The organism is Falsigemmobacter intermedius (assembly GCF_004054105.1).
Taxonomy (GTDB): domain Bacteria; phylum Pseudomonadota; class Alphaproteobacteria; order Rhodobacterales; family Rhodobacteraceae; genus Wagnerdoeblera; species Wagnerdoeblera intermedia.
Genome location: NZ_SBLC01000017.1, coordinates 1 through 56,411, shown reverse-complemented (window position 1 = coordinate 56,411; position 56,411 = coordinate 1). Strand labels below are relative to the sequence as shown.

48 protein-coding genes are annotated in these 56,411 nt (G+C 64.7%); 23 read left to right on the top strand and 25 right to left on the bottom strand.

Annotated elements, in window-relative coordinates; translation table 11 throughout:
* Nucleotides 1-31: 31 nt before the first annotated feature.
* The 7 genes from EP867_RS12560 to EP867_RS12530 form a co-directional block, all read right to left on the bottom strand.
* Entirely contained in the window at nucleotides 32-1,012 is a 981-nt protein-coding gene (locus EP867_RS12560) for a TRAP transporter substrate-binding protein (protein WP_128489744.1), read from the bottom strand.
* A gap of 11 nt (nucleotides 1,013-1,023) precedes the next feature.
* Nucleotides 1,024-2,280, bottom strand: coding sequence for a TRAP transporter large permease (locus EP867_RS12555; RefSeq protein WP_128489742.1), 1,257 nt, complete (start codon nucleotides 2,278-2,280; stop codon nucleotides 1,024-1,026).
* A complete protein-coding gene (locus EP867_RS12550) occupies nucleotides 2,277-2,801 on the bottom strand; it encodes a TRAP transporter small permease (protein ID WP_128489740.1) in 525 nt (174 codons plus the stop codon). Before EP867_RS12550 ends, EP867_RS12555 begins: the two co-directional genes overlap by 4 nt.
* Nucleotides 2,801-3,580, bottom strand: coding sequence for an ABC transporter ATP-binding protein (locus tag EP867_RS12545; protein WP_128489738.1), 780 nt, complete (start codon nucleotides 3,578-3,580; stop codon nucleotides 2,801-2,803). Before EP867_RS12545 ends, EP867_RS12550 begins: the two co-directional genes overlap by 1 nt.
* The gene (locus EP867_RS12540) at nucleotides 3,577-4,617 is read right to left on the bottom strand and encodes a FecCD family ABC transporter permease (RefSeq protein WP_128489736.1); all 1,041 of its coding nucleotides are present in this window, start codon (nucleotides 4,615-4,617) and stop codon (nucleotides 3,577-3,579) included. Before EP867_RS12540 ends, EP867_RS12545 begins: the two co-directional genes overlap by 4 nt.
* Entirely contained in the window at nucleotides 4,610-5,716 is a 1,107-nt protein-coding gene (locus tag EP867_RS12535) for an ABC transporter substrate-binding protein (protein ID WP_128489776.1), read from the bottom strand. The genes EP867_RS12540 and EP867_RS12535 overlap by 8 nt, the downstream gene beginning before the upstream one ends.
* Before the next feature lie 64 nt (nucleotides 5,717-5,780).
* Complete coding sequence (locus EP867_RS12530; protein WP_241656900.1) at nucleotides 5,781-7,166, bottom strand: YncE family protein; 1,386 nt, start codon at nucleotides 7,164-7,166, stop codon at nucleotides 5,781-5,783.
* 131 nt (nucleotides 7,167-7,297) lie between these two features.
* On the opposite strand from EP867_RS12530, the gene EP867_RS12525 reads away from it, so the two are divergent.
* Complete coding sequence (locus EP867_RS12525; protein ID WP_128489732.1) at nucleotides 7,298-8,134, top strand: alpha/beta hydrolase; 837 nt, start codon at nucleotides 7,298-7,300, stop codon at nucleotides 8,132-8,134.
* Nucleotides 8,135-8,150: 16 nt separating this feature from the next.
* Here the strand turns inward: EP867_RS12525 and EP867_RS12520 are convergent, their stop codons facing one another.
* From EP867_RS12520 to EP867_RS12510, 3 genes are read right to left on the bottom strand one after another with little or no spacing between them, the layout of a single operon-like run.
* Nucleotides 8,151-12,017, bottom strand: a complete 3,867-nt coding sequence (locus tag EP867_RS12520) for a non-ribosomal peptide synthetase (RefSeq protein WP_128489730.1) — start codon at nucleotides 12,015-12,017, stop codon at nucleotides 8,151-8,153.
* A 1-nt stretch (nucleotide 12,018) separates the two neighbouring features.
* Nucleotides 12,019-12,255, bottom strand: a complete 237-nt coding sequence (locus EP867_RS12515; RefSeq protein WP_128489728.1) for a phosphopantetheine-binding protein — start codon at nucleotides 12,253-12,255, stop codon at nucleotides 12,019-12,021.
* Nucleotides 12,256-12,257: 2 nt separating this feature from the next.
* On the bottom strand, nucleotides 12,258-13,889 hold the full coding sequence (locus tag EP867_RS12510; protein ID WP_128489726.1) for a (2,3-dihydroxybenzoyl)adenylate synthase: 1,632 nt from the start codon (nucleotides 13,887-13,889) through the stop codon (nucleotides 12,258-12,260).
* A gap of 144 nt (nucleotides 13,890-14,033) precedes the next feature.
* On the opposite strand from EP867_RS12510, the gene EP867_RS12505 reads away from it, so the two are divergent.
* Both EP867_RS12505 and EP867_RS12500 read left to right on the top strand, forming a co-directional pair.
* Entirely contained in the window at nucleotides 14,034-14,594 is a 561-nt protein-coding gene (locus tag EP867_RS12505; protein ID WP_241656899.1) for a cytochrome b, read from the top strand.
* Nucleotides 14,595-14,726: 132 nt separating this feature from the next.
* Nucleotides 14,727-15,551 carry a sugar phosphate isomerase/epimerase family protein gene (locus EP867_RS12500; protein WP_128489724.1) on the top strand — a complete coding sequence of 275 codons (825 nt, stop codon included), beginning with the start codon at nucleotides 14,727-14,729 and terminating at the stop codon, nucleotides 15,549-15,551.
* Here the strand turns inward: EP867_RS12500 and EP867_RS12495 are convergent.
* Complete coding sequence (locus EP867_RS12495) at nucleotides 15,548-16,312, bottom strand: TSUP family transporter (protein ID WP_128489722.1); 765 nt, start codon at nucleotides 16,310-16,312, stop codon at nucleotides 15,548-15,550. The two genes, EP867_RS12500 and EP867_RS12495, sit on opposite strands and share 4 nt — an antisense overlap.
* A 192-nt stretch (nucleotides 16,313-16,504) precedes the next feature.
* Between EP867_RS12495 and modB the strand changes: the two genes are divergently transcribed.
* Nucleotides 16,505-17,203, top strand: a complete 699-nt coding sequence (gene modB / locus EP867_RS12490) for a molybdate ABC transporter permease subunit (protein WP_128489720.1) — start codon at nucleotides 16,505-16,507, stop codon at nucleotides 17,201-17,203.
* The gene (modC, locus tag EP867_RS12485) at nucleotides 17,200-18,261 is read left to right on the top strand and encodes a molybdenum ABC transporter ATP-binding protein (RefSeq protein WP_128489718.1); all 1,062 of its coding nucleotides are present in this window, start codon (nucleotides 17,200-17,202) and stop codon (nucleotides 18,259-18,261) included. Before modB ends, modC begins: the two co-directional genes overlap by 4 nt.
* Here modC and EP867_RS12480 read toward each other — a convergent pair.
* The 4 genes from EP867_RS12480 to EP867_RS12465 are packed head-to-tail and all read right to left on the bottom strand — an operon-like array spanning nucleotide 18,258 to nucleotide 24,072.
* A complete protein-coding gene (locus EP867_RS12480) occupies nucleotides 18,258-21,305 on the bottom strand; it encodes an efflux RND transporter permease subunit (protein ID WP_128489716.1) in 3,048 nt (1,015 codons plus the stop codon). The genes modC and EP867_RS12480 overlap by 4 nt on opposite strands.
* A gap of 1 nt (nucleotide 21,306) precedes the next feature.
* Nucleotides 21,307-22,428, bottom strand: coding sequence for an efflux RND transporter periplasmic adaptor subunit (locus EP867_RS12475; protein WP_164888856.1), 1,122 nt, complete (start codon nucleotides 22,426-22,428; stop codon nucleotides 21,307-21,309).
* A gap of 7 nt (nucleotides 22,429-22,435) precedes the next feature.
* The gene (locus tag EP867_RS12470; protein ID WP_128489712.1) at nucleotides 22,436-23,503 is read right to left on the bottom strand and encodes an efflux RND transporter periplasmic adaptor subunit; all 1,068 of its coding nucleotides are present in this window, start codon (nucleotides 23,501-23,503) and stop codon (nucleotides 22,436-22,438) included.
* Nucleotides 23,500-24,072, bottom strand: coding sequence for a TetR/AcrR family transcriptional regulator (locus EP867_RS12465; protein ID WP_128489710.1), 573 nt, complete (start codon nucleotides 24,070-24,072; stop codon nucleotides 23,500-23,502). The genes EP867_RS12470 and EP867_RS12465 overlap by 4 nt, the downstream gene beginning before the upstream one ends.
* A gap of 180 nt (nucleotides 24,073-24,252) precedes the next feature.
* Between EP867_RS12465 and EP867_RS12460 the strand changes: the two genes are divergently transcribed.
* Together EP867_RS12460 and EP867_RS12455 are read left to right on the top strand one after the other, a co-directional pair.
* Nucleotides 24,253-25,947: a thiamine pyrophosphate-dependent enzyme gene (locus EP867_RS12460; protein WP_128489708.1), complete on the top strand. Its 1,695-nt coding sequence runs from the start codon at nucleotides 24,253-24,255 to the stop codon at nucleotides 25,945-25,947.
* Nucleotides 25,944-27,350, top strand: a complete 1,407-nt coding sequence (locus EP867_RS12455) for an FAD-binding oxidoreductase (RefSeq protein WP_128489706.1) — start codon at nucleotides 25,944-25,946, stop codon at nucleotides 27,348-27,350. Before EP867_RS12460 ends, EP867_RS12455 begins: the two co-directional genes overlap by 4 nt.
* 75 nt (nucleotides 27,351-27,425) lie before the next feature.
* Here EP867_RS12455 and EP867_RS12450 read toward each other — a convergent pair whose 3' ends face one another.
* The 5 genes from EP867_RS12450 to EP867_RS12430 all read right to left on the bottom strand — a co-directional run bounded on the left by EP867_RS12450 (nucleotide 27,426) and on the right by EP867_RS12430 (nucleotide 32,717).
* Nucleotides 27,426-28,934 carry a tripartite tricarboxylate transporter permease gene (locus tag EP867_RS12450; RefSeq protein WP_128489704.1) on the bottom strand — a complete coding sequence of 503 codons (1,509 nt, stop codon included), beginning with the start codon at nucleotides 28,932-28,934 and terminating at the stop codon, nucleotides 27,426-27,428.
* 9 nt (nucleotides 28,935-28,943) lie between these two features.
* Entirely contained in the window at nucleotides 28,944-29,405 is a 462-nt protein-coding gene (locus EP867_RS12445) for a tripartite tricarboxylate transporter TctB family protein (protein ID WP_241656898.1), read from the bottom strand.
* Between the two features lie 47 nt (nucleotides 29,406-29,452).
* Complete coding sequence (locus tag EP867_RS12440; RefSeq protein ID WP_128489700.1) at nucleotides 29,453-30,427, bottom strand: tripartite tricarboxylate transporter substrate-binding protein; 975 nt, start codon at nucleotides 30,425-30,427, stop codon at nucleotides 29,453-29,455.
* Nucleotides 30,428-30,566: 139 nt separating this feature from the next.
* Nucleotides 30,567-32,090 (bottom strand): VOC family protein, encoded by a 1,524-nt coding sequence (locus tag EP867_RS12435; RefSeq protein WP_128489698.1) that lies wholly within the window; start codon nucleotides 32,088-32,090, stop codon nucleotides 30,567-30,569.
* Between the two features lie 9 nt (nucleotides 32,091-32,099).
* The gene (locus EP867_RS12430; RefSeq protein ID WP_128489696.1) at nucleotides 32,100-32,717 is read right to left on the bottom strand and encodes a glutathione S-transferase family protein; all 618 of its coding nucleotides are present in this window, start codon (nucleotides 32,715-32,717) and stop codon (nucleotides 32,100-32,102) included.
* Nucleotides 32,718-32,895: 178 nt separating this feature from the next.
* Between EP867_RS12430 and EP867_RS12425 the strand changes: the two genes are divergently transcribed.
* From EP867_RS12425 to EP867_RS12370, 12 genes are all read left to right on the top strand, one after another.
* A complete protein-coding gene (locus tag EP867_RS12425) occupies nucleotides 32,896-34,074 on the top strand; it encodes a substrate-binding domain-containing protein (protein WP_128489694.1) in 1,179 nt (392 codons plus the stop codon).
* Nucleotides 34,075-34,154: 80 nt separating this feature from the next.
* Nucleotides 34,155-34,916, top strand: coding sequence for an ABC transporter ATP-binding protein (locus tag EP867_RS12420; RefSeq protein WP_128489692.1), 762 nt, complete (start codon nucleotides 34,155-34,157; stop codon nucleotides 34,914-34,916).
* Nucleotides 34,909-35,634: an ABC transporter ATP-binding protein gene (locus EP867_RS12415; protein WP_128489690.1), complete on the top strand. Its 726-nt coding sequence runs from the start codon at nucleotides 34,909-34,911 to the stop codon at nucleotides 35,632-35,634. Before EP867_RS12420 ends, EP867_RS12415 begins: the two co-directional genes overlap by 8 nt.
* Nucleotides 35,631-36,659 carry a branched-chain amino acid ABC transporter permease gene (locus EP867_RS12410; protein ID WP_128489688.1) on the top strand — a complete coding sequence of 343 codons (1,029 nt, stop codon included), beginning with the start codon at nucleotides 35,631-35,633 and terminating at the stop codon, nucleotides 36,657-36,659. The genes EP867_RS12415 and EP867_RS12410 overlap by 4 nt, the downstream gene beginning before the upstream one ends.
* A 2-nt stretch (nucleotides 36,660-36,661) precedes the next feature.
* The gene (locus EP867_RS12405) at nucleotides 36,662-37,717 is read left to right on the top strand and encodes a branched-chain amino acid ABC transporter permease (RefSeq protein ID WP_128489686.1); all 1,056 of its coding nucleotides are present in this window, start codon (nucleotides 36,662-36,664) and stop codon (nucleotides 37,715-37,717) included.
* The gene (locus EP867_RS12400) at nucleotides 37,714-38,463 is read left to right on the top strand and encodes an alpha/beta fold hydrolase (protein WP_128489684.1); all 750 of its coding nucleotides are present in this window, start codon (nucleotides 37,714-37,716) and stop codon (nucleotides 38,461-38,463) included. The genes EP867_RS12405 and EP867_RS12400 overlap by 4 nt, the downstream gene beginning before the upstream one ends.
* On the top strand, nucleotides 38,460-39,047 hold the full coding sequence (locus EP867_RS12395; protein ID WP_128489682.1) for a TetR/AcrR family transcriptional regulator: 588 nt from the start codon (nucleotides 38,460-38,462) through the stop codon (nucleotides 39,045-39,047). Before EP867_RS12400 ends, EP867_RS12395 begins: the two co-directional genes overlap by 4 nt.
* A gap of 25 nt (nucleotides 39,048-39,072) precedes the next feature.
* Entirely contained in the window at nucleotides 39,073-40,518 is a 1,446-nt protein-coding gene (locus tag EP867_RS12390; RefSeq protein ID WP_128489679.1) for a class I adenylate-forming enzyme family protein, read from the top strand.
* The gene (locus EP867_RS12385) at nucleotides 40,515-40,865 is read left to right on the top strand and encodes a MaoC family dehydratase (protein WP_128489677.1); all 351 of its coding nucleotides are present in this window, start codon (nucleotides 40,515-40,517) and stop codon (nucleotides 40,863-40,865) included. The genes EP867_RS12390 and EP867_RS12385 overlap by 4 nt, the downstream gene beginning before the upstream one ends.
* Nucleotides 40,862-41,248, top strand: a complete 387-nt coding sequence (locus EP867_RS12380) for a hotdog family protein (RefSeq protein WP_128489675.1) — start codon at nucleotides 40,862-40,864, stop codon at nucleotides 41,246-41,248. Before EP867_RS12385 ends, EP867_RS12380 begins: the two co-directional genes overlap by 4 nt.
* Nucleotides 41,249-41,350: 102 nt before the next feature.
* The gene (locus EP867_RS12375) at nucleotides 41,351-42,508 is read left to right on the top strand and encodes an efflux RND transporter periplasmic adaptor subunit (RefSeq protein ID WP_128489673.1); all 1,158 of its coding nucleotides are present in this window, start codon (nucleotides 41,351-41,353) and stop codon (nucleotides 42,506-42,508) included.
* 4 nt (nucleotides 42,509-42,512) lie between these two features.
* On the top strand, nucleotides 42,513-45,602 hold the full coding sequence (locus EP867_RS12370; RefSeq protein ID WP_128489671.1) for a multidrug efflux RND transporter permease subunit: 3,090 nt from the start codon (nucleotides 42,513-42,515) through the stop codon (nucleotides 45,600-45,602).
* A gap of 146 nt (nucleotides 45,603-45,748) precedes the next feature.
* Here EP867_RS12370 and EP867_RS12365 read toward each other — a convergent pair whose 3' ends face one another.
* From EP867_RS12365 to EP867_RS12350, 5 genes are all read right to left on the bottom strand, one after another.
* Nucleotides 45,749-46,849 carry a DUF475 domain-containing protein gene (locus tag EP867_RS12365; RefSeq protein ID WP_128489669.1) on the bottom strand — a complete coding sequence of 367 codons (1,101 nt, stop codon included), beginning with the start codon at nucleotides 46,847-46,849 and terminating at the stop codon, nucleotides 45,749-45,751.
* Nucleotides 46,850-47,014: 165 nt separating this feature from the next.
* Nucleotides 47,015-48,757, bottom strand: a complete 1,743-nt coding sequence (gene mdoH / locus EP867_RS12360; RefSeq protein WP_128489666.1) for a glucans biosynthesis glucosyltransferase MdoH — start codon at nucleotides 48,755-48,757, stop codon at nucleotides 47,015-47,017.
* 3 nt (nucleotides 48,758-48,760) lie between these two features.
* Complete coding sequence (locus EP867_RS19835) at nucleotides 48,761-48,925, bottom strand: hypothetical protein (protein ID WP_164888855.1); 165 nt, start codon at nucleotides 48,923-48,925, stop codon at nucleotides 48,761-48,763.
* Nucleotides 48,922-50,499, bottom strand: coding sequence for a glucan biosynthesis protein (locus EP867_RS12355; protein ID WP_128489664.1), 1,578 nt, complete (start codon nucleotides 50,497-50,499; stop codon nucleotides 48,922-48,924). Before EP867_RS12355 ends, EP867_RS19835 begins: the two co-directional genes overlap by 4 nt.
* A 158-nt stretch (nucleotides 50,500-50,657) precedes the next feature.
* Entirely contained in the window at nucleotides 50,658-51,350 is a 693-nt protein-coding gene (locus tag EP867_RS12350; RefSeq protein ID WP_128489662.1) for a hypothetical protein, read from the bottom strand.
* A gap of 366 nt (nucleotides 51,351-51,716) precedes the next feature.
* Here EP867_RS12350 and EP867_RS12345 point away from each other — a divergent pair, with 366 nt between their 5' ends.
* The 4 genes from EP867_RS12345 (at nucleotide 51,717) to EP867_RS12330 (ending at nucleotide 56,045) form a co-directional block, all read left to right on the top strand.
* A complete protein-coding gene (locus EP867_RS12345) occupies nucleotides 51,717-52,757 on the top strand; it encodes a helix-turn-helix domain-containing protein (protein ID WP_128489660.1) in 1,041 nt (346 codons plus the stop codon).
* Nucleotides 52,758-52,916: 159 nt separating this feature from the next.
* Entirely contained in the window at nucleotides 52,917-53,861 is a 945-nt protein-coding gene (locus tag EP867_RS12340; RefSeq protein WP_128489657.1) for an aldo/keto reductase, read from the top strand.
* 5 nt (nucleotides 53,862-53,866) lie between these two features.
* On the top strand, nucleotides 53,867-54,685 hold the full coding sequence (locus EP867_RS12335) for an NADPH-dependent oxidoreductase (RefSeq protein ID WP_128489655.1): 819 nt from the start codon (nucleotides 53,867-53,869) through the stop codon (nucleotides 54,683-54,685).
* 271 nt (nucleotides 54,686-54,956) lie between these two features.
* On the top strand, nucleotides 54,957-56,045 hold the full coding sequence (locus EP867_RS12330) for an oligosaccharide flippase family protein (protein ID WP_194085563.1): 1,089 nt from the start codon (nucleotides 54,957-54,959) through the stop codon (nucleotides 56,043-56,045).
* Nucleotides 56,046-56,411: the final 366 nt, after the last annotated feature.

Sequence of the window (56,411 nt, the reverse complement as noted above, 5' to 3'; positions counted from 1 at the left end):
CCCCCGGCCACGTTTCTTTTTCGCTCGGGTCTCAGTTCCCGCGCAGGGCTTTGGCTTCAGCCTCAAGCTCAGTCAGGCGCGGGGTCTTTGCCCGCCAGGTTTCATACCAGCTCGCAACGGCGCTGCCGAAAATCTCCGGTCCGGCCTCTTCCACCTGCACACCGGCCCCGGCCAGTTTCGCCGCGTAATCCGCATCGATCTTCGGATAGGCCGCACGGATCGCCGCTGTTTCCTCGGCCACCAGCCGCTCAATCAGCGCGCGATCTGCCTCAGACAGGCTTTGCCATTTGCGCCCCGAGGCCACGGCGACCATCGGGAAAATCATGTGGCGGCTGTTCAGCACGGCCTTTGAGTAATCATAATAGCGGGTGTTGAACGTCCCCTCCAGGTCAAGCTGCATGCCATCGATCTGACCGTTGGCATAGGAATCAAACAGATCCGGCAGCGGCAGCGGCGTGGGCGCAGCCCCCGCCATCGACCAGAAATCCAGCTCTGAGGCCAGCGGCACGGTGCGGATCTTGCGGCCCTTCACAGTGCCCTCTTCGCCCAGCGGCTGCGACAGCAGCACGATCCGCATCCCCGCCATCCCAAAGCCCAGGCCCTTCAGCCCCAGCTTACCAAGTTTCCCCTGCAGCGCAGCCGCCGTCGGCCCTTCAAGAAGTTTTGCCGCCTGCTCTGCCGTTTCAACGAGATAGGGGGCCACCAGGATGTTAAATTCCTCATCGCGGTTGGCAAATTCGCCCACCGTCATAAAGGCCAGATCCAAAGCGCCCGATTGCAGTTGCTGCAGCATCTGCGCCTCAGAGCCGAGCTGCCCCGCCGGAAACACCGAAAGCTTCAGGCGGCCTTCGCTTTCCGCCGCCAGCCGCTCAGCCAGATGTCCGGCAGAGCGGGTCCACTGGTGCGGCGGCGGGGTGATCAGACCGATCTTCAGCTCCTGCGCCGATGCCGGCGCAGCCGTGACGCCAAAGGCCAGAACGGCCGCCGTGGTGATCTTTTTCAGAAAGCTCATGGCCTCTCTCCTCATCCCGCGTTCAGCGCGGCGTGAATGGTCATGCCTGCGATCACCGCAAGCATCGCGCCGAAGAACGGCAGCAAAAGTCGTGACAGACGACCCGCTGAGACCCCGGTCATCAGCGCAGCCGTATAAAGCCCCGCCCCCACCGGCGGGGTCAGCAGGCCAAGCGCCAGATTGGCGCAAAGGATCAGCCCGAACTGCACCGGATCGATACCGAAGCCGCTGACCGCCACCGGCAAAAGCACCGGCGCGGTCAGGATGATGGCCGGCACCGGCTCCAGCACCGTTCCCAGCAGCAAAAGCAGGATATTGAGCAAAATCAGGAACATCAGCGGCGATCCCGCCATCTCCTGAATGAATTCGGCCGCCATGGCCGGCACATTGGCAAAGGTCATCACCCAGCCCATAATCTGTGCCGCGCCGACCAGATAAAGCACAATCCCCGCCGTGATGCCACTGCGCACAAAGATCCCCGGCAGCGCAGCCCAGGTCAGCTCGCGGTAGATCAGACCGCCCACCAGCAGCGCCGCGAGAGAGGCCATGGCCGCCGATTCCGTGGGCGTGGCAATCCCGCTGAGGATACTGCCCACCGCCGCCAGCGGCACAGCCAGCGCCGGAAGCCCCATCAGGAGATCACGCCCCCGCGCCGCCAGCGGCAGCCCGCCCGAGACCGGGAGTTGCGCGCGCCAGCCCAGGAAGGCGATCACCAGCATAAAGGCAAAAGCCATCGCAAGCCCCGGCAGGATCGACGCCGCAAAAAGATCGCCCACCGGAAGCTGTGCCACGGCGGCAAAGACGATCAGATTCATCGAGGGCGGCAGCAGCGGTGCCAGAAGCCCCCCCGCCGCCGTCACCGTGGCTGAGACGTCGCGCGGATAGCCCGCGCGCTCCATCTCGGGCACGGCAAGGCGCGACATCACCGTCAGCTGCGCCACGGTTGAGCCTAAGACCGAAGCCATCATCAGATTGGTCAGCAGGTTCACCTGCGCCATCCCTGCCCGCAGCGGCGGCAGCAGGGCTGCGGCAAAAGCAAAAAGCCTGCGCCCGATGCCGCCCGCGCCCATCAGCTCGCCCAGCAGAATGAACAGCGGCAGCGTCAGCATGGCCGGGCTTTCCATCCCCGCAAAAAGCTGCTGCGGAAAGGCGGAAAGAAGCGCGGTATTGCCGCCCTCAAGCACCAGGATCACCGCCACCGCGATCAGCACGAAGGCCAGCGGCGCGCCAAGCGCCATCAGGATCAGAAAGCCCAGCGAAGCAATCATACCGCAGTCTCCGGCAGCGGCGCGAAGATCTGCGCCAGCACATGCAGCATGCCCGAGAGCACCGAGGCCGGGATCACCAGCCAGAACCAGATCTTGCGCAGACCAAGCGTCAGGGTCGGGTCGGTCCAGGCGAAGTTGAAACTGCTCTCGGCCAGGGCCTCGCCGCTTCCGGCAGCGATCAGTCCGGGAATGTCGAGCCACACCCAGGTCAGCAGCGCCATCAGCGCCATAAACCCAAGGATCAGCCCCTGGTTCACCCGCGCCAGAACGCGCCGCCCGCGCGGGCCAAGGCTTTCCGGCATCAGCCCCATGGCCATGTGATTTTGCAACGCCACCCCCATAGAGGCGGCGATAAAGGCCAGCATCACCATCAGATGCACCGCCAGCTCATCCGTCCAGACCTGGGGCGCACCCAGGCCGCGCGCGACAGATCCAAGCCCCACCAGCAGAAGGATCGCAAAGGTCAAAGCCCCTGCCAGGGCCTTTTCAAGCCGTAGGACCACCGCGCTCAGCCGCTGCATCACGCCGGCTCCAGCTCGCGGTCAATCAGCACCGTCAGAGCGCCTTTTGAGCAGCGCTCAACCCGGGCCTCGACGCCGTAAACCTCAGCCAGCATGGCAGGCGTGACGACCTCTGCCGGGGGGCCTTCGGCGTAAAGCCGGCCCTGGTGCAGCACCGCAATCCGGTCCGCCCAGCGGGCCGCCAGCGCCAGATCATGCAGCACCGCCAGAACGATGCGCCCCTCAGACGCAATGCGGCGCACTTCGGAAAGCAGCCGCACCTGGCGCGCCAGATCCAGCGCCGAGGTCGGCTCATCGAGCAGCAGAAGCCGCGGATCACGCACCGTGGCCTGGGCGAGGCTGACCATCTGGCGCTGACCGCCCGAGAGCTTCTCCAGCGCCTCAAGCGCCAGATGGGAAATCCCCAGCCGCGTCAGAACCGCCATGGCCTTTTCTGCCGCATCCGGCCCGTGGTGCGCTCCCCCGGCCCGAAGCGCCGCAATCACGCATTCCAGAACCGAAAGCGAGGCGGCTGAGGGCAGGCTCTGCGGCATGAAGCCGATTTTGCGCGCCCGCTGCGGCGCGGACATCGACGAGAGCGCCTCTCCGTCGAGCACCATCTCACCCGCAACCGGGGCAAGGCGGGCGATGCCCTTAAGAAGGGTGGATTTTCCGGCGCCATTGGGCCCGGCCAGAACCGTCACTTCGCCGGGCTTCAAGGGCGCAAGGGTAAAGCCCTTCAGCACCTCTCGCCCGCCAAAGCGTACGGCGGCGTCTTTCAGAATCAGACCTTCGCTCATGCCCGCCCCCGTCCGCGCAGGATCAGCGCAAAGAAAATCGGCAGACCAATCAGAGAGGTCACCAGCCCCACCGGCAGCAGCACGCCGGGCACCACCAGCTTCGCCAGCACCGAGGCCAGCGACATCACCAGCGCCCCGGTCAGCACCGATGCGGGCAGCAAAAAGCGGTGATCTTCGCCCACCAGCATCCGCGCGATATGCGGCCCTGCCAGCCCCACAAAACCAATGATGCCCACCATGGAGACGGCCGTCGCCGCCAGAAGGCTCACGCGCAAAAGCGCCCAGCGGCGCAGAGCGGTGACATCAACGCCGTAAGAGCGCGCCTGATCTTCCCCCATCCGCAGCGCCGTCAGCTGCCAGGAGGCGCGGAAGGCGAAGGGAATGGTACAGGCCAGAACCAGCGCCAGGATCGCCGCCGAGGCCCAGTTGGCCGAAGCAAGGCTACCCATCGTCCAGAACACCAGCTGCTGCAAAGCATCAGCCGAGGCAACAAACTGCAGAAGCGACAAAAACGCCCCGGCCGCAAAGTTCAGCGCGATGCCGAAAAGGATCAGCACTTCCGTCCCGCCCCCGCGCAACCGCCCCAGCAGCTGCAAAAGCGCCAGCGCCCCAAGCGCAAAGAGGAAAGCATTGACCGAGACCGACCAGACCGGCGGCATAAAGGGCAGCGTGATGCCCAGAACAATGGCCGTCGCCGCACCAAGCGCCGCAGCAGCGGAAACGCCAAGGGTGAAGGGCTCAGCCAAGGGGTTTTCCAGAACGGTCTGCATCTCTGCGCCCGCCATGGCGAGTGCCGCACCGACCAGCAGCGCCATGACCGCCACCGGCAAACGCACGTCCCAGACGATGACCCGCGTGCCGCGCGAGATGTCTTCCGCCCCGGTCAGGGCCCCCCAGACTTGGCTAAAGGGCAGACCCGAAGGTCCGGTCATCAGATCGGTGATCAGCGCCAGCAGCGCCGCCAGCGCCATGACGCCGACGAGAGCCGCGCGCCTGCGGTTGCGGCGGTGATAGGCGGCAAGAACGGCCTCAGTCATTGGCGCGGACCCACCAGGTTCCGAAGACGCTCACCGGCGAGAAGCGGGTCTCGATCTCGCGCAGCGTTGCATCGGGGTCAATGTCGGCAAAAACCTCAGGATGGAAGAGCTTTGCCAGATATTCGATCAGCGCGATATGCACGGGGCTGTCGTTAAACAGATGCCAGACCCCGGCGGCGCGGCCTTCCTCAATCGCGGTCAGCGCTGAAAAGCCCGGGGCCGTGAGCAGGGCATCAAAGCTCAGCTCCGCCTCTCCCGGTTTGATGCCCGAGCCAAGCACCAGCCCGCCGCGCGGGCCCATATGTGCCCCGCCGGTGGCGACATAGATGTCCGGATCGGCACCGATCAGAAACTCAAGGCTCACATTGCCCAAAACGCCGCCCACGGCGGTATTGCCGATGTTATTGCCGCCGGCGGTGGTGATGAAATCGTGAAACACCCCCTGCCCCACGGTCGCGCAGCAATTCGTCGGTGCCGCATGAACGTGGAAAAACACATCCGGGCGCTTCAGCGCCGGATCGGCCAGACGAGAGGTGATCCGCTCCAGCCGCTCGGTGTAGAAGGTTGCAAATTCATCCGCCTTCGCATCTCCACCCGTCAGAGCGCCGAGAATTTTCAGCGACGGCAGCGAGTTCTGCTGCGGGTGCGAGAAGAAATCGACATAGACAACCGGGATGCCCGCCGCCTCAACCTGGGTGCGCGCCTGCTCCATGCCGGGGTCTTTGGCATCCATCAGCGAGAGAACCAGAAGATCCGGGTCCAGCGCGATCACCGCTTCAACCGAGAGATCGCGATTGCCCGAGCCCACCGGCTTAATGGCGTCAATCTGCGGGAATTTCGTGCGATAGGCCGAAAGGGTCGGCGGGTCGAGCGCCTTGTCCAGACGCCAGCCCACGACCTTTGAGACCGGATCTTCATGCATGAGCCCAAGGACCGCCATATGGCGCCCCTCCCCCAGCACGATGCGCGATGCAGGCGCCTCCAGCACCACCTCACGCCCCAGAATATCCAGCGCGCGCACTTCTGCCGCCAGCGGCGCCGCCGCCCCGAGGGTGGCTGCAAGCGCAAGGAGCCCCCTGCGCGCCCAGGTCATCATCATAGCCAAGGCCGGCCTCTTTCTTCTTCTTGCGGCGCGGGCTCAGCGCCCCCGCCGCGGTCTCAATTCACTCTGCTTTCGGCGTGATGCGCCACAGACGGTCACCCGCATCATCATCGGCACCGCGCGATTTATTCACCGCCCAGACATTGCCCAGACCATCGGCCTGGAGATGATTGGGAAAGCTGCCCGCATCGAGCACGGCCTTCACCTCACCCCTGGTGTTGACCACGATGATGGTGCCTGCGCCGCGGTTGGCGACGAAAGCCTGGCGGGATTTCGGCTCAAAGGCCACGTTCAGCGCACCCGCGCCCACCGGCACATCATGCAAAACGGTGCCATCTTCCGCCTTTACGATCAACAGGTTGTCGCTTTGCTGGGAGGCCACGAACAAAAGCCCCTCCTGCGGGTCATAGGCCACACCCGACGCGCCCTTCGCGCCTTTCAGCGGAAACACGGTTACGCTGTGATCGAAAAGATCGACCGCGGCATATTCATTGGTGCTCATGGACACGGTATAAAGCCGCCCCGCTGCGGCATCCAAAGCCAGGCTCATCACGGCGAATTTGCCGCCACGCTCTGCGCTTTGAATGGTGATCGTGTCGGTTTTCTGATTGGGGCCGGTGGTGAACACTTCAATGCGCGGCTCGACGGAGGTGCTGATATAGGCGCGGCCCCGGCCGGGGTCGATCACCACATCGCGGCCATGATCGACCACGCCGGGCTCAAACTGTTTCAGAAGCGACAGATCGTTCTGGCGATAGATCGCGACGGTGTTCTGCCGGGTGTTGGTGGTCCAGATCGTGGCATTGGCCTCATCGAGGCCCAGACCATAGACGGCGAAGACACCCGGATCGCGCCCCCCCGCGCCCGCAGGCGCCTCGCCCACGGCCCCGCGGGCAATGACCTCAAGGCTTTGCGGGTCAAGCCGGTAAAGCGCGCTTTCTTTGACCGGCGGACGCCCAACGGCGGCGGTGACAAAGACCGCGCCCGCCGCTTCGCCAAAGGCCACCTGGTAAAGGCCCGGACCGACCCTGGAGCTTTCGATGGTGAAATTCTCAGCCCCGTGAGGCGGCAGATCGGGCGAGATTTTCAGATCAATCACCCGCGCCGCCGCCGGATTTTCAGCAATGACCACAATGGGGTGAAGCCCCACCGCTGCCTCTTCGTCCACCGTCAGCCCGAAGGTAAACGCCCCTTCGGCATCCGCAATGATCGGCGTGTCATTCAGGACATGCGGGCCACGCATCAGGGTGATCTTCTGCCCCGCCACCAGACCCTGACCCCGGATTTCTGCCGCGCCACCGGGCAGAATCGGCCGCCCCCGCTCAGTCGCGGCTGCGGTGATCGTGCCCTGAAACTCTGTGGCGGCAGGGGTGAAAGCCGTCTGCGCAGTGGCAGGGGCAGCCGCACAAAGCACCAGCAGGGCCGAGGCTCCAAGCCAGCGCCGCAAACTCCGGCTCCGGGGCGGGTAAATCATCAAAACTGGCTCCACATCTGATGCCGCGCCCGAGGTCCGGGCTGGCAGATCCTGCCGCATCAGTATAATCCTGATCGGGATTGTCAACTATAAGGAACTGCCTGATGCCCGCGACAGGAAAGGTTGGCCCCGATCACGCCCGCCGTCCGGCTGAACTGCGTCTGTTTGAGACCGGATGCGCCAGCCACGATCTGACGCAGAAGACCCTATCTGCCGGTCCGGGCTATCGAATTTTTCTGGCGGTGCCCAAAGGGGCTGCTCCGGAAGGCGGCTGGCCGATCCTCTATATGCTCGACGGGAATGCCGCTTTTGATTACCTGACGGCGGACCATCTGTCGCAGGTTCCGGGGCTGATCATCGCCGCCGTTGGCTATGACACCGACCGGCAGTTCGCGCGGGAGTTGCGCACCAAAGACTTCACCGCGCCCCTGACACCCGGGGCCGGGCTGCGGCCCGATCACGTCCATGAGGGGCGTCTGGCTGGGGGCGCTGAGATCTTTCACCATCTGTTGACCCATGAGATCCGCGAAGCCGCGGAGACCGGGCTGCCGGTGGACGGGGGGCGCCGCACGCTCTGGGGGCACAGCTTCGGCGGGCTCTTTGTGCTTTATGCGCTCCTCGCCCATCCTGAGAGCTTTGCGCGTTTCGCGCCGATCAGCCCCTCGATCTGGTGGGATGAGGCACTGATCCGGCGCATCGCGGCTGAGGCACGGGTGCCGGACCCCCGGCCGGAGGTGCTGCTTGCGCTTGGCGATAAAGAGAAGCGCTCAGGCTCAGACGGGCCGCCGCCGGAGGGTCCGGCCCCGGCAACGCTGAGCTTTGTCGAGCTGATCACCGCCCATCCGGGGCTGCAGGTCGATCTGCATGTGCTGAAAGATCACGTGCATATTCAAACCCTTGCCGGATCTTATCCTCTGGCACTGCCGTTCGCAGCCCGCTGAGCGGCAGAAAGGGGGCTCAGGCCCCCTTCCCCGCCATACCCGCAGCCAGCAGCGGCGCGATCTCAACCACCGCTTCGGGAGAGATCATCTGCGCATGCACGAAAGGCACCTCTTCGGCGATGACCCGCCCCGCGAAGGGCTGCCACAGATCCGCCGTCAGATTGCGACCCGCATGATCGCGCCCGGCGCGGATATGCAGAAGATCCCCCGCCATGGCACGGTGATACTGGCTGCGCACAAGGCGGTTGGTATCCGTCACCAACCGCACCACGGCGTCCAGCACCTCTTCGGGCAGAGCCCCAAGCGCGCTGTCGCCTTCGCGCAGGAAGGCCACGACTTTGGCGCGGGTGTCGAGGTCCTGGTGCCCGTCAGGATCATGCCCCGCAATCGCCAGCAGCGCGCGCAGCGCCGCCACGGGATCGGGGTCAGGCTCTTCGCGCCAGACATCCGCCGGATAGCTGTCGAGCAGCGCCACCATGCCAATGCGCCCGCCCGCCTGAACCGCCATTTCCTGAGCGATCAGACCGCCCACCGACCAGCCCGCCAGATGGAGCTGCCCGGTCAGACCCGCCGCCTCCAGCACCCGCAGATAGCGGCCCGCCAGATCGCCAAGGCTCAGCGGCAGCCTCTCTGAGAGATCAAGGCAGGGGTGCTGTAGAGCATAGACCCGCCGCTGCGGCGCGATGGCCCGCGCGAGACTGCGGTAGCCCCAGCCAAGCCCCCCCGCCGGATGCAAAAGCACCAGGGGCGCCGCTGTGGCATCGCCCTCGGCCAGCAGCAGAAGGGTGCCAAGCCCGTTTTCGCTTTCCGCCTCACCGCCGATGATGCGGGCCAGACCCGCCAGCACCGGCTGCTCGAAAATCGCACCGATCCCGGGATCGCGGCCGGTGCTTTGCTCAATCCGCAAAGCCAGGGTCACCGCAGAGAGGCTGTCACCGCCAAGGGCGAAGAAATCAGCCTCGGCGGGCGGCGGCGCGGGCAGATGCAGGATCTCGGCGTAAAGGCCCGCCAGCATCACCTCGGTCGGAGTTGAAGCCGGACGGCCGCTTGCGGAGAATTCCGGCGCAGGCAGGGCCTTACGGTCCAGCTTGCCGTTTGAGGTCACCGGCAGCGCCGCCAGCGGCACTTCGGCTGAGGGCAGCATATAGGCGGGCAGGGATTTTGCGATCGCCGCTGCAATGGCCCCGGGCTGATGGGTGCCGACCGGCACCACATAGCTCACGAGGCGCTTTTCACCGGCGCGATCCTCGCGGGCGATGACCACCGCTTCACGGGCCAGGCCCGTGGCCATGATCGCGGATTCGATCTCACCGAGTTCAATGCGCAGGCCACGGATTTTTACCTGGTGATCCGAGCGGCCCAGATAGACCACTGCCCCATCCTCGCGCAGCCGCGCCAGGTCGCCTGCCTGATAAAGCCGCGCACCGGGCTGTCGCGGGTCCGCGATGAAGCGCTCTGCCGTCAGGTCGGGGCGGCCCAGATAGCCCCGAGCCAGCTGCACGCCGCCCAGATAAAGATGCCCCGGCAGACCCGGCGGCAGGGGCCGCATCAGATCATCCAGCACCTCAAGCCGGGTGTTCCAGACCGGAAAGCCGATCGGCAGCGGGTTTGAGCGGTCCTCGGGCGTTGCGGGCCAGTAGCTGACATCCACCGCCGCCTCTGTCGGGCCGTAAAGGTTGTGCAGCTCGCCTTTGATGCGGGCGTGGAAGCGGTCGCGGTGATCGGCCGTCAGCTCTTCGCCCGAGCAGAAGGTGCGCGCAATCTCAAGCCCCTGGCTTGCCGGAGCGGCCAGGAAGGCCGAGAGCATCGACGGCACGAAATGCAGCGTGGTGATGGCTTCGTCACGGATCACCCGCGCCAGTGCCACCGGATCGCGGTGCACACCAGGTTCCGCCATGACCAGGGTCGCCCCGGTCAGATAGGGCAAAAACAGCTCCCAGACCGAGACATCAAAGGTCGCAGGCGTCTTTTGCAAAATGCGGTCGCCCGGGTGGAAGCCGTAGAAATCGCGCATCCAGAGCAGGCGGTTAACGATGGCGCGATGCTCAATCACCACGCCCTTCGGCTCCCCGGTCGAGCCGGAGGTGAAGATGATATAGGCCATATCATCCGGGGTCGCCCCTGAGGGAGCGGGCGTGCCCGTCGTGGCGAAATCATCGGTCAGCAAAAGCGGCACATCGGCCCCGAAAAGCCCCGTCAGCCCGGCAGAAGAGATCACCACCACCGGCGCGGCACGGCGCAGGATGGTGGCAATGCGGTCAGCCGGGTGGTCGGGATCAAGCGGCAGATAGGCCGCGCCTGCGCGTTGAATGGCCAGAAGCGCAATCGACAACTCCAGCGAGCGGTCCAGCGCCACGGCCACGATTGCGCCGGGTTTCGCACCCAAAGACTGCAGTTGAGCCGCCAAAGCCGCCGAACGGGCGTCGAGCTCGGCGTAGCTCAGCACCTCACCCCGGAAAGACAGCGCCGGAGCGTCGGGGGTGGCCACCATCTGCGCTTCGATCAGCGCGATCAGCGTGGTCTCAGGGATCGGATGTCGGGTAGCTGCGTTGCGCGCATCGATCAGCGCCACCTCTTCGGGTGAGGCGGTCGGCACCGGTGCGAGCCGCCCGGCGTCCAGCGCCGCGCGGATAAAGGCGATCAGCCGCGCCGAATGGCCCGCGATTGCCGCCGCATCATAGAGGCCCGGGTTGGCATCCACCTCAAAGAGCATGCCTGCCTCGGGATCACCCCGGAAGGTCAGCGTCAGATCATCCACCGCGCCCGCGCCCAGGATATGCAGCGCCACATCCACACCGGAAAAAACCGGCGGGCGATCGAAGGGTTGGATATTAATCAAAGGCCCGTAAAGCCGCCGCGCCCCGCCGACGAGACCCAGATCCCGGCGCAGCTGCTCGGAGCGGTAGAGCCCGTGTTTGCGGGCCTCGCGCATCTCGCGGGTAAAGCCGCGCAGCCAGTCTGAAAGCGGCGCCGCCTCATCCGGGCGGATGCGCTGCGGCAGCACATTCATCACCATAGAGGGCAGACGCGCCACTTTGCGCCCCATCCGCGCCATGAAGGGCAGGCCCGCAACCACTTCCCCCCCGGTCCAGCGGGCGAGATAGGCCCCGCTGAGGCCGGTCAGCACATCGGTCCAGTTCAGATCATGGGCATCCGAGAACTGCGACAAAGCCGCCAGCAGATCCTGCGGCATCCAGACCGAATGACGCAGAAACTGACTGCCCGAGACAGCGCGGCCGGGGGAGGGTCCCTGAACCTCAGGCAGCCCCTCCATGGCAGCCCGCCACCAGGCGGCATCTTCGCTGCGCTTTGGTGAGGTCCGATAGGCCTGATCCTCAAGTGAGGCGATCTCAATCGGGCGGAAGGGCAGCGGCTCGGGACCGCCGGCGGTCAGATGGTTATAATGCTCCGCAATCCGGTTGGTCAGCAGCACAAAGCCGTAGCCGTCAATGCCCAGGTGATGGATGCGCTGATAAAGGAAGAACCGCTCTGCGCTCAGATGATAAAGCGTGAAAGCGGCAATCTGATCGCGCGAGAGATCCAGCGCCCGCGCCGTATCGGCCCGCATCAACCGCAGTGCCTCACCCTCCGGGTCGGGGCTTTGCGTCAGATCGGCTTCCGTCATCACCGGCGCGCTGTCTGAGAGCCATTGCACCGGTCCCTGCGGACCCCGGCCAAAGCGCAGCCGCAGGGCTTCCGTTTCGGCGATCATGCGCGACATGGCCTCGCGCAATGCGTTCAGATCGGGACGGCCTTTGAATTCCAGATACTGCCCGGTGTTTAAAATCGGGTTCTCCGCATCAAGCGCCTGAAAATACCACAGACCTTCCTGTGCTTCGGTCAGTGGAAAAGCTGCAGCGCCCGGGCCGTCCGTCGTGGTCATTTCAGTTCACAAGGCCCCGTGCTTCGATTTCCGCCCACCACTCACCCAGAGTGGTGCTTTCGGCAAACATCGAAAAATCAGCGCGCAGCCCGGCTTCTTCCCAGATCACCGCAAGCCGCATCAGCCGCAGGCTGTCGAGACCCAGATCCGGCAGGCTGTCGTCATCGCCGATCTCATCAGGATCGAGGTGGATCATCCGCGCGATATCGGCGCGCATCTGCTCAAGCGTGAGTGCCATTCTCAGGCCTCCTTCTTCATAAACTCTTCGCGCAGCCGCGCGCGTAGCACCTTGCGCGAGACCTTGCCCACGGCGGTGGTCTCAAACTCGGGCACAAAGACGACCTGATCGGGGACTTTAAATTCAGCCAGACCCCGTTTGCGCATGAAGGCTTTGACCTCAGCGCCCTTCGGCTTCTCGCCGCGCGGCACGATGAAAGCGCAGATCCGCTCGCCCAGGAATTCATCCGGGATTGAGACCACAGCCGCGTCAAAGACCGCCGGATGGGCCAGAAGATGCTCCTCGACCTCTTCGGCCGAGATCTTTTCGCCCGCGCGGTTGATGTGGTCGCCTGCGCGACCCTGGACCGAGAGATAACCGCCCTCCAGCCGCTTCACGATATCGCCGGTGCGGTAAAACCCGTCCGGGGTAAAGCTGCGGGCATTGGCGGCCGGCTCATTGTGATAGGCGCGGATGGTATAGGGGCCACGGGTCAGCAGGTGACCGGGGGTGCCGTCCTCGACAGGATTGCCCTCATCATCCAGGATCAGCACCTCATCGGCGGGGCTGATCGGGCGCCCCTGGGTCTGCACGATGATCTCTTCGGGATCCTCAAGGCGGGTGTAATTCACCAGGCCCTCAGCCATGCCAAAGACCTGCTGGAGCGTGCAGCCCAGAACCGGGCGCACGCGGGCCGCTGCTTCGGCCACGAATTTCGCCCCGCCGACCTGCAGCACCTCAAGGCTGGAGATATCGTGACGGGTCTTCGGGGCAGCCTCCATCCACAGCAGTGCCAGCGGAGGAACGAGCCCGGTGATCGTGACCCGCTCTGCCTCAATCAGCTTAAAACAGGTCTCTGCCGCCGGATTGGGGGCCATGACCACCCGGCCACCGGCATAAAGCGTGCCGAAAATCCCCGGCGAAGACATCGGGAAGTTATGCGCCGCAGGCAGCGCGCAGAGATAGACCGAGTGTTCGCTCAGCCCGCAGATCGGGCCGGAGGCGGCAAAGCTGTAGATGTAATCATCATGCGTCCTCGGGATCAGCTTCGACAACCCCGTCGAGCCGCCCGAAATCTGCAAAAACGCCACTGAGGACGGATCGATCTCCGGGAAAGCCTCAGGTTTTTGCCCGAAGCTGTCGAAAGAGATATGCCCGCCGGCCTCACCCGCGACGATGATATGTTGCAGATCCGGCACCAGATCGCGCACCTCTGCCGCCATGGCGGGATAGGCAAAGCCATCGAACTGATCGAGCGTGACAACCGCCTTCGCGCCTGAGCGGCGGGCAAAATGCTCAAGCTCGGTCCTGCGGTGGGCGGGCAGCACATAGACCGGGATCAGCCCGGCCAGAAACAGCCCGAAAACCGCCGGAAGGAAGGTCGCCACATTCGGAAGCTGCACCAGCACCCGATCGCCCGGCTTCAGCCCCAGGGCCATATAGCCCCCCGCCGCCGCCTCTGACCGCGCCAGTACCTCAGCATAGCTCCAGCGGTTCACACCATCACTGACCGCCAGCCGCTCAGGATGGGCTGCGGCACGTGCGCGCAGGAAGCTGCCGAAGGTTTCGCCCTTCCAATAGCCTTCTGCGCGGTAGCGGGCCGCAAATTCCTCAGGCCAGATCTGACGGGGCAGGCTTTGGGCTGGATCGGACATGGAAACTTTCTCAACGGCGGCGTGACCTTGGAGCCCCGGTTAAGCAACCGTAGCAAAATTGTCAACTTTTCGCGGGGCGGTTTTCCGACGCGGCGGAATTTGCTAGGGGGCGACTGAAACAGACTGAGTGAAGGAGCCTCCCCCGTGACCCAGGCCACTGATGCCCCCCTGCCCATGCGCGACACCGCGCTGCGCTATGGAAAAGTAACCCGCCTTCTGCACTGGGGGCTGGCGGCTTTGATCCTGTGGCAGCTCTTTGGCATGGTGGTGAAGGTCACCATGGAGAAAAGCCCCACCGTCAGCGCCATTGTGGGCAGCCACCAGCCGGTGGGCCTGGTGATTTTTGTCCTGGTGGTGCTGCGCGTCCTCTGGGCGCTGATCAACCGCGGCAATCGTCCGGCGCATGGTGAGGGGCTGCAGGGTCTCGCCGCGCGGGCGGGGCATGTCGCGCTTTACGCGCTGATGGTGCTGATCCCCTTTACCGCACTGGTCCGCGCCTGGGGCAACCAACGCGCCTTCGCGCCTTTCGGCTTTGAGATTTTCCCCGCCCAGGAGCCGCCGGTGGAATGGGCCGTGGCTGTGGCCGAATGGCACGGCGAGATGGGCTGGCTGATGCTGGTCCTGATCCTTGGTCATATCGCCATGGTGGCTGTGCATGATCTGGCCTGGCGTGACGGCACCTTGCGCAAAATGGCCGGTCGCTGAACCCCGGCCCCGCCTGACGGATCAAAAACTCCCGGGGCCTCTCTGCAAAGAGAGGCCTTTTTCGCCCCCTGCACTCTTGTCCGGTGGCCTTCCGCAGGCCAGAGAGAAGCCTGACTGTGACAGGAGCCCGTCATGACCGATCTGCCGCTTCTTGGTGCCGCGCTTCAGGCCGATGACCTGGAAAGGCTCGGCGATCTCATTGTGACAGAGCACCGCGACATCGAGTTGCAGGATTTCTTCATGGCAGAGGTGCTGAACGGCGACTGGCGGCCGCAGGCGCAGCGCATCAGGCAGCTTCTCTCCGGCTGGCGCGGGCGACTGGGGATCCACGGGCCATTCTGGGGCATCGATATGTCGACCCCCGACCCGGAGGTGCGGGCCATCGTGACAAAGCGGATGATGCAGGCGCTCGATGTCTGCGCCGATCTGACTGCCGATCAGATGGTGGTGCATTCCCCCTATACCCCCTGGGATTACCACACGCTTGATCACTTTGCCTTCCGCTCTGCCTATGACTGGCTGATCGCAAACTGCCGCGCCTCAATGGATCCGGTGGTGCGCCGCGCGGAAGAACTTGGCGTTCAGATCGTCATTGAAAACGTCCAGGACAAAGACCCCGACATCCGCGCCACCCTGGCCCGGGCTTTTGAAAGCGAAGCGGTGCAGGTCTCCCTCGACACCGGCCACGCCGAATTTGCCCATGGCAGCTTTGGTGCACCGCCGGTTGATTATTATGTCCGCCGCGCAGGGGCGCAGCTTTGCCACGTGCATCTGCAGGACAGCGACGGCTATGCCGACCGCCACTGGCCGCCCGGCGAAGGGCGGATCAACTGGCCTGCGGTTTTCAGGGCCCTGAATGAACTGGACCGGATTCCGCGCCTGATCCTTGAGCTGAACGACAAGCGCGACATCCCCAGGGCCATCGGCTGGCTGAGCGCAAAGGGCCTTGCGCGTTAACCGCCGTAGGCCTGCCACAAAAGCCGCAGCGCCATTCCGCCTGAGGTCACGACCAGCAGCGGCCGGATCAGCCTGGCCCCGCGCTTCATCGCAAGGCGCGAGCCGAGCCGTGCCCCAAGGATCTGCCCGCAGGCCATGACCAGCCCCGTCCCCCACCAGATGCCACCCAAAGGAATAAAGGCCAGCAGGGCGGCAAAACTCGAGGCGAAATTCAGAAATTTCGTATGCGCCGTGGCTTTCAGCATTCCGTAGCCCGCCAGCATCACAAAGCCGAGCATGAAAAAGCTGCCCGTCCCGGGGCCGAAAAAGCCGTCGTAAAAGCCGATCACCGGCACCATCAGCCCCGCAATGACCGCAGGACCCACCCTAGCCGGGCGGCTTTCATCGCCAAGCCCCCGGCGCAGCGCGAAAAACAGCGCCACCGCAATCAGAACCAGCGGCATCAGCCGCGACAGCCAGATCACCGGCACCAGGCTCACCACCAGCACCCCGACCCCGCTGGAAAGCGCCGCAATCAGCGCGAGCCCCAGCTGCTCTCGCGGGTTCACATGCCCCGCCCGCGCATAAGATACCGCAGACGTGGCCGTGCCGAAACTGCCCTGCAGCTTATTGGTGGCCAGCGCCTCAACCGGAGAGGCCCCGGCCAGCATCAGCGCGGGCATGGTGACAAGGCCCCCGCCCCCGGCGATGGAATCGATAAAGCCGCTCAGCACTGACGCAAGGAGCAGCAGCGCGACAATCTCAAGGCTGACTTCAAACACTGCGGTCTCCTTTTTACCGCCTCTCTGTTGCAGCCGCCTGCGGAAAAGGCCAGAGCCCGGCACTTGCGACAGCGCAGAGACTTGCGCCCGCAGCCCGCCTCGCGGAAAGTCGCGGCAGACGCCCCCCGCGGGGCGCGACAGACTGCCGGAGCCGCCTTTGACCATCCCCCTCCCCACGCCCGAGCGCCGCGCATGAGCGACTGGCTGACGCCCGATCAGGCCGCAGCGGTCTGGCTCAGCCTGAAGGTGGCCTTCTGGGCCATGCTCTGCAGCCTGCCGCCGGGGATTGCGGTGGCCTTCGTGCTGGCACGCTGCGAGTTTCCGGGGCGGCAGCTTCTGAACGGGCTGGTCCATCTGCCGCTGATCCTGCCGCCGGTGGTGACGGGCTGGCTGCTGCTGATGGCCTTTGGCCGCCGGGGCCTGATCGGCGCGCCGCTTTACGAGCTGACGGGATTTACCTTTGCCTTTCAATGGACCGGTGCGGCCCTTGCGGCGGCCGTCATGGCCTTTCCGCTGCTGGTCCGCGCCATCCGCCTCAGCCTGGAGGCGGCGGATCCGAAGCTTGAGGCCGCTGCCGCCACCTTAGGCGCAGGGCCTGTGCGGATTTTTCTCACCATCACCCTGCCCCTTGCCGCGCCGGGGATTCTGGCCGGGGCCATCCTGGCCTTCGCCAAGGCGCTTGGGGAATTTGGGGCCACGATCACCTTTGTCTCCAATATCCCCGGTCAGACCCAGACGCTGCCCTCGGCGATCTACAGCCTGCTGCAGGTTCCCGGCAGTGATGGCGCAGCGGCGCGGCTGGTGATGATCTCAGTGGCGCTGGCCATGGTGGCGCTGCTGATGTCAGAAGTGCTGGCGCGGCGGATGCACAAAAGGATCTCGGGGCAATGACGCTGGAGGTCGATATCCGCCACAGCTTCGGGGCCTTTCACCTTGAGGCGGCTTTCAGCGCCCCTGCCGGGGTCACGGCGCTTTTCGGGCCATCAGGCTCAGGAAAAAGCACGATATTTCAGGCAATTGCGGGCCTTCTGCAACCCGATGCTGGGCATATCCGCCTGGCGGGTAAGGCGCTTTTTGACCGATCCGCCGGGGTCCATATCGCACCGCGTCACCGCCGCATGGGCTGCGTCTTCCAGGAGCCGCGCCTGTTTCCGCATCTCAGCGTGGCGCAGAACCTGCGCTATGGCGCGGGACGCGCCCCGGCAGCTGAGGCAGAGCGGGTCTGCGACATGCTGGGGATCACCCACCTTCTGAGCCGCCGTCCTGGCGCGCTTTCAGGCGGAGAGCAGCAGCGGGTCGCCATCGGGCGGGCGCTGCTGTCGCAGCCGGATTTTCTGCTGATGGATGAGCCGCTCTCGGCGCTTGATGCGGCGCGGCGCGGTGAGATTCTGCCCTGGCTCGAGCGGCTGCGCGACGAGGCCGGTCTGCCGATCCTTTATATCAGCCACTCGCTGGAGGAAGTGGCCCGGCTGGCCACCACCCTTGTGCTGATGAAGGAGGGCAAAGTGACCGGCGCGGGACCGCTCGGGGAGGTGCTGTCGGGTGCCTCCCCGGGCCTGTCGCTCGACCGCGCGGCGGCGGTGCTGCAGGTGCAGGTCACGGGGCGCAGCGCGGATGGTCTCAATAAACTCCGCCTCGCGGAGGGCACGCCGCTCTGGCTGCCGGGCGCGCCGCTGGCCGAGGGTCGGCAGATGCGCCTTCAGATCCCCGCCCGCGATGTGATGATCGCCCGCGAGCTGCCGCAGGGGATATCCGCACTCAATGTGCTGCCGGCCCGCATCCTGAACCTCACCCCGATCTCAGAGGCAGAGGTCATGGTGCGGATGGCGACCGGGGGCGGGGTGATCCCGGCCCGGATCACCGCCCGCTCTGCCGCAGCCCTGGATCTGCGCCCCGGCGGGCAGGTCTTTGCCATTGTGAAAGCCGCCTCGCTTCTCAGCGGCGATTAAGCGGCAGGTGCCGCCTCCGGCCGGACCCGCATCACAAGGCAGTAAAGCGCCGGGATGAACAGCAGCGTCACCAGGGTGCCGACGATAATGCCGCCCATCATGCCATAGGCCATCGGCCCCCAGAACACCTGCCGCGCAATCGGGATCAGCGCAAAACTTGCCGCAGCCGCCGTCAGCAGGATCGGCCGCGCCCGGCTTTGTGAGGCATGGCGCACCGCCTCCCAGGCGGGAACGCCCGCCTCGCGCTGCACGGAGATTTCATGCACCAGAATGACCGAGTTGCGGATCAGAATCCCCATCAATGCCAGAACGCCCAGAATCGCCACAAAGCCCAGGGGTTTGCCCGACAGCAAAAGCGCCGCCACCACCCCGATCAGACCCGGAGGGGCCGCCATCATCACAATGAAGGTCAGCCGGAAACTCTGCATCTGAACCATCACAAGCGTCACCAGGATCAGCAGCATGACCGGCACCACCGCGATGATCGGCGCCTTACTCTCGGCACTCGATTCCTCGGAGCCGCCGAGCGCCAGCTCATAGCCATGGGGCAGCGCCTCACGCATTGCTTTGATCTGTTTAGCAAGATCTTTCGCGATGGTGGCGGGCTGCGTGCGATCGGCGATCGAGGCTTTGACGGTGATCGTCAGCGCCCGGTCGCGGGTCATCATCAGGGGCTGCTCCGAGGACCAGTCGAGGGTCGCAAAACTCAAAAGCGGAATGGCATCGCCTGAGGGCGTGGCAATCTGCAGCGCCGCAAGGCTGGAGAGGCTGCGCCGGTCGCGGTCATCGCCGCGCGCGATTACCGGCACCAGATAGGTGTCATCGCGCAGCGCCGTGATTTCCGCCCCGGCAAAAAGCACCTGCAGCGCCGAGGAGATGTCCTTTTGCGTCAGCCCAAGGCGGCGCAAGCGGCTGTGGTCGATCTTCAGTTCCACCATCCGCGCGGGAACACCCCAGTCGAGCGAGATATTCGTCAGCCGCGGATCACGGTTGAGAAGCGACGCCAGATCCATCGCCTTTTCATGCAGCAGATCCGCATCCGGCCCCGAGACGCGATATTGCACCGGCTTGCCCACCGGCGGGCCGATCTCCAGCAGTTTGATCAGCACATCGGTGCCGGGCAGCGCCTCACGGACAAAGCCCTCAAGATGGGCACGCAGGGCATCACGGGCGTCCAGATCATGGGTCTGAATGACAATCTGCCCGATGTTCCGCCCCGGTGCCTGGACATCGTAAGACAGGATAAAGCGCGGCGCGGTCTCACCGACATGGGTGGACCAGAACCGCACTTCATCGCGGGTGGAAAGCTCGGCCTCCAGCAGTTTCAGCGCGTGGTCGGTGGCATCGATCGAGGCATTGGCGGGCAGCGCCACATCCACGATCAGTTCCGTCCGGTCTGAGGGCGGGAAAAACTGCTGCTCCACAAAGCGCATCCCGCCAACCGACAGCGCGGTGGCCAGCAGCGTCACCGCCACAATCGCGAGCGGATGGCGCATCGACCAGTCCAGCGCGCGGTCAAAGCCACGCCGCATCCGCCCCGGCTCAACACTCTGATGCGCCATGGTTTTGGGCAGAAAGGCCGCTCCCAGCAGCGGCGCAAAAAAGACCGCCACCACCCAGGACAGCATCAGCGAGACCGCGATCACCACGAAAAGCGAGAAGGTAAATTCCCCCGCCTTGGAACTGTTCAGCCCGATCGGAATGAAACCCGCCACGGTAACAAGGGTGCCGGTCAGCATTGGAAAGGCAATCGAGGTCCAGGCAAAAGAGGCGGCTTTTTCGATCTTATCGCCCGCTTCGAGCCGCGAAATCATGGTCTCAATCGCGATCATCGCATCATCAACCAGAAGCCCGAGCGCGATGATCAGCGCCCCCAGCGACACCCGCTGCAGGGTGAGCCCCCAGATATCCATCACCACGAATGTCAGCGCCAGAACCAGCGGGATCGAAAGCGTCACCACAAGCCCGGCCCGCAGACCCAGCGACACAAAGCTGACCGCCAGGACGATGACCACAGCCTCGACCAGCGCCTGGATGAAATGGCCCACCGCCTCCGTGACCACATGGGGCTGATCGGCCACGCGGTGCAGCTCCAGCCCATGGGGCAGACCGGCAGCGACCCGCGTCATGGCCGCATCAAGGGCGGCGCCGAAATCCTGAACGTTCTCGCCCTCTCGCATGCCCACAGCCAGCCCAATGGCCTCCTGACCGTTGAAGCGGAACAGCTTTTCCGGCGGCGTCACATAGCCTTCGCGCACCGTCGCCACATCGCTCAGCCGAAACCACACATCGCCGGACCGCAGCGGCACAGCGGCAATCTCTGCCGCAGAGGTGAAATGGCTGTCGTTGCGCACCAGAATGCGCTCTTCGCCGGTGTCGATGACGCCCGCGGGCACGATGGTGTTCTGCGCGGCGAGTTCATCCAGAACCGCCGCTTTGTCGATGCCATTGGCCGCGAGGCGGCGCGCCGAAAACTCAATATAGATCGCCGGATCGCGGGCTCCGATCAGATTGACCTTCCCTGCCTGGCGGATCGACAGGATCTCCGAGCGGATCTCTTCGGCGGTATCGCGCATCTCGCGCGGGGTGAAGCCATCCGAGGTCAGCGCATAGACCGAGCCATAGACATCGCCGAAACTGTCTTCAAAGCCAAAACCGCGAAACTCGGCGGGCATCTGGGGCTGAAGATCGGCCATCATGGCACGCACCCGCAGCCAGGTTTCCTGAACCTTCTCCGCCGGGGTCTCGTCAAAGAGATCGAGATAGACAATCGACAGCCCCGGCTGCGTCACCGATCGGGTGTGCAGTTTTGAGCCAAGCTCCTGGAGCTTTTTCTCAATCCGGTCCGTGACCTGGGCTGCGGTTTCGCTGGTGGTGGCCCCGGGCAGCACGCCCTGGATCACCATGGTGCGGATGGTAAAGGCCGGATCTTCTTCACGCCCGAGTCGGGTGTAGGAAAAGGCCCCCGCCAGGAGCGAGACCAGGAGAAGATACCACACCAGCGAGCGGTGCTTCAGCGCCCAGTCTGAGAGGTTAAAGCGCATCTCAGTTCTCTCCGAAGATCAGGGGCAGGGGGGCCATGGGCGCACCGGGTCCGTCTGGCGGACGGATGCCGGGGCCGACAGGCTGTCCGTCCTGCAGCGAGCGGGTGCCACGAACGACAATCTCGCTGCCCGCAGGCAGATCTGTCACGGCAATGCGCCCGGCCCGGGGCGGCCCTTCGGGCGTGACGGGGCGTTTGCGCAGAATGCGCGCCCCTGCCTCTTCGACAACCTGCCACACGAAAGGCGGATCGCCCTTCAGCAGGGCGGCTTCCGGCAGGGTGACACGCGCCTCATCCCCGCTCTCTTCCGGGGCGACGCTGACCAGCTCTCCGATGGCCAGAACCGCGGCTTCCGGGCCAAGCCCGATCCAGGCGCGGCGCATGCGGGTCTGCGATACCGAGGCCGGATCAACCCGCAACAACACCCCCTTCAGCCCCTCAGGCGGCAGCTTCGGGGCGTAAATGCGAAACCGGCTTTGCCCGACCTCAGCGTTTTGCAAAAGCGTGACCGGCAGGGTCAGCACGACATTGCGCCCGCCCGGACCTGCGAGGATCAGAACCGGATCGCCCGCAGCGATGGTGCTGCCAGGCTCATGGCGGGTCTGGATCACGATGCCATCAAAGGGCGCGCGCAGAACCGCGCGGTCAAGTGCATCTTCGGCACGCGCAAGGGTGGCGCGGGCCTGCTCCAGATTGGCGCGGGCCACCGCCTCATTGCGTTCAGCGGTCTCAAGAGCGGCAGCGGCGGCCACGCCGCGCCCGGCAAGTTCAATGGCCCGCTGTCGGGCCCGCTGCAGGGTGGCGAAGGTCACCTCCAGGCTTTCCACAGAGGCGCGGGCAGCGTCACGATCCTCCGTCAGGGCCCGGCTGTCGATGCGGGCCAGTTCCTGACCGCGGGTGACGCTCTCGCCCTCATCGGCACTGCGCGAGATCAGACGGCCCAGCAGCTCAAAGGCCACGCCCACCGTCGTGGTCGCCTCAACCGTGCCGATGAACCGCCCGGCGTGGGAAGCCTCCGGGGCGGTAATTTCGCTGACGACAGGACGCAGGAGCGGCGTTTGGGCAAAAAGCGGCGCGCTCAGGGCGATCAGAGCAAAGAAAGCGGGTCCGAATGGCAGCTTCATGACGGGCTTACTCCTGAGCATCCTGCACCCGCAAGGCGCGACCGGGGAAAAGCTGAGCCGCGCCCCTGACGACCACGCGGGCCCCCTCGGGCAGACCCTCCGCCAGAAAAACCCGCTCAGAGGTGTAATGCGCGACCCGCACCGGGGTCAGGCTGGCGAAGCCGTCGTCGCCCAGAACCCAGACCGCCGGGCCGCCCTGCCCGCGCACCAGAGCCCCGGCCGGAAGCCCGGCCGCGCGACCGATGCCCACCGGCAGATGCCCCTCAACCGGCTCGTTGAGCATCACCTGACCCGCGGCCTCTTCGGACAGGCGCAGGGTAACGCGGATCCCGCCGGTATTGCTGTCGATCATCGGCGCGACCTGATGCACCTCGGCGGTGAAGCTGCGGTTCGGCGGCTCAATGGTTGTCAGCTCTATCCTTGTGCCCGGAAGCGCGGTCAGATTGTAATCCGCAGGCGCAACAAAGACCGCATCGCGCCCCTCTAGCCCCGCCAGTTCCAGAACCGGCTGCGCCGCGCCCACCACCTGCCCCGCCTCGGCCTCACGGCTGAGGACGACAGCAGCCACCCGGGCGGTCAGCCGCGTCTCTTCCAGCGCCTTCGCGGCCGCATCCACACGAGCAGCGGCCTGGCGTGCGCTGGCCCGCGCCGTGGTCAGCGCTTCTTCGGCGGCGTCCAGCTGCGCCTGAGAGACATAGCCCTGGCGCGACAGCTCGCGGTCGCGCGACACCTCACGCTCCTCACGCAACAGCGCCGCGTCAGCCGCAACCAGCGCCGCCTTTGCCGCGCGCAGAGCCTCTCTCGCCTGGGTGGGGTCCTGCTCAGCCAGCAGATCCCCCGCCGCCACGCTTGCCCCCGCCTCCGGATAGACCGCCAGCACCTGGCCGGGATTGGCAAAGCCCGCGCTGACCAGATCGCGGGCGGTGATCAGTCCGGTCAGCTCCAGGGTGATGCCGGTCTCATCATAGCGCACCTCAGCCGTGGTCACGCTCAAAGGCGCCCCGGCCTGCAGCGGAGCGGGCAAAAGGGCTGCCGCACAAAGCGCCATGGCAGAAAACAGACGACATTCGCTCATAGGGCAAGCTCCGTCAGATCGGGGGCGGACAGCCGCAGGGGGCTGCCCAGAAGAGAGTGTCGCACAATCTGCCCGATAATCAGTGCAAAAAGGCTTTCCGCCGCCTGAGCCGCCTGCGGCCTGTCGCAATAGTGACGGATCAGACCTTCGAGCCCTGCAATCAGGGGCTTCAGATGCGCAAGCAGTGCCGCCTCCATCACCGCATCGCGCCGCGCCTCGGCAATGGCATTGATCGCCATGCGGCAAAAATCGGTCTCACTGCCATCCGACAGCGCATCCACGCCATCAAGGATCGCCTGAACCGCAGCCCGCAGCCCGCCCGGCGGCGGCGCGGCAAAGACAGGCTCCAGCGCCCGGGTCAGCCGCGCCATCTCCTGATCCATGGCCGTCAGCCCAAGGTCATGTTTTGACGCGAAATATCCGTAAACCGCCCCGGCAGACATCTGCGCCTCGCGGATGATATCGGCCATGGTGGTGGCCTGAAATCCCTGGCGGGCAAAACACAAGCGCGCAGCGTCCAGCACGCGCTGGCGCTGCCTGAGGCGGCGGTCTTCTGTCAGTCGCGGCATGGAATCACCGGTCGGAGAGTTTCTGTCTTATATAGAACAACCATTCTTTTTGTCATCCGGTTCCGTGCGGGCAGAGCCCGGATAATTTCGCAGGAAAAGAAGGCATTTCGCCGTGTCAGCTTCGGTTGACAGCGACAAAAGCGGCGGCAACAGTTTCCCGAACCCCGGAGGAGAGTTCTGATGACGCCGTTTGAGACGCCCCGCCCGCCCCCCCGCACCGCCGGTCAGGTTCTGGTCGACCAGCTGTTGATCCACGGGGCCGACCGCGCCTTCTGCGTCCCCGGCGAGAGCTATCTTGAGGTGCTGGATGCGCTCCATGACGTGCAGGACCGCTTCACCCTGATCAACGCCCGCCATGAAGCGGGGGCGGCCAATATGGCCGAAGCCTATGGCAAACTGACCGGCAAACCCGGCATCTGCATGGTCACCCGCGGCCCCGGCGCCTGCCATGCTGCCATCGGCGTGCATATCGCACAGCAGGACAGCACGCCGATGATCCTGCTCGTGGGGCAGATCGGCCGCAATATGACCGACCGCGAGGCCTTTCAGGAGGTGGATTACCGCCAGATGTTCGGCGGCCTCGCCAAATGGGTGGCGCAGATCGACTGCCCGGAGCGGGTGCCGGAATATATCGCCCGCGCCTTCCGCATGGCCACCTCGGGCCGCCCCGGACCGGTGGTGCTGGCCCTGCCCGAAGACATGCTGACCAGCCTGGTCGAAGTGGCAGACGCCCGTCCCTATTTCGCCACCAAGGCCCGCCTTGGCGCCGATGAGATCGCCCGCGTGGCCGATCTCCTCTCGACCGCGCAAAAGCCACTCCTGCTGCTCGGCGGCTCCGGCTGGACCGATGAGGCCGCCGCCGATATTCAGCGCTTCGCTGAGACGAACCGCCTGCCGGTCACGACCTCTTTCCGCCGCCAGGACAGCATCTCCAACCGCTCAGATGCCTATGTCGGCGAATTCGGCACCGCCACGGCCCCGCTGCTGCGACAGCGCCTGACGGAAGCTGACCTTCTGCTGGTCATCGGCGCGCGCCTGGGCGAAATGACCACAAATGGCTATGAAAACCTGGTCCCGCCGGAGCTACGCCAGAAACTCATCCATATCCACCCCGACCCTGATGAGATCGGCCGCGTCTATGGCCCCGACATCGGCTTCGCCGCCACCGCCCCCGAGGCTGCCGCCGCCCTCGCCCCCCTTGATCTCGGGCGGCAGAACATCTGGGGCGACTGGGCCGGCGGCCTGCGCCAGGAGTGGCTGAAAGACACCGAAAGCCCCGCCGACGGCGGCTGGGCGCTGGATATGGGGCAGGCCCTCTGCGCCCTCCGCGACGCCCTGCCCGAAGATGTGATCGTCACCCTCGATGCCGGGAACCACACCGGCTGGGCGCAGCGCTTCCTGCGCTTCGGCAGACCGGGGCGCGAAATCGGCTCCACCTGCGGGGCCATGGGCTATTCTGTCCCCGCCGCCGTGGCCGCATCGCTCACGCACCCCGAACGCCTGACCCTGGCCATGGTCGGCGACGGCGGCTTCATGATGTCGGGCCAGGAACTGGCCACCGCCACACAATATGGCGCCACACCCGTTGTGCTTCTCTTCAACAACGGCATCTACGGCACCATCCGCATGCACCAGGAACGCGAACACCCCGAGCGCGTCTCCGGCACCCGCCTTGCCGGCCATGACTTCGTGAAAATGGCCGAGGGCTACGGCTGCTACGCCGAAAGAGTCACCACGACCGCTGAATTTGCAGGCGCTCTCGCCCGCGCCCGTGCCTCAGGGCGCGCAGCCCTCCTTGAACTCGTGACAGATCCGGAGCAGATCTCGTCACGAACCACCATCACGCGCCTGCGCGCCAATGCCAAAGCCCGATGACCGATACATTTCTTTCTGACCTTCGTGCCGCCCTTGGCAGCGCCCATGTGATCACTGACCCCGAGCGCCTCCTCGCGGTCACCCGGGAAAGCCGCGGCCGCTGGCAGGGCGAAGCCCTGGCCCTCCTGCGCCCTGGCTCGACCGAAGAGGTCGCCGCCTGCGTCAAAATCTGCGCCGCCCATGGCGTGGCCATCACCCCCCAAGGCGGCAACACCGGCCTCGTGGGCGGTGGCGTGCCCTTCGGCGGCGTGGTGCTCTCGCTCGCGCGCCTCAACCGCATCCGCGAGATCGACCCGCTCAACAGCACCCTGACGGTGGAAGCCGGCTGCACCCTCGCCGAAGTCCAGACCGCCGCAGCAGAGGCCGGCCGCCTCTTCCCGCTCTCGCTCGCCTCAGAGGGCAGCTGCACCATCGGCGGCAATCTCTCCACAAATGCAGGCGGCACTGCCGTGCTGCGCTACGGCAATACCCGCGAACTCACCCTCGGGATCGAAGCCGTCCTGCCCGACGGCCAGATCCTCAATGCGCTCTCCGCGCTTCGGAAAGACAATACCGGCTATGCGCTTAAAGACCTGCTGATCGGGGCCGAAGGCACGCTTGGCATCATCACCGCCTGCGTGGTCAAACTCTTCCCCGCCCCCCTCAGCCGCGCCACCGCTTTTGCCGGGCTCAAAACCCCCGAAGCCGCGCTCGCCACCTTCGACATCCTGCGCCGCCGCGCGGGCGAACACCTCGTGGCCTTTGAATATCTCGAGCGCTTCGGCATTGAGATCGTCACCACCCATCTCCCCGGAGCCCGCGACCCGCTCTCTGAGCCCCATCCCGCCTATGCGCTCATTGAGCTGACCAGCGCCGACCCCGAGGCTGATCTCGACGCACGCCTCGAAGAGGCCCTGGGGGAAGCCATGGAAGAAGGCCTCGTCGATGACGCGGTCCTCGCCAGTTCCGAGAGCCAGCGCACAGCCCTCTGGTCCCTGCGTGAAAACATGTCTGAGATGCAAAAGCACGAAGGCGCCTCGATCAAACACGACATTTCCGTGCCGGTCTCGCGGGTTGCCGAGTTTATCACCCGCGGCAAAGCGCTCTGCGAAGCCCTGCTCCCGGGCCTGCGCCCCTGCCCCTTCGGCCATTTCGGCGACGGCAATCTGCATTTCAACCTGACCCGCCCCAAAGACATGAGCGACGCGGCCTTCCTCGCGCTCTATCCACAGTTCAACCAGAGGGTCCATGATCTCACCGCCGAAATGAACGGCTCGATCTCTGCCGAACACGGCATCGGCATTGCCAAACGCGATGAACTGCCGCGCTACAAAGACCCGGTGGCCCTGCAGCTCTGCGCCACCCTCAAACGCGCGCTTGATCCGCAAAACATCATGAACCCCGGCAAGGTCCTGCAACTCTGAAGACTTTGGCTTTTTCAAAATACTCCCGGGAGGGGTCCGGGGAGGGCAGGCAGCCCTCCCCGGCGTTCTCAACTCTCAGCCGTCGCTCTCGGTGAAAACCTCATCCCGCCCGCGCCGCACGGCGGGCAAAAGCACCACCACCAGCACAATCACCGTCAGCACCAGAAGCGTCGCCGAGATGGGCCGCGTCACAAAGGTCGTCGCATCGCCCCGCGCCAGAATCATCGCCCGGCGCAGGTTTTCCTCCATCAGCGGCCCCAGCACAAAGCCCAGCAGCAGCGGCGCCGGCTCCAGCCGCAGCCGCGACATCAGATAACCCAGAAGCCCGAAACCAGCGACCGCATAGAGATCAAAGGTATTCGAGGCGACGGAATAAACCCCCACCGCGCACATCGCCATGATGATGGGAAAGAGCACGAAATAAGGCACCTGCAACAGCCGCACCCAAAGCCCGATCAGCGGCAGGTTCAGCACCACCAGCATCAGATTGCCGATCCACATCGAGGCAATGATGCCCCAGAACAGCCGCGGCTGCTCCACCGCCACATCCGGTCCCGGCACGATGCCCTGAATGATCATCGCCCCGATCATCAAAGCCATGACCGGATTGGCCGGAATCCCCAAAGTCAGCAGCGGAATAAACGACGTCTGAGCCCCCGCGTTATTGGCACTCTCCGGCCCCGCCACCCCGGCAATCGCGCCCTGCCCGAACTCCCGCGGGGTCTTTGAGACCCGCTTTTCCACCGTATAAGAAGCAAAAGCCGCCAGAACAGCGCCGCCGCCCGGCAAAATCCCTAAAACCGAGCCGATCCCCGTGCCACGCAGCACCGGCCCAAAAGCCTCGCGCATCTGCGCCCGCGAGGGCCAGAGCCGGCCGACCTTTTTGGTCAGCACCTCACGGTCGCCCTCATTTTCCAGATTGCGCAGGATCTCAGCGATGCCAAAAACCCCCACCGCCAGGGCCACAAAGTTCAGCCCGTCCGCGTAATTGGGGATCCCGAAGGTAAAGCGCGGCGTGCCGGTATAAACATCCGTCCCCACCATGCCCAGAAGCAGCCCCAGAACCACCATGGCCAATGCCTTGATGACCGATCCATGCGCGAGCGCAATCGACATTACGAGGCCCAGAACCATCAGCGAAAAATACTCCGCCGCCCCGAATTTCAGCGCCACAACCGTCAGCGGCGGCGCAAAAACCGCCACCAGAAAGGTTGAGACCGTGCCCGCAAAAAACGACCCCAGGGCTGCAATGGCCAGCGCCGCGCCCGCCTGGCCCTTGCGCGCCATCTGATAGCCATCGATCGCGGTGACCGCCGAAGAGCTCTCGCCGGGCATATTGATCAGGATCGCGGTGGTCGAGCCGCCATATTGCGCGCCATAGTAAATTCCCGCCAGCATGATGAGCGACGACACCGGCTCCAGCTGAAAGGTGATCGGCAAAAGCATCGCAATGGTCGCCGTGGCCCCGATCCCCGGCAAAACTCCGATCAGTGTGCCCAAAAGCACCCCGATCAGACAAAAGCCAAGGTTCTCCAGCGAGGTGGCGACCGAAAAGCCAAGCGCAAGATTACTAAGAAGATCCATGCGCGCCTCTTAAAACGGCCACCAGGGGCCAAAGCGCCGGAAGGGCAGCCCCAGAGCATAACTGAAAACAAGGGTGGAAAATGCCGTCACTAGGCCCGCCAGCACAAAGGCCTGCCAGACCTTCATCCGGCGAGAGGCAAAGGAGGCGATCAGCGCCGTCACGAAAAGCGCGGGCACAAAGCCAAGCCCCCGCACCGTCAGCCCGAAAAACACCGGCGCGGGCAGAATGAAGGCCATGCCGCGCCAGGCGATGGGGCCTTTCTCCTCCTCAGGCTCAGGACTACGCAGGGCTTTGATCAGAATGATCGCCCCCAGCACCGCCAGAAGGCCCGAGAGCACCATGGGGAAATACCCCGGCCCCATCCGCACCGCCGTGCCGATCGGCAGACCCGTCACCTGCCAGCCAAAGAGCGCAGCCACCGCCAGAAGCGCGAGACCGCAAAGAACATCGGTTCGGTTTTTATCCGTCATCTGCATGCCTCAAGAAAAACGGGGCGGTCTCAGCCGCCCCGCATCATTCAATCGGCGTAGACGCCTGCGGCCTCGATCACCGGCTTCCAGCGGGCAATCTCGCTCTCCAGCTTCTCTTTCAATGCTGCCGGAGTGGCTTCCTCAGCCGAAGAGGGCGTGGTCCCCAGATCCCCGAAAGCGGTCGCAATCTTTTCATCCGCCAGCGCCACCTGCAGCGCCTTCGACAGCCGCTCCGTCGCCTCAGCGGGCGTGCCCTTCGGGGCATAAACCCCGTGCCAGATCCCCACGGTCATTTGCGGCAGACCGCCTTCCGTGACCGTTTCAAGATCGGGGAAAATCGCCAGCCGCTCAGGCGAGGTGGCGGCATAGGCTTTGATCGTGCCGCCCTTGATCTGCTGGGTGGTATTGGTGGTCTGATCGCACATGAAATCGACCTGCCCGCCCAGAAGATCGGTCATCGCCGGTCCGGTCCCCTTATAGGGCACGGTGGTGAACTGCGTGTCGATGGAGGACTGAAACAGCATCCCGCAAAGATGCGAGGCAGCCCCGATCCCGGCATTGGCCATATTGATGGTGTCTTTCTGCGCCTTCACCTTCTCGATAAAGTCTTTGAAATCCGTGGCTTCAAAGTCTTTCCGCGCTACCATGACCATCGGCACTTCCGTCACGAGGCCCACATATTCAAAGGCATTCAGCGTGTCATAAGCCAGCTGGCGATAAAGCGTCGCCGCCGTGGCCATGCCGATGTGATGAAGAAGGATCGTATAGCCATCAGGATCGGCCTTGGCGACCTGGCCCGCGCCCAGGGTGCCCCCCGCCCCGCCGACATTTTCCACGATGATCTGCTGGCCAAGGTCTGCCGACATCCGCTCGGCCACCAGACGGGCCACGGTATCGGTCGGGCCCCCGGCAGAAAACGGCACCACCATGGTGATCTGCCGCTCCGGATAGCCCTGGGCATAAGCCGCTGAAGAGAGTGCCGTCGCCGCGCCAATGGCCGCGATCAATGTTTTAAAACGCATCCTCGTCCTCCCAAACACACAGGAAACTGCCGCTCCTCCGACCGGCTCATTGTCAGCAAACAGCCCTGAGCGGCTTCGACAAAGCGTTAATTGGGAGAGGGGGGCGGAAATCCGCCCCCCTGAGGGTCGACTGCGCGAATTATGCAACAGCCCCCTGATACCAGTCGCGGGCAAGCTGCAGATCCTGCTGGCCCAGCTCATGCCCCTCACCCACAAGGGTCTCGGCCCGCAGATCGGCCCCCGCCTCGCGCAGAGCCCTCAGCAGCTCCGGCGCACGCAGCGCCCAGGGGTCTTTTTCGCCCTCTATCACCAGAACCGACGCGCCGCTCAGATCAGCCTGCGGCGGCTCATCCAGCACCTGCACGGCCCGCAGCAGGATCGCCCGGGACACCACACCGGGATAAAGCTGCATCACCGCGCCCAGAAGGTTGGCCCCGTTGGAAAACCCAACGAAAGTGATCTTCGCGGCATCCAGCCCGTATCCCCGGATCGCCCCTTCGACAAAGGCCACAAAGGCCTCTGCCTCAGAGCGGATATCGCCCTGGTCAAAGCGGTTGGCATCAAACCGGCGGAACCAGCGGTTCACCCCTTCCTCCGCCGAGCGCCCTCTGACCCCCAGCAAAGCCGCCTGGGGCGCAATGCGGTGCGCAATCGGCATCAGATCTGCTTCATTTCCGCCCGAGCCATGCAGCAGGATCAGGGTTGAGCCATCTTCCTGCGCAGGCCGGTGAAAGCGGTGGATGAAGGGCAGATCGCGGGGCGGGAAGCGCTCTTCCCCCGGCATCACAAACTGCGGCAGCATCAGGCGCAGGTCTTCCGCCCGCGCCGTATCAGAGGGCGGGATCATCAGGGTGCGGCCCAGCTGATCGGGTGCCTCATCCACCGACATCCCCGGCGCATCGGTCGCATATTCGATCAGCGTGCCGCCCGGCTCGCGCACATAAAGCGACAGGAAATACTTCCGGTCATGCACCGGCGTATCGCCAAAACCGCGCAGCGACAGACGCATCCGGCGAACCGCATCCACATCCACGGCGCGGAAGGCCACGTGATCGGGCACACCCGCCCCGGAGATCGAGGGCACAAAGCCCCCCACCGCGCGGATATCGACCACATCGGTGTCCGAGACCATCCGCTCCACCGCGCCCGACTTCTCCCCCCGGGCATAGCCAAAACGGGTGATGAACTCGGCCGTCTCTTCCGCCTGATCGGTCAGAAGCGTGACGCCGCGAATGCGGATCGGCGCGCCGGAGATCGGGTCTGCCGTCACATCGTCATGACCGACCAGCTTCACGATCATCCCGTCAGGATCTTTCAGGCGCAAAACCGGCTCGCCGAACTCCTGGCTCGGACCTTCCGCCGGAATACCCGCCTGCATGGCCCTCGTGAGCCAGTTGCCGATCTCTTCGGGCGGCACAGACAGACCCACCTCTGAGACCTGACCAAGGCCCGTGCGCCCGCGCCCCGCCGCTTCCCACACGAGAAAGCTCAGGAGCGTCCCGGGATTGCCCGCGCCATCGCCATAGAAAAGATGCAGCTGCTCGGCATCCTCATAGCCGCCGGTCTGCTTGACCAGGCGCAGACCCAGAAAGCCCGCATAAAAATCGACATTGGCCTGGACATTGGCCGTAATCGAGGTGACGTGATGGATGCCGCTCGTCATGGCTGCTCCTTACTTTCCACCCTCACGGGCAAGAACTTTCTGCACTGCCGGATCAGCGGCCAGTTTATCATGAAGGCGCTGCACCTCCGGGAAATCCGCAAGGCCCCCCGGCAGCATCGCCTGCCCCCAGCGGATCATCGGGAAGGCATAGGCATCAATCACCGAGCGCCCGTCCAAAATCCACTCCCGCCCCGCAAGATGGGCATTCAGCGCGGCAAACTGCTTCCGGGCGATCTCCTGACCCGCCGCCTTCACCTTCGCCCGCGCCTCTGCGCTTTCATCCGTGGTATAGCGAAACGGCATGAAGACCGGCCAGAAAGCCGCATGCATGTCAGAGGTGAAAAACGACGACCAGCGATGCGCCTCTGCCTTCGCGCGCAAAGAGTCGCCCCCGGTCAGACCCGCCTCGGGATGTTTATGGGCCAGATAGTCCAGGATCGCCCCCGCCTGGGTCAGCACCCAACCGTCGTCTTCCTTCAGCGCGGGCACTGAGCCATTGGGGTTCACGGCTTTCAGCTCCTCTGAGCCAATCTTCGATTTCACCGCCTCATAGGGCGCACCGATCCACTCCAGCACAATATGAACGGCCAGCGAGCAGGCGCCCGGAGAATAGTAAACTGTGGTCATGCCATGGTCCTTCCGATCCGGCTTTGCGCCACACTAACGCGGCTCCGCCACAAAAGCACCCTGCGCCCGCGCGGGCCCCCTCCCCGATCCTGGCAGATAAAGATTGACCGGCAAAAATCCGCGGGCTAGCTCTTGGAGTGAGACATGAATCATACGTCATGTTCCGAGGGAGGATAGTATGAAGACCAGACTGACCGTCGCGCTGACGGCGCTTTGCGGCTGGGCACTTCCCGCCGCCGCCGACATCAAAATCGCCCATGTCTATGACAAATCCGGCGGCCTTGAAGCCTATGCCCGCCAAAGCCAGATCGGCCTGATGATGGGTCTGGAATATGCCACCGGCGGCACCATGGAGATCAACGGCGAGAAGATCACCGTGATCGAAAAAGACAGCCAGCTCAAACCCGATGTCGGCCGCGCCATGCTGGCCGAAGCCTTCGGCGATGATGAGGCGGATCTCGCCGTGGGCGGCACCGGATCGGGCGTGGCCCTCGCCATGCTGCCCGTGGCCGAAGAGTTTGAAAAAATCCTGATCGTCGAACCCGCGGTGGCCGATACCATCACCGGCGAGGCCTGGAACCGCTACATCTTCCGCACCGGGCGCAATTCCTCGCAGGACGCCATTTCCAATGCCGTGGCCCTTGGCCGCGAAGGCGTGAAGATCGTCACCTTCGCCCAGGACTATGCTTTCGGCCGCGACGGCATTGCCGCCTTCAAAGAGGCCCTCGCCGATACCAAAGCCGAACTCGTGGCCGAAGAATATGCGCCCACCGACACCACCGATTTCACCGCCTATGCCGAGCGGATGTTCAACGCCCTGAAAGACCAGGACGGCGAAAAGCGCATTTTCATCATCTGGGCCGGCGCCAATAACCCGATGTCGAAACTCCAGGCCATGGACCCGGGCCGCTACGGCATTGAACTCGCCACCGGCGGCAATATCCTCGAAGCGCTCAAAGCCTATAAGGAATTCCCCGGCCTCGAAGGCTCGGCCTATTACTACTACGAAATCCCGCAGAACCCGGTGAACCAGTGGTTCGTCAAAGAACATATGGCGCGCTACAACACGCCGCCGGATTTCTTCACCGCAGGCGGCATGTCCGCCGGCATCGCGGCCGTCGAGGCGATCAAAAAGGCCGGCTCCACCGAGACCGAGGCCCTGATCACCGCCATGGAGGGCATGTCTTTCGAGACCCCGAAAGGCACCATGACCTTCCGCCCCGAAGATCACCAGGCGATGCAGGAAATGTATCACTTCAAGATCAAGGTCGATCCGGCTGTCGAATGGGGCATCCCCGAACTCGTCCGGGTGATCCCGGCTGAGGAGATGAAAATCCCGCTGCGCAACACCCGCTGATCTTTGGCTTTTTCAAAATACTCCGGGGGGTCCGGGGGGCAGCGCCCCCCGGCTTCCGGCCAGACAGCACGGCCTCTCCCATGACCCCATCGCTTGAGACCCGCGACCTCACGGTCCGTTTCGGCGGCCATATCGCCGTCAATGCCGTCAGCTGCGCCTTTCACCCCGGCCAGCTCACCGCCATCGTCGGCCCCAATGGCGCCGGAAAAACCACCTGGTTCAATCTGATCTCCGGGCAGATCCGCGCCACCTCCGGCCAGGTGCGCCTTGAGGGCCGTGATATCAGCAGCCTCAGCCCCTCGGCCCGCGCCCATGCCGGTCTCGGCCGCGCCTTTCAGCTGACCAATCTGTTCCCGGCGCTCAGCGTCTTTGAAAACATCCGCCTGACGGTCCAGTCGCGCCGCAAAGCCGGGCTCAGTCTCTTTCGCATGGCCGACAGCCGCAAAGACCTGATCCGCGAGACCGAAGAGATCCTCACCCGCACCCGCCTCACCGCTCAGGCCCGCGCCGAAGTGCGCACCCTGCCCCACGGCGATCAGCGCAAGGTCGAAGTGGCGCTTCTCCTCGCGCTCCGGCCCAAAATCTTCATGTTTGATGAGCCGACGGCGGGGATGAGCATGGATGAGGCTCCGGTGATCCTCTCGCTCATCGCCGATATCCGCAAAGACCCCGCCGCCACCGTGCTGCTCGTTGAGCATAAGATGGATGTCATCCGCGCGCTCGCCGACCGCATCGTGGTGCTGCACAACGGCACCCTTGTGGCCGATGGTCCCCCGGGCCCGGTCATGGCCAGCGATGTGGTGCGCGAGGCCTATATGGGCCGGGAGATCGAAGATGTCTGACATCCTTCTGAGCCTGCGCGATATCCATACCGACATCGGGCAATATCACATCCTGCACGGCGTCGACCTGGAGGTACCAAGGGGCCAGGTCACCATGCTGCTGGGCCGCAACGGCGCGGGGAAAACCACCACGCTGCGCACGATCATGGGCATCCTGCCGCCGCACCGGGGGGAGATCACCCTTGACGGTGCGCCCGTGACCGCCCTCAACTCCGCGCTGATCGCGCGGCAGGGCGTGGCGCTGGTGCCCGAAGACATGGGCATTTTCGCCAATCTGACGGTTGAGGAAAATATCATTCTTGCCTCTCTCAACGGCCCGCCGGACCGCGACCGGCTGGAGCGGATCTTCACCGCCTTCCCCGCGCTGCGCACCTTCTGGAAGGGCCGCGCAGGCACGCTCTCGGGCGGGCAGAAACAGATGCTCTCGGTGGCCCGCGCCATGATCACCGAGCGCCGGCTTTATCTGATTGATGAGCCCTCCAAGGGCCTCGCCCCGGCCATCGTCTCCACCCTCGCCAAAGCTTTGCGCGAGTTGAAAGCCGCAGGCGCCACCATCCTGATGGTCGAGCAGAACTTCCGCCTTGCCAAAGCGCTCGGCGATCACGCGGCAGTCATGGACAACGGCCGGGTAATCTGGGCAGGCCCCATGGCCACCCTTGCCGCCGACCCTGAATTACAATCGCGCCTGATGGGCCTGAGCCTTGAGGATCACGCATGAGCGCCGCCCCCGATCATACCCCCGTCATGACCCGCCCGCCGCTGGCCCTGCGGCTGGAGCCATGGATCCCGGTTCTCCTGCTGCCGCTCCTGGCCTTTGCAGGATGGCTGGCCATTCCCAATGCCTCAAGCTGGCTCACTCTGACACTCTCGGGGCTGGCCATGGGGATGATGATCTTTGTCATCGCCTCAGGGATGACGCTGATTTTCGGGTTGATGGATATCATCAACTTCGGCCATGGCGCCTTTATCTCTTTCGGGGCCTTTGCGGGCGTCTCGGTGCTGATCTGGCTCTCGTCGCTGACCGGAGCCCCCTCGCTGGCGCTGAACCTGCTGGCACTGCTGGCGGCGGTTCTGGCTGCCATGGCCTTCACCGGCGCGCTCGGCTGGGGCTTTGAGCGGGTGATTATCCGCCCGGTCTATGGCTCACACCTCAAACAGATCCTCGTCACCATGGGCGGGCTGATCGTGGCGGAACAGCTGATCCAGGTGATCTGGGGCCCGCGCGAAATCCATATCGCGCGCCCTGAGATGCTGAAAGGCGCCGTCACCTTCATGGGCGCCACGCTGGAAAAATACCGCCTCGTCGCCGTAGCCACCGGACTCGTGGTCTTTCTGGCCATGCGCGCCGTGCTGCGCGGCACGCGGATCGGTCTGATCGTGCGCGCAGGCGTCGAGAACCGCGAAATGGTCCAGGCCATGGGCTACCGCATCAACCGTGTTTTCATCGCCGTTTTCATCGCAGGCTCTGCGCTGGCGGGTCTCGGCGGGGTGATGTGGGCGCTTTATCAGGAGATGATCACCGCCCATATGGGCAATGAAATTATGGTGCTGGTGTTCATCGTCGTCATCATCGGCGGCCTTGGCTCGGTCGAGGGCGCGTTTATCGGCGCGCTGATGGTGGGGCTTTTGCAAAACTACGTGGCCTTCCTTGAGCCGAAAGCCGCGCTCATCTCCAATATCGGCCTGATGGTTGCCATCCTGATGTGGCGTCCCCAGGGCATGTCTCCGGTCATCAGGGTGTAACCATGCTGAAATCGCTCTTTTCCGGCAGCGGACCGGGGTCAAAGCTGCTGATCGCGCTGGCACTCATCGTGTTCCTTGGCCTTGCGCTGACGCCTTTTGTGTTTTCCGGCACCCGCGCGATGGAGACCGCAGCAAAGATCGCCATCTTCATCGTCCTGGTGGCAAGCTATGACCTGCTCCTGGGCTATACCGGCATCGTCAGTTTCGCCCATACGGTCTTTTTCGGCTTTGGCGCTTATGGCGTTGCGCTGGCCACGCAGAGGTTGGGCAGCGGCTGGGATGCACTGGCGCTTGGCACCCTTGGGGGCGTGATCCTTTCGGTTGTGCTGGCCTTCGGGGTGGCGATGTTTTCGCTGCGGGTCCGGGCGATCTTCTTTGCCATGATCACCATGGCCGTGGCCTCGGCCATTGCGGTTCTGGTCTCGCAGCTGTCCTGGCTGACGGGGGGAGAGGACGGGATGAACATCAAAATCCCCCGCGAGCTGACCCCGGCCTTCCGCACCGATCTTGAGATCTTCGGCACCAAAATCACCGGGCGGGTGCTGAACTACTATCTGGTCTTCTTCTCTGCCTTCGCGCTGTTTCTGCTGATGCTGCGGGTGGTCTCTTCCCCCTTTGGCCGCGTGCTGCAGGCGATCCGGGAAAACCCCTTCCGGGCAGAGGCCATCGGCTACCGCGTGGTGGTTTACCGCACCGTGGCCACCTGCCTTTCGGCCGCGATTGCGGCGCTCGCCGGCGCGCTTTTTGCGGTCTGGCTGCGCTATGTCGGGCCGGATACCACGCTGTCGGCGGAACTCATGATCGACATTCTGCTGATGGTGGTCATCGGCGGCATGGGTACGCTTTGGGGCGCGGTGCTGGGGGCGGCCATTTTCGTCCTGGCGCAGAGCTATCTGCAGGTGCTGATGGAGCAGGCCGCCGGGGCCACGGCCGCGCTGCCGCTGCTGCCCGATCTGCTGAACCCCGACCGCTGGCTTTTGTGGATGGGCATTTTGTTCATTCTCTCGGTCTATTTCTTTCCCACCGGAATCGTGGGTCGGCTGAAGGCCGCAAAATGACGCCCCGGCGCTGCCTTCTGCTGCATGGCTGGTCGATGGGCGGGGCCACCATGGCCCCGCTGGCGGCAGAGCTTGCCGCCGAAGGGGCCGTGGTCGAGTGTCCCGATCTGCCCGGCCATGCAGCAGATGGGTATCCCGCCACCTTCGCGGGGGCTGAGGCCATGCTGCGCGATCTGCTGTCAGATGGCCGGCCCAGGGTCCTGATTGGCTGGTCCATGGGTGCGCTGATCGCCTGGCGCTGGCTGGCCGCGCAGCCAGAGGCCCCGGTCACGGCTATGGTCAGCCTGGACATGAGCCCGCGCCCGCTGCCCGCGCCGGGATGGGACTTCGCCATGGGCCCGCAGGCCGCCCCCCTTCTGCGCCGCGCCGCACGCTACCGCAGTCACTGGCAGGAGACCGCACCCGCCATCGCCCGGGGCATCTTTGCGCCGGAACGTGAGGCCCTGGCTGAGACCCTGCTGCCGGTCATCCGTCGTCATGACGGGGCGGTGATGGCCGCACTTTGGGAGGAGATCCTGGCCCAGGATCTGCGCGATGAAATCTCTCGCATTCCCCAGCCGCAACTCTTCATTCATGGCGCGCAAAGCCAGGTCTGCCCGCCCGGCTGCGCAAACTGGCTTGCGCAGAAAGCTATGTCAGGGCAAGGGGTTATCCTGCCCGGCACCGGCCATGCCCCGCATATTGAGGCCCCCCGGGCCACCGCCCGCGCCCTTCTGACCGCCCTGGAGGCCCTGTCGCCGCTATGACCGATCCTGCCACCCTCACGCCCCGCGGACGCCGCACCCGTGACGCCATTCTGCGCGCCGCCGAAGAGGTGATCGGCGCGCGCGGCTTCAACGGCGCGGCCATTGTCGATATCACCCGCGCCGCCGGAATCGCCCAGGGCACCTTTTACATCTACTTCGACAGCAAAGAGGCGGTCTTTCGCACCCTCGTGGAAGAGATGGGCCGCTTTACCCGCCGCTCGCTCTCCGAGGCGACGGCCGGGGCAAAAGACCGGCTCGAGGCTGAACGGCTGGGCCTGCGCGCCTTTCTGGAAATCGCCGCCACCCGGCCTTTGCTTTACAATATCGTCGAAGAAGCCCGCTTTGTCGCGCCTGAGGCCTATGACGCTTATTTCACCGGCTTTGCCCGCGCCTACAGCCGCAACCTTGAGGCGGCGGCCCGTGACGGCACGATCCGCGCGGGCGATGCAGAAATCCGCGCCTGGGCGCTGATGGGGCTGGCCGTAACGCTGGGCGAGCGCTACGGTCAGCGCAACCCGGAGGCGGATCGCGACCGCGTCGTCTCTGAGGTCTTTGATATGCTGGAACGGGGTCTTCGCCCCTGACGGCGCCGACCCACGGACCGACGAGATGAGAGATCCCGCCGATTTTGCCGCTCTGCGCGCCGCTTTGTCCGGCGAGGCGATCGCCTTTCAGGATCACAGCAGCGGACGGTCCTGGAGCTTTCATCAGATCAATGCCGCCGCAGAGGCTCTGGCGGCCGAACTCAGCCGCTTCGGGCGCGGCGCGCGTATTGCGCATCTCGCCTTCAACAGAGCCGAGAGCTTCATTGCGCTGTTTGCCGCGCAGAAGGCGGGGCAGATTTTCGTCCCCCTGAACTGGCGTTCCCCGGCCGGGGAACTGGAGGGGCAGTTTCGCCTGACCACCCCTTCCGTCGTCCTTTGTGATGAGGCCCATGCCCCCCGGGCGCGCGTGCTTTGCGCAGAGATCCGGGTGATGTCGGCGGGGGGCGGGTTTGACGGTCTTGCGCCGACCCCGGATTTCACTGCCGCCCCCGCCGCGGCCGGAGACCCGCTCGCGCTTCTTTTTACCTCCGGCAGCAGCGGCACGCCGCGTGCGGTTATTCAGACCGCCGCCATGGCCCAGGCTGTCGCGGTCAATATCGCCCAAGGGATGGGACTTTCGGCAGAGGACCGCTCGGTCTGCTATCTGCCGCTCTGCCACACCGGGGGGATCAACCTCTTCTCGCTGCCGTTGTTTTTATGGGGCGGGCAAAGCCATATCCTGCCGAAATATGACGCCGGGGCGCTGAGCAGGCTGTTGCACGAGGGCGCGCTGAGCCAGCTTTTTGCCGTGCCGACAGTCTGGCAGGATCTGCACGATCAGGGAGAGGCCACCCGGACCGCACTTGCGCGGCTTCGCGGCTGTGCCTCAGGCGGGGCGCCGTTTCCCGAAAATCTCGCCCGCGCGCTGCAGGCCGCGGGTGTGGTGGTGCAAAACGGCTATGGCATGACGGAAAGCGGGCCGACCGGCTTTCTCGCGGACCGCACCACGGCGCTGCGCGATCCGGTCTCCGTCGGGCGGCCGCAGTTTTACACCCGCGCCCGTCTCGCGGGCGGAAACCCGGGCGAGTTGCAGATGCAGGGGGCCACGATCACGCCGGGCTATTACCGCAACCCGCAGGCCACGGCTGAGAGTTTTACCCCCGATGGCTGGCTGAAGACCGGCGATCTGGCAGAGCAGGACGCCCGGGGCTGCTACCGCATCATCGGGCGCGTGAAAGAGATGTATATTTCCGGTGGCGAAAACATCTGGCCCGCCGAGGTGGAGGCCGTTTTGCAGGCTCATCCTGCCGTGCGCGAGGCGGCGGTCATCGGTGTTCCCGATCCCCGCTGGGGCGAGGCGGGTCTGGCCTTTGTGATCCCCTCGGGCCCGGAGCCTGAGGTCTCGGATCTGATCCGCTTTTGCCGCGAGCGGCTTTCGCCTTTCAAAGTGCCGCGCAGCTTTCGCTTTGCCGCTGATCTGCCGCGCAGTCCCTCGGGCAAGATCCGCAAATCCGCGCTCAGCGCCTTATGAGCCGGATCCTCGCGCAGACCAGCTGGACGCCCTGCCAAAGCGGGTTCGACGCTTTTGCAGCGCTCTCCGGTGACGACAATCCGATCCACACCAACCCCGACTATGCCGCGCAGCATCCCTTTGGCGCGCCTGTCGCCCATGGCATGCTGATCTGGGCCCGGCTTCAGTCACTCGCGCACGCGGCAGGGATCAGCCTTACAGCCGATGTCACCCTGCGCTTTCCCGCACCGGCCTATGCCGGGGAACGGCTGGATCTGCGTGTGACTGAGGAAGAAGGGATCCTTACCGCCCGCGCCGCCCGGGCCGATGGCACGCTGGTCTGCGAAATATTTTGGGGAGGGCCATGACAGAGCCGGAGACCCCCTTTGCCGAGCTTCACCGCAGCTTCAGCCCGGCGGATCTCGCGGCTTTTGCCGCGCTGAGCGGTGAGGGCTGCCCGCAGGATCTGATCCCCGAGCCGCTGATCGGGGCGCTGTTTTCCTGCCTCTTGGGGACGCGTCTGCCCGGTCCTGGCACCGGCTGGTTGCGCCAGCGCCTTCACTTTCACGCGAAAGCGCGCGTGAATGAGCCGCTGGTCGCGCGCGTGACGCTCAGCAAAATCCGGGCAGAGAAGCAGCTTGCGGACCTTGAGTGCCTCTGTATCGGGCAAAACGGGCGCATTATCTGCACCGGAGCGGCGCTGATGCTGCTTGCGCCGGGGGATGCCTTGCTGTTTTCCTCACAGCCGTAAAATCTGCGACGGAAGTTGCGCCCCCGGGCGTAAGAGGTATGAGTAAGCCCCGGCAGGCCCGGCCTGTCAGAAACGGAACGCCGAACCGACGACTGGAACTCCATGACCAAGCCTGGCCGCCCCCTGCTGAGCCTGCTGCTCGCCTTTCCGCTGATGGCGGGAGCCGCTTTTGCGCAGACCCCCGAGCGTCCGCCCGCCAAAGCCGGATATATGACGCTGGAACAGGCCGAAGTGCCGGTCATCATGAATTTGACGGGACGGGCCGTTGCGGTGAACACCGCCCAGATCCGCCCCCGTGTCAGCGGTATGATCCGCGAGATCCTCTATACGCCGGGCAGCTATGTCGAAGCGGGAACGCCGCTCTTTGCCATTGATCCGCTGACCTATGAGATCGCCCTGCGCGTCGCCGAGGCCAATCTGGAGCGGGCGAAGGCCGATCTTTCAACCGCGCAATCCGCCTTTGAACGCGCCGAGAAGCTTCAGGGCCAGCAGGCCACCAGCCGCGCCACCTTTGAAACCGTCGAAACCACGCTGCTGAAGGCCCGCGCCTCGCTCTCGGAAAGCGAAGCGCGCCTTGCGCTTGCGAAAGCCGAACTGGAGTGGACGGTGATCCGCGCCCCGGCCTCGGGCGTGGCGGGGATTGCCACGGTGGCGGTGGGCGATCTCGTCTCGGCCTCACAGACCGCGCTGACGGAAATCGTCCAGACCGATCCCATCCTCGTGGATCTGACCGAACCCTATCCGACCCGCCTGCGCCTTGAGAGCGCCGCCGCAGAGGGGCGCATCACCCTGCAGGACCCGGCCCTGACGCTGGTTCTGAACGACGGTAGCCGCATTGAGGGCAAGGCAAAGCTTGTCAGCACCGGGGCGACGGTCTCGGCCACCACCGGCACGCGCCGTCTGCGCTTTGAGATGGAGAACCCCTCAGGCCGCGTCTCGCCGGGCATGTTTGTCCAGGGAGAGATGACCCTGGGCCGGACCGAGGCCATTCTCGTGCCGCAGCGCGCCGCCGTGCGCCAGCGCGACGGCAGCCTGACCGCCTGGATCGCCATGGATGGCAAGGCCACCCGGCGTCCGATCGAAGAGAACGGCACCTGGAAGAACCATTGGGTCGTCACCGATGGTCTTGAGGCCGGAGAGTGGCTTCTGGTTGATGGCATCGCGCAGATCCGCGACGGCCAGCCCGTGGAGCTGACCCCCGCGGCGATTGATGCCGACGGCGTGGTACGCGACAGCGATCCGGCGCAGGTCGGGAACTGAGGCCATGGCACAGTTCTTTATCACGCGGCCCGTTTTTGCCTGGGTGCTGGCGATTGTTGTCATGCTCTTCGGCGCCTTCTCCATGCTGCGCCTGCCGATCGAGCAATATCCCGATATCGCGCCAACACGGGTCGATGTCATCGCCACCTATCCGGGTGCTTCCGCTGAGGTGACCGAGAACTCGGTCACTTCGGTGGTGGAAGACGCCATGACCGGGCTGGATGGCCTTTTATTCATGAACGCGACCTCTTCGGCCACCGGTCGCGCCACCATTTCGCTGACCTTCGATGACAGCATCGACCGCGATATGGCGCAGATCCAGGTCCAGAACCGCGTGGCGCGGGTCGAAGCGGCCCTGCCCGAAGTGGTCCGCCAGCGCGGCGTTCAGGTGCGCCGCACCGGGGACAGCTCGCTGCTGGTCGGCGCTCTGGTCAGCCGCGACGGGCGCTACAGCTCGGTCGAGCTGGGCGATCTGGCCGCGCAGCTGGTGGAGGACTCGGTTCAGCGGGTTGAGGGGGTGGGCGGCATCGACGTCTTTACCCCCGGCTACGCCATGCGGGTCTGGCTTGACCCGGTGCGGATGGCGGAGTTTCAGATCACCGCTCAGGATGTGACCTCGGCGATTGCTGAGCAGAACTCCACCGTCTCGGTGGGCTCTCTGGGGGGGCAGCCTGTGGTCCCGGGGCAGCAGCTGACGGTGCCCTTGTCGGCGCAGACCCAGATGACCGGGGTGGATCAGTTCGCCCATATTCTGCTGCGCGTCGAAGCCGATGGCTCTGAGGTGGTGCTGTCAGACGTGGCTGAGGTTGAGATCGGCCAGGAAAGCTACGGCAGCACCTCCTTTATGAACGGGATGAATGCGGCCGGTTTCTCGGTGACCCTCGCGACGGGGGCCAATGCGGTGGAGACCGCCCGCAGGGTGCGGGAGCTTCTCTCAACGATTGAGCCGGCCCTGCCCGATGGCGTTGAGGTGGCCTATCCCTATGACACCTCCCCCTTCATCGAGCAGTCGATCGGCACGGTTTATAAAACCCTGATCGAGGCCGTGATCCTGGTTTTCCTGGTCATCCTGATCTTCCTGCAGTCCTGGCGCGCGACGATCATTCCGGTGATCGCCATTCCGGTGGTGCTCCTGGGCACCTTCGGGGTGCTGCTGACTTTGGGCTATTCGATCAACACGCTGACCATGTTTGCCATGGTGCTGGCCATCGGCCTTCTGGTCGACGACGCCATCGTGGTGGTGGAAAACGTCGAACGCGTCATGGCCGAAGAGCATATCGGCCCCGTTGAGGCGACGCGCAAATCCATGACCGAGATCTCCTCGGCGCTGGTGGGCATCGTCATGGTGCTCTCGGCGGTGTTTTTGCCCATGGCCTTTATGTCGGGCTCAACGGGGGTGATTTACCGGCAGTTCTCGGTGACCATTATCACCGCCATGGTGCTTTCACTGGGCGTGGCGCTGATCCTGACGCCTGCGATGTGTGCGGTGCTGCTGCGCCCGCATAAGCCCGGCGGCGGCAATATGTTCTCGCGGCTCTTCAACCGCAACTTTGATCGTCTGACCAATGGCTATGGCCGCATGACCTGGAGTGTGATGCGGGTGCCCTTCCTTGTGCTGATGGTTCTGCTGGGGATCAGCGGCGGGGCCTTTCGGATGTTCCAGGAGCTGCCCTCCTCCTTCGTGCCGCAGGAAGATCAGGGTGTTTTGATGATCATCCTGAACCTTGCCGAAGGCTCGACCAGCGCACAGACCCAGGCCATCTCAAATGAGGTGCAGGACTGGCTGCTGGAGGAGAACTCGGAAGCGGTGGACTCGGTGATGACCGCGCTTGGCTTTGCCTTCGGCGGCAACGCGGGGCAAAACCGGGCGCTGCTTTATGTGAAGCTGAAACCTTTTGATGAGCGCCCCGGCATCTCTGCCGCGATGATCCAGGCCGAGGGGCAAAAGCGCTTCGCCGGGCATCGGGCGGGCAATATCATCTTCATGCAGCCCCCGGCGATCCAGGGTCTCGGCTCGGGCGCGGGGATCTCTTACTATATGATCGACCAGGCCGGGAACGGTCAGGCCGCGCTTGAGGCCGCCGCTCAGGAGATCGCCCGTCAGGCCGAGGCCACGGGACAGATCACCGGCTTCCGCGGCCATGAGCCGAGCCAGCGCCCCGCGCTGAAGCTCGAGATCGACCAACGCAAGGCCCGCGCCATGGGGCTGACCGTCAGTGACGTCAACAATATGCTCTCGGTCATCTTCTCGGGCCGCGAGGTCAATGACTTCCAGCTGGGTGCCGAACTGCGCCCGGTGGTGGTGCAGGGCGCGGCCGAATGGCGGATGCAGCCCGGTGAGATTGAGATGTGGCATGCCCGCAACCGCGCAGGCGAAATGGTGCCCTTCTCCAGCTTCATCAATCAGGTCTGGACCGAGAACTCGCCGAGCCTGAACCGCTTTGGCGGCACGCGGGCGATCTCGATCAACGCATCGCCGACGCCGGGCGTCTCAACCGGTGAGGCCATGGCCACGATTGAGCGCTTGGTGGCGGAGCTTCCGGGCGGCTATGGCGTGGGCTGGATCGGGCTTTCCTATCAGGAGAAAGAGGCCGGAAACCAGGCGCCGATGCTCTTTGCGCTCTCGGCTCTGGTCGTGTTTCTGTGCCTTGCTGCGCTTTATGAAAGCTGGTCGGTGCCGTTTTCGGTCCTGCTGGCAGCGCCGGTGGGGATCCTTGGCGCACTGGTGGCGGCCTGGTGGTTCGGACAGTCAAATGACGTTTATTTCAAAGTGGGTCTGCTGACGACGATCGGCCTGGCCTCGCGGAACGCCATTCTGATCGTGGAATTTGCCGAAAGCCTGCGCAAGGAGGGCATGGCGCTGCGCGAGGCCGCGCTGAAAGCCGCGACTTTGCGTCTGCGCCCGATCCTGATGACCTCGCTTGCCTTCGCGCTTGGCGTGCTGCCGCTGGCCATCGCCACCGGCGCCGGCGCAGCCTCGCAACATGCGATCGGGATCGGGGTGCTCGGCGGGATGGTCTTTACCACTGTCATCGCGATCTTCATGGTCCCCGCGCTTTACGTCCTGGTCATGCGGGTCACGCGCCGGGGCTGACCCCCTGCGTGCGCCACAGTCTGAAAAAGCCCCGCGGTCTGCGGGGCTTTTTTGTTGCCCTCGGGCGGAAAGTGGCAAGGGGGGGGGGGACATACAGAAGGCCCCGCGCGGGGCGCGGGGCCTTCTGAGGATGCCTGTGGCGATGATTATTCGTCGCTGCCGTGGACGCGGTTCCAGCGGATCGAGGACCAGAGCGCGACGCCGATCAGCGCCGCACCGCCCATGCCGGTGATGACTTCCGGAATATGGACCAGCGACTGGACATACATGATCACCGAGAGGATCAGGATGGCATAGAACGCACCATGCTCAAGGAAGCGGTACTCGGTCAGGGTGCCTTTCTCGACCAGCATGATGGTCATCGAGCGGACATACATCGCCCCGATGCCAAGGCCGATGGCGATGACAAAGAGGTTCGAGGTCAGCGCGAAGGCCCCGATCACACCGTCAAAGGAGAAGCTGGCGTCGAGAACTTCCAGATAGAGGAAAGCCCCCAGACCGCCCTTGGCCGCGCCCTCCAGCATCTGCTGGCTGCGGTCAAGAATGCCACCCAGAACTTCGACCAACAGGAAGGTCAGCAGACCCCAGATCGCCGAATAGAAGAAGGTATTGGCCGCAACCGGGCCGAGTTTGGGATCATCCGAACCCGCGATGATCTTCGAGAAGATCATCATGATGATCAGAACGACCGCGATCTCAATGCCCTTCACCGACGAATAGGAGGCCGCCTTCTCTTCGAGCCAGCGGACCCAGTGGATGTCTTTCTCGTGGTTAAAGAAGAACGACAGCGCCACCATCATCAGGAAGGTGCCCCCGAAGGCTGCGATCGGCAGATGGGCGTCCATCATGATCTGCGAGTATTGATCGGGATCGGTGGCGGCCATGACCAGCGCGGTCCAGGGGCCGACATTGGCCGCGATCACCACGATCAGCAGCGGGAAGACGATCCGCATGCCGAAGACGGCGATCAAAAGCCCCCAGGTCAGGAAGCGGTGCTGCCATTCCGGGGTCATGTCTTTGAGTTTGTTGGCGTTCACGATAGCGTTGTCGAAGGACAGTGAGATCTCCAGCACAGCAAGCACAGCGCAGATGAAGAAGACCGTGAGCATACCGCTGACGGTGCCGGTGGTCTCCCAGCCCAGCCAGGCGCCAAGCGCGAGTCCGAGAACGGTCGTGATGAGGGCCCATTTCAGGTAGGAAAGCAGCGGTTTGTCCGAGCCTGCCTGAAGCGATGTCTTATGGGACATGATGATGAAGTCCGGCGGCAATGAATGTTGCGATGCCGACATCACGAAAGCGCCGCCACTTTCGCCAGAGGGGCCCGGTCATCGAACAGGTGTCACGCGCCGAAGACATGGCGCGTGACTGCCGATATAGCGCGGCGATGGCCCTGCTTCAAGCGCCGCCTGAGATCAGGCCCCGGTGCCGCTCCAGCGGGCGATCCAGGCCTCATGGCGGCGCAGGATCTCAGGACGGCTGGTCTCAGAGGGCGTCAGGAACCGGCGCAGGCTGCCTTTTTGCGAAGAAGCCCAAAGAATCAGCGGCGCAAAGAGCATCGGCAGCAGCACCGGGCTGAGCCAGGGAACAAGACCGGGCGCAAACCAGAGCGCAAGGCCAAGGCCCACCCCGCCCGAGGTGACAATCCACCAGCCCGAGGCCCAGGCCTCGCTCAGCGTCAGCGAGCCGTCCCCGCGCGACTGCGCAGGCCAGCCGCCGTCCCGCCCGCCCAGCACCTGAAGGACCGAGCGGGTGTTAAACATCAAAAAGACCGGGGCCGCGATGGCCGAAAACAACAACTCCGTCAGCACCGAGGCCGAGGCCCGGAAGGCCCCGCCATAGCCCTTCGCCCGGCCCCGCAGGATCGCATCGATCAGGATCAGAAGCTTGGGCAGAAAGAGCAGGCTGAACACCCCGATCGCCAGCGCAATGGCGCGTGAGGCCTCTGAGACCGGGATCACCGGGAAAGACCAGCCCTCAATCGGGAAGTAATTGACCGGCGGCACAAAGAGCGGGGCCGCAATCGAGGCCAGCAGAAACATCAGCCAGAGCACCGGGGAAAGGTACGACAGGATACCCTGCACAAAGACAAAGCGGCTCCAGAGTTTCAGCCCCGGTGCCAGCAAAAGCCGCGAGTGCTGCAGGTTGCCCTGACACCAGCGCCGGTCGCGCTTGGCATGAAGGACCATATTCTCCGGGCCTTCCTCATAAGATCCGCCCAGATCATCATCGACCCGCACCGTCCAGCCGGCCCGCGCCAGAAGCGCTGCCTCGACGTAATCATGGCTCAGGATATGACCGCCGAAGGGCGGCTTTCCGGAGAGTTCGGGCAGGCCCGCGCTTTCGGCAAAGGCCCGCACCCGCACGATGGCGTTATGGCCCCAGAAGGGACCGGTGCGGCCCTGCATCATCGCAAGGCCCCGACAGAAGATCGGCGAATAAAACGCCGCCGAGAACTGCTGGATACGGCTGAAAGACGAGCGCGCATTGACCACCACCGGCAGGGTCTGCAAAAGCCCGAGATCGGGGGCTGCCTCCATGCGGCGCACCATCTCAACGAGGGTATCCCCCTCCATCAGGCTGTCGGCGTCAAGGATCACCGCAAACTCATAACGCGCGCCCGAGCGGGTGAAGAAATCCTCGATATTGCCCGCTTTACGGCCGCGATTGCTCTCACGGATGCGGTAAAAGATGCGCCCCTCCGCGCCCGTGTCATCCAGGAGCTTTTCAAACCACAGCCGCTCCTGCGCGGCGACCGCGGCATCGCGGGTGTCCGAGAGGATCGCAAAATCAAAAAGCGCGCCCTGCCCGGTGGCATCCACCGATTCCAGCATGGCGGCGATGCGGGCGAAGGTGATGGTCGGATCTTCGTTATAGACCGGGACCAGCACCACCGTGCGGCCGGTCAGATCACCGGTCGCGCGCGGAACCTTCGGCGGGCGCGTGGTCAGCCCGGCCAGGGCCTGAACGGCCCCCCAGGTCAGCCAGAAGGTCGAGATCAGTATCAGCGTGGCGCGCACGACATCCATGGCATCCCAGCCGTCTGCCATGCCGTAGCGCAAAAAGAGGGTGAAGCCCCCGATCCCCGCCAGCAGGCTGACAGACAGCAAAAGGGTCCGGATCAGCCAGACCCGGACCTTAGCGGCGGGAGAGTGCATACATCACGCTCCGCGGGCTGTAGGGCGCAGTGAAAGCCAGCCAAAGCGGCCCCGCGGCTGCGCCTCCAGGCGCTGCGTCGGCATGGCCAGCGGCGCATCAGGCAAAGCGCCGCGCTCAATAACAGCCGGCCGTGCCGGTGAAAGAATATCGTCCTGGGTATCGTTCATTTGCTGTTGATCCACTGGTAAAGCCAGTTCTCAGAAAGCTTACGGCCGTATCCGGCCAGATGTGCAGAAAGTTCAACCACCGCGTCCGGCTGCGCCGCGATGTCCAGAAAGAGCCGCCAGGCCCCGGTCTGCGGGACGCGCTGCACGACCTGGGACAGCACTTCGGCATTGGAGACAGAGACCTTCGCCTCAATCTGCGCCTCAGACCCCATGACATCGAGCTGACCGCCCCGAAAATCGATGACGAACTTCCGCTCACCGCTGCGCACACCACCTGCGGCCACGCCCCCATGGCCGGCCCTTGTCTCATCTACATGGGCAAGGGGTCCGCTCAGATCAAGCGGCAGGTCGCCCCAGTGCAGCCGATAGGCAAATTCGCGGCTCTCACCGGCCTTCACGGCACCCGCGGGCACCCAATAGGCGACGATATTGTCATTGGCCTCAGAATCCGAGGGGATCTCGACCAGCCGCACATGACCCGGCCCCCAGTCGCCCAGGGGTTCCACGTCGAGCGAGGGGCGGCGGTGGTAATTCGCCTCAAGGTCCTGAAAACTCTCAAAGCGGCGGTCACGCTGATGCAGGCCGAAGCGGCGCGGCGATGTCTCAGCAAAATAGCTGCCCGACAGACGCGGCGGGTTCGACAGCGGACGCCAGATCCGCTCGCCATCGGCGCGGGTGATCTGCAGCCCGTCACTGTCGTGGACCTTGGGCCGGAAATCGTCAAACTGCGCCCGGCTTTTTTCCGAGAAAAGATACATCGACGTCAGCGGCGCGATGCCCAGTTCTTCAATATCGTTGCGGAACCACAGACGGCAGGTCACATCCATGGTCGTCGCAGCACCCGGACGGATGACAAAGCGGTAGGCCCCGGTGACCGAGGGGCTTTCGAGGGCCGCAAAAACCGTGATCTCAGACGGTGCGCCGCTGCGGTCGATGTAAAACCGGCTGAAGCGCGGGAATTCCTCTCCGCTGGCGGTGGCCGTATTCAGCGCCAGACCACGGGCCGAAAGGCCATAGGCAGAATTGCGGCCAAGCGCGCGGAAATAGCTCGCGCCGACAAAGGCTACCAGCTCATCCAGCACATCGGGGCGGTTGAGATAGCTGTGCAGCCGGAAGCCTGCCACACCGGGCAGCTCTTCGAGCGCCGGAACGCGGTCGGCCAGATCGTTGAGATATTCGAAATCCGAGGTGCTGAAGCGCATCTCACGCGCCTCACCGCCATTGACCTCAAAGAGAACCACCGGCTCTTTAAAGAGCCAGCCCGGCGGAAAAGCCGCAAGCCGATAAGGACTTGTCGGCGCAGACCAGCGCAGACGATCCGGGCGAAAGCGGATCAGGCGGTAGTCATCATAATTCAGATCGGCCAGAAAACCGCTCACCCCGGCGGGCTGCTGATGGGGCTGCGCGGCCAGAGCCTGCATTTCAGCGCAGAGCAGATCCCATGAGAATTGCTGCACCGCGGCATTGCCCGCCAGCGTCGGAACCGCACCGGTTGATGCCAGCGCAAAGGCTGAACCCGAGATCAGAAGGCTTCGACGCGAAACGCTGACGTCAGAAATAATGTCGTACGACATTCGTTAGGAAAACCCTATGCTTGCTCGGGGACTGGGTCCGGACTCATCCCCTCATATACGATTGCGGCCATGTGCCACGCAAGCGGCGTTCAAAAGCAGTTGAAGGAATGTAACAGAAGGCGGGTTTCCTGCCGGTTTTTGCAGCTGCAGAAGGCGGATTATTGCCTCCCCGTCAGGGTCAGCCGCCAGCCCGGGCCAAGCTCCTGGCGCATCGCGATCTTCATCTGCGACAAAAGATGTGTCTCGATATAGCGCAGGGCAAACCGCGAAGGCGCCTGCAGCGAGATCTCCGGCGCGGTCTCGCTCAGCACCACCAGAGGGTCAAACCAGGCACCGGCGCGGGCGGGATCGGCCTCCCGCAGACGGGTCAGTACACGCTGCCAGGGGCTGCTCAGGTCCGGCTGGTCACGCGGCGTGAAATCAAGCCGCACCACCCGATCCTCAGAGGCCCCCTCGGGCGCGTAACGCCCGGCCATCCGGGCTTCAAAATCGGGGCCGACGCGCGGCCACCAGGCTTCCGTCAGCTCGGCAACTTTGCGCAGGTTCAGCCGATAGACAGCCACCCGACCCTTCACACCCGGCCGCAGCAGGATCAGCAGATGCGCATCAAGAAGCCTGCGGATCTCGCGCTTCACCGTGCGCTCATCCACCGACCACATCAGCGCCATATCTTTCTGGCCCAGCGACAGCTCATCCTGCGCCCAGTTGTAGCGCGCCGTGATCAGCGCCATCAGACGCAGCAATAAAACCTGCTGATGACCGCCCGCCCCGAGCGCGGCAACCGAAAGCGCGGTCAGGACATCATATCTGTCAGACCCCGCTCCGGGACCCGTCAGGCGCGGCTGCTGCATCGTCTCTGCTCTCACTGTCTGTTGGGCGGACCGGGGCAGTCTTACTGATCCCCGGGGCACTTCACCATGGCGGCTGCGGAATTTTTGTCAATTGAGCCCTCCTGAGAGCCTTGCTCGGGTCCGGGCGGGGGGCAGGGGTATCTCCAGTGACCTCTGCGCCCTCATGCAGCGGGCAGGAGCCGGCGCCTTCCGCCCCTGCCACACAGACCGGACTGCCTCAAGAAATCCCCGTTTTCTGCCAGCGAGTTACGCGCCGCGATCCCTTTCAGACTCCTCCCTAGAAGGGCCGGAACAAACTGCTCCTTCACAGCGCTGTCCCCCAACACGCGCTTGCTGGCCAGGCGCTCTGCAGACATAATGCGCAGCATGGCCCGATTTACCGATGACCCCCCGTTTGATCCCTATAGCGACGACACCGAAGACGGTGACGGCGATCTGTGGTTCCTTCCCCCTGACCCTGAGGACAATCTTGATGCCTCAGAGGTTTCTGCCGGGGTTGAGAGCCGGCTGTTTCCCTTCCAGGAATGGCGGGCGGCAGAGGCGGACTATGCTCTTGATCTCGCGGCGCTGAGCTTCGATTTCGGCCGCCTGGAAGAGCGGCTGCGCCTGCATGGCGAGGGGGCACGCCGCCGCCTTGCGCTGCAGGAGGTGGCCAGTCTTGGCTGGTGGTCGGGTGACCGGTTGCCCGCGGATCGTCTGGTGCTGTGGATCTCGCTGCAGATCGGCGCAACCGGGACCGACGCGCAGGCGCTGGCGCGCGGAGCCTGGGCGGTGCGCCGTCTGACCAATGGTCCGGCCCCCGTGGGGCAGGATCGCGCTGATGCGATGAGCCAGCTTCTGGGCCATGCGCCGGGCACGCCCCCCTCGGCGCGGGTCACAGATGCCTGCGACGTGCTCGACAGCCTGTCTTCGCTGCATCCGATCGTGCAATCGGCGGTGCTGTTCCATCTCTGGCGCATGACCGACCCCTCACCCGCCCGCGATCTTGAGGCGGCGGTTCTCGCTGCAAGGCTTGGCGGCGCTCCGGCCTCGGGTCAGGGGTTTTTGCCGCTGTCGCTGGCGGGCTTTCCGGGGCTGGTAGCCCAGGGCAGCGCCGCCGCGCGTCTGCAGGGCTGGATTCTCGGCGCGCATCAGGCGGTGCTCGCAGCCCTGATGCATCTCGACCGCCTCGCAGCCTGGACGGCGCGGGCTGAAGAGACCATCTTTGATCTCTCCGGGCGCACACCGCCGCGCCTGCTTGGGCTGCTGAAAGACTGGCCCAGCGTCTCAGCCCCCATGGCAGAGCAGGAGACCGGCGCCTCCCGCGCTGCCGTTCAGCGCAACCTTGATCTCTTCACGCAGCGCGGCCTGATCCGCGAGCTGACGGGGCGCGGGCGATACCGCGTCTGGACGGCGCTTCTGGGCTGACGGGGGCGCTTTGCGCCTCATTTCTCAGCACCGCCGGCAATTGCGGGGGGCCGGAGCCGCCACACGGCCCGCCGCACAGCTCTGCACCCTTTGCAGGGCTGGTCCCCTGCGCCTCAGCGGTTATACCTCAGAGCAGACAACAGCAGGGACTTTCACACTATGGACCAACGCTCCGTCGGCCGCAGCGCGCTCACCATTGCGCCCTTCATCCTCGGGACCAATACCGCAGGCTGGACCGCAGATCAGGCGACCTCCTTCGATATTTTCGACGCCTTTACCGATCAGGGCTTTGGCGCATTTGACACGGCGGATGTCTATTCCCGCTGGGTCCCCGGCAATGACAGCGAAAGCGAGCGCATTCTTGGCCGCTGGATGAAGGCCCGCGGCAACCGCGACCGGGTGCAGATCTTCACCAAGGTCGGCATGGATCTGGGCGAAGACGGCAAGGGCCTGTCTGCCGCGCATATTGAGCGCGCGGTCGAAGCCTCGCTGACGCGGCTGCAGACGGATTATATCGATCTTTATCAAAGCCATCTCTTTGATGCCGCCGTGCCGCAGCAGGAAACTCTGACGGCCTATGACCGGCTGATCCGGGCCGGAAAAGTGCGTGCCATCGGCTGCTCTAACTTTGACGCCACTCAGCTCGGCGAAGCCCTGAGCCTCAGCGGGGCCGAAGGCCTGCCGCGCTATGAGACCGTGCAGAACGAATACAACCTGCGCACCCGGCATAAATATGAGGGCGATCTTCAGGATCTGATGCTCTCCCAGGGGCTGAGCCTGATCCCCTTCTACTCGCTCTCGGCCGGTTTTCTGACCGGGAAATACCGCACCGAAGCCGATCTTGGCCAAAGCCCGCGCGGCAACAGCGTCAGCCGCTATCTGAACGACGACGGTCTGCGCGTGCTGGCGGCCATGGACCAGGTGACCGCCGAACGGGGCGTCAGCCATGCCGCCCTCGCCATGGCCTGGCTGTTGCATCAGCCCGGCGTTCTGGCACCGCTGGCCTCGGTGACCTCGGTCGCGCAATTGACCACCCTGCTCGGGGGGGTGCGGCTGACCCTCTCAGCCGAAGAGCTGAGCCTGCTTGATCTTAAAGGACTTTAAGGACGATGACTGTGACCCAAACCCCCTGCCCGATCGCCACCCGCTATGGCGAAGCTCTGCCCGGGACCGCCGCGCGCAACCCGGTGATCGACAGCCTTCTGTCGCATCGCACCGTGCGGAATTTCCTGCCGCAGCCGCTTGCGGCAGGCACGATTGAACTTCTGGTCGCAGCCGCCTCGTCCGCGCCCACCTCCTCGAACCTTCAGGTCTGGAGCGTGGTCGCCGTCCAGGATGCGGCCACCCGGGCAAAGCTTGCGGACCTCGCAGGCGGGCAGAAGCACATCGCTCAGGCCCCGCTTTGCTTCCTCTGGGTCGCTGATCTGGCGCGCGCTGAGAGCATTCTGCAGGCGGAGGGCAGCGGGACCGAGGCCCTCGACCACACCGAGGCCTTCGTTCTGGCCACCGTCGATGCCATGCTGGCGGCACAAAACGCCCTCGTGGCGGCGGAATCTCTCGGGCTCGGGACGGTCTATATCGGCGGTCTGCGCAATCACCCGGCAGAGCTGGCCGAACTGGTCGGCCTGCCCAAACGCGCCTATGTGGTCGCGGGCCTTGTGGTCGGCCATCCCGACCCCGAGGTGGCCACCGCCGTCAAACCGCGCCTGCCTCAGGAGGCGGTTCTGCACCATGAGCGCTACAACAGCGATCAAGGCGCGGCCATCGCCCGCCATAATGAGGCCACTCTCGCGTTCCGCGCGTCGCAGGGTCTTTCGCCGCAGCCCTGGACCGATCTGCTGAAGGGCCGTCTGGGCTCGCTGCGCGGTCTGAGCGGTCGCCATGTGCTGCGCAATGTTCTGGAAAATCTGGGCCTCGGCTTCCGCTGATCCGCCCTCTCCCCCGCCCCCGCGCCGCCCCTGCGGCCGGGGGCGGACCAGGGCCTTACGGCCCCCCCCTTCAGATCAGCACCCGGACTGTCACAATTCCGCAGATTGTCTGACCGTTTTTGCCATGTCAGCACCGGATCACCTGCAGGCGTGACCTGCCTCTGAAGGTGCCCGCGATGCCGATCCTGTCATGGCCCATGCCCCTGCTGAAAGGGGTGCCGAACGGCCCCGCCGCAGCCCGCCCGCGCCCGCAGGCCCGGTGCGGCGCAGTATGAAGCCGGGTGGGATCGCCCAAAGCGCCGCCTTCACCCTGTCGCTTCTGCGCGGCCTCCTGGTCGCCACGCTTCTGACCGCTCTCGCCGCCCCCCTGGCCCGGCTGTTCGGAGAGCCGCACCTGGCGGCGGTTCTCACCACCTTCGCGCTGATACCGCTGGCCCAGGGCTGCGCCAGCCCGGCCATGGTGCACGCCCTGCGCGCGCTGGACTACCGGGCCCTCGCCTGCAGCCAGCTTTGTGGCAAGCTTGCAGCCTGCGGGATCATGCTCAGCGTCGCATTCGCAGAGGGCGGCGTCGGGGCCTTGGTCGCGGGTCTGGTGGCCGGGCCGCTTGTCACCGCGCTGAGCACCCATCTGCTCGCCCCCTGGCGCCTCCGGCTGTCGCTGCGCGGCGCGGCGGGGCTTTTTCACTTCGCGGGCTGGGTGAGCCTGTCGCGGATGATCTTCACCCTGAACCAGCAAAGCGACCGCTTCTTCATCGGCGCGATCCTCGGCCGGCCACAGCTTGGTCTTTACACCATGGCGGGCGATCTGGCCTCTCTGGCCACCCACAGCCTGGCGGCACCGGCGGCACAGCCGCTTTTTGCAGGCTTTGCCGCACTCCCCCTGCGCGATGCCCCCGCCCGTCTGCGGGAAAGTTATCTTCGTGCCCAGCAGATTCTGCTTTGCCTGATCACGCCGACCGGCCTTCTCTTCGCCGTCTTTGCAGCCGATCTGGTGCCGCTGGTGCTGGGCGCGGGCTGGTCGGCCATGGTGCCGCTGATCTGGTGGCTGGCCCCGGTCATCGCGCTTCAGGCCGTCACGCTGCCCGCCCAGGCGCTTCTGATGGCGCTTGGAAAGCCAAAATCCCTGGTCTTTCGCGAAAACCTCTCCCTCGCGCTGCGCCTTCCAGCCACGCTTCTGGCCGCACTCTTTCTGGGGTTGACGGGGGCGGCAGCTGCGCGAAGCCTGGCCGCTTTGGTCATGATCGTCGTCATTCTCAGACTGGGCGGCACAGAGATCGGCCTTTCCGCGGGAGAGCAGCTGCGTCGCTCGGGGCGGATCTTCTCAGACGTTCAGGCCACCCGGAGGGAGTTGCAGATCTGATCCGCCGGATCCGGTGAAAGCCCCGCTGTTAAAGAAGACCTCCCCGGCCTGCGCGGACTGCGTTGCGGCGAAACCACGCGCCTGCCCCGGCAGGCCGCCTTTCGTCTGGCTGAGCACCCATTCAGATGATAGAGACTCGCGCGAAGTATGTCGGGCCATGGCCGCGCCGGAGACCAGGTTTTGAGGCGACCCTCAGCGAAAGTTATGCGATCCGCCCTGCGGATCACCGCACTTTTGACCCTGCTTTCACTAGGGTCAGGACTTCGGTAACGGGACCGTCTTCGTCAAGCAGTTTTTGGCAAGCGGGATTGTCCGCTGTTTGCGGGCTCATAGCAGTTTGTCTTCAGTCACCGAGCTGCTTCGTTG

What these genes read in the sequence shown, in the direction of transcription:
- EP867_RS12330 (WP_194085563.1), top strand. Translation starts at nt 54,957, where the DNA reads ATGAAGCCGGGTGGGATCGCCCAAAGCGCCGCCTTCACCCTGTCGCTT.
- EP867_RS12345 (WP_128489660.1), top strand. Translation starts at nt 51,717, where the DNA reads ATGGCCCGATTTACCGATGACCCCCCGTTTGATCCCTATAGCGACGAC.
- EP867_RS12335 (WP_128489655.1), top strand. Translation starts at nt 53,867, where the DNA reads ATGACTGTGACCCAAACCCCCTGCCCGATCGCCACCCGCTATGGCGAA.
- EP867_RS12475 (WP_164888856.1), bottom strand. Translation starts at nt 22,428, where the DNA reads ATGAAGCTGCCATTCGGACCCGCTTTCTTTGCTCTGATCGCCCTGAGC.
- EP867_RS12425 (WP_128489694.1), top strand. Translation starts at nt 32,896, where the DNA reads ATGAAGACCAGACTGACCGTCGCGCTGACGGCGCTTTGCGGCTGGGCA.
- EP867_RS12500 (WP_128489724.1), top strand. Translation starts at nt 14,727, where the DNA reads ATGACCGATCTGCCGCTTCTTGGTGCCGCGCTTCAGGCCGATGACCTG.
- EP867_RS12395 (WP_128489682.1), top strand. Translation starts at nt 38,460, where the DNA reads ATGACCGATCCTGCCACCCTCACGCCCCGCGGACGCCGCACCCGTGAC.
- EP867_RS12535 (WP_128489776.1), bottom strand. Translation starts at nt 5,716, where the DNA reads ATGATGATGACCTGGGCGCGCAGGGGGCTCCTTGCGCTTGCAGCCACC.
- EP867_RS12350 (WP_128489662.1), bottom strand. Translation starts at nt 51,350, where the DNA reads ATGCAGCAGCCGCGCCTGACGGGTCCCGGAGCGGGGTCTGACAGATAT.
- EP867_RS12480 (WP_128489716.1), bottom strand. Translation starts at nt 21,305, where the DNA reads ATGCGCTTTAACCTCTCAGACTGGGCGCTGAAGCACCGCTCGCTGGTG.
- EP867_RS12540 (WP_128489736.1), bottom strand. Translation starts at nt 4,617, where the DNA reads ATGACTGAGGCCGTTCTTGCCGCCTATCACCGCCGCAACCGCAGGCGC.
- EP867_RS12435 (WP_128489698.1), bottom strand. Translation starts at nt 32,090, where the DNA reads ATGACGAGCGGCATCCATCACGTCACCTCGATTACGGCCAATGTCCAG.
- EP867_RS12410 (WP_128489688.1), top strand. Translation starts at nt 35,631, where the DNA reads ATGAGCGCCGCCCCCGATCATACCCCCGTCATGACCCGCCCGCCGCTG.
- EP867_RS12445 (WP_241656898.1), bottom strand. Translation starts at nt 29,405, where the DNA reads ATGACGGATAAAAACCGAACCGATGTTCTTTGCGGTCTCGCGCTTCTG.
- EP867_RS12405 (WP_128489686.1), top strand. Translation starts at nt 36,662, where the DNA reads ATGCTGAAATCGCTCTTTTCCGGCAGCGGACCGGGGTCAAAGCTGCTG.
- EP867_RS12510 (WP_128489726.1), bottom strand. Translation starts at nt 13,889, where the DNA reads ATGTCCGATCCAGCCCAAAGCCTGCCCCGTCAGATCTGGCCTGAGGAA.
- EP867_RS12430 (WP_128489696.1), bottom strand. Translation starts at nt 32,717, where the DNA reads ATGACCACAGTTTACTATTCTCCGGGCGCCTGCTCGCTGGCCGTTCAT.
- EP867_RS12390 (WP_128489679.1), top strand. Translation starts at nt 39,073, where the DNA reads ATGAGAGATCCCGCCGATTTTGCCGCTCTGCGCGCCGCTTTGTCCGGC.
- mdoH (WP_128489666.1), bottom strand. Translation starts at nt 48,757, where the DNA reads ATGCACTCTCCCGCCGCTAAGGTCCGGGTCTGGCTGATCCGGACCCTT.
- EP867_RS12365 (WP_128489669.1), bottom strand. Translation starts at nt 46,849, where the DNA reads ATGTCCCATAAGACATCGCTTCAGGCAGGCTCGGACAAACCGCTGCTT.
- EP867_RS12415 (WP_128489690.1), top strand. Translation starts at nt 34,909, where the DNA reads ATGTCTGACATCCTTCTGAGCCTGCGCGATATCCATACCGACATCGGG.
- modB (WP_128489720.1), top strand. Translation starts at nt 16,505, where the DNA reads ATGAGCGACTGGCTGACGCCCGATCAGGCCGCAGCGGTCTGGCTCAGC.
- EP867_RS12420 (WP_128489692.1), top strand. Translation starts at nt 34,155, where the DNA reads ATGACCCCATCGCTTGAGACCCGCGACCTCACGGTCCGTTTCGGCGGC.
- EP867_RS12340 (WP_128489657.1), top strand. Translation starts at nt 52,917, where the DNA reads ATGGACCAACGCTCCGTCGGCCGCAGCGCGCTCACCATTGCGCCCTTC.
- EP867_RS12515 (WP_128489728.1), bottom strand. Translation starts at nt 12,255, where the DNA reads ATGGCACTCACGCTTGAGCAGATGCGCGCCGATATCGCGCGGATGATC.
- EP867_RS12375 (WP_128489673.1), top strand. Translation starts at nt 41,351, where the DNA reads ATGACCAAGCCTGGCCGCCCCCTGCTGAGCCTGCTGCTCGCCTTTCCG.
- EP867_RS12455 (WP_128489706.1), top strand. Translation starts at nt 25,944, where the DNA reads ATGACCGATACATTTCTTTCTGACCTTCGTGCCGCCCTTGGCAGCGCC.
- EP867_RS12370 (WP_128489671.1), top strand. Translation starts at nt 42,513, where the DNA reads ATGGCACAGTTCTTTATCACGCGGCCCGTTTTTGCCTGGGTGCTGGCG.
- EP867_RS12465 (WP_128489710.1), bottom strand. Translation starts at nt 24,072, where the DNA reads ATGCCGCGACTGACAGAAGACCGCCGCCTCAGGCAGCGCCAGCGCGTG.
- modC (WP_128489718.1), top strand. Translation starts at nt 17,200, where the DNA reads ATGACGCTGGAGGTCGATATCCGCCACAGCTTCGGGGCCTTTCACCTT.
- EP867_RS12520 (WP_128489730.1), bottom strand. Translation starts at nt 12,017, where the DNA reads ATGACCACGACGGACGGCCCGGGCGCTGCAGCTTTTCCACTGACCGAA.
- EP867_RS12470 (WP_128489712.1), bottom strand. Translation starts at nt 23,503, where the DNA reads ATGAGCGAATGTCGTCTGTTTTCTGCCATGGCGCTTTGTGCGGCAGCC.
- EP867_RS12550 (WP_128489740.1), bottom strand. Translation starts at nt 2,801, where the DNA reads ATGCAGCGGCTGAGCGCGGTGGTCCTACGGCTTGAAAAGGCCCTGGCA.
- EP867_RS12355 (WP_128489664.1), bottom strand. Translation starts at nt 50,499, where the DNA reads ATGTCGTACGACATTATTTCTGACGTCAGCGTTTCGCGTCGAAGCCTT.
- EP867_RS12450 (WP_128489704.1), bottom strand. Translation starts at nt 28,934, where the DNA reads ATGGATCTTCTTAGTAATCTTGCGCTTGGCTTTTCGGTCGCCACCTCG.
- EP867_RS19835 (WP_164888855.1), bottom strand. Translation starts at nt 48,925, where the DNA reads ATGAACGATACCCAGGACGATATTCTTTCACCGGCACGGCCGGCTGTT.
- EP867_RS12380 (WP_128489675.1), top strand. Translation starts at nt 40,862, where the DNA reads ATGACAGAGCCGGAGACCCCCTTTGCCGAGCTTCACCGCAGCTTCAGC.
- EP867_RS12400 (WP_128489684.1), top strand. Translation starts at nt 37,714, where the DNA reads ATGACGCCCCGGCGCTGCCTTCTGCTGCATGGCTGGTCGATGGGCGGG.
- EP867_RS12555 (WP_128489742.1), bottom strand. Translation starts at nt 2,280, where the DNA reads ATGATTGCTTCGCTGGGCTTTCTGATCCTGATGGCGCTTGGCGCGCCG.
- EP867_RS12385 (WP_128489677.1), top strand. Translation starts at nt 40,515, where the DNA reads ATGAGCCGGATCCTCGCGCAGACCAGCTGGACGCCCTGCCAAAGCGGG.
- EP867_RS12525 (WP_128489732.1), top strand. Translation starts at nt 7,298, where the DNA reads ATGCCCGCGACAGGAAAGGTTGGCCCCGATCACGCCCGCCGTCCGGCT.
- EP867_RS12460 (WP_128489708.1), top strand. Translation starts at nt 24,253, where the DNA reads ATGACGCCGTTTGAGACGCCCCGCCCGCCCCCCCGCACCGCCGGTCAG.
- EP867_RS12440 (WP_128489700.1), bottom strand. Translation starts at nt 30,427, where the DNA reads ATGCGTTTTAAAACATTGATCGCGGCCATTGGCGCGGCGACGGCACTC.
- EP867_RS12545 (WP_128489738.1), bottom strand. Translation starts at nt 3,580, where the DNA reads ATGAGCGAAGGTCTGATTCTGAAAGACGCCGCCGTACGCTTTGGCGGG.
- EP867_RS12560 (WP_128489744.1), bottom strand. Translation starts at nt 1,012, where the DNA reads ATGAGCTTTCTGAAAAAGATCACCACGGCGGCCGTTCTGGCCTTTGGC.